The sequence below is a fragment of the Actinoplanes campanulatus genome, from assembly GCF_014647795.1.
GTDB classification, from domain to species: domain Bacteria; phylum Actinomycetota; class Actinomycetes; order Mycobacteriales; family Micromonosporaceae; genus Actinoplanes; species Actinoplanes campanulatus.
In genome coordinates, this window is sequence record NZ_BMPW01000015.1 from 115,343 (window position 1) to 173,013 (window position 57,671).

Here is a 57,671-nt window from a genome sequence, read left to right on the forward strand (position 1 = left end):
ATCTCATCAGGGACCGGCTCGGACCTCGGGTGGCCGCGGTGCTGGAGCATCTCGGCCCGGCCGGGGACTTCTACTTCGACGACATCTCGCAGATCCGGATGGACTCCTGGTCGCGCGGCCCGGTCACGCTCGTCGGCGACGCGGGGTACGGCCCCGGCCCGGCCGTGGGTGGCGGCACCAGCCTGGCTGCGGCCGCGGCCTACGTGCTCGCCGCCGAACTGGCCACCGGCCCGGTCGACGGCGCGCTGCGGCGTTACGAGGCGGCGCTGGCCGGCCCGGTGCGGCACAGCCGGCGGATCGGCCCGTCCGTCCTCGGCGCGATCGTGCCCCGCAACCGGGCGCAGGTGTGGCTGACCGCGCAGGCCACCCGTCTGCTGCCCCGGCTGCCGGGGCCGGCGCGGCGGTGGCTCACCTCGTTCGGCGGCGGGCCGGCGGCGATGCTCGACGGGCTCGTCCTGCCTCCGATGGGCGCCACCCGTTCGTAGGACCAGCCCTTCATCGCCACGCTCCGGAGCGGGAGAAACGCACAGCGTCGCTCGTTAGGGGTGTTGACCCCATGTGCACGTCCGTCAATTCTGTGCGGCGGCACGGCAGGTCTACACGGGAGCGGGGCGAGGCATGAGCCGGGGCGGGCACACGATCCGCGGTCGCATCGTCCGGATGCTGGCCTTTCCGGTCGCGGCGATGCTGCTGCTGCTCGGCGTCGTGGTGGTGGAGGAGTTCGGCACCTACCGGCTGGCGGCGCGTACCGACCGGGCGATCACCCTGGATCTGGCCGTCCAGGCGATCTCCCAGGAGGTGCAGAACGAGCGCGGCGTGACGCTCGGGCTGCTCGCCGGCAACGAGGGCTTCCGTGCCGAGATCGTGGCGGCACGGCAACGGGTCGACGCGCAGATCGGCTCGGTCCGGCAGCTGATCGCCGACGACGGCGACCTGGACGGCCAGGTGACCGAGGCGCTCGACCAGGCGACCGCGCTGACCGGGATCCGCGAGGAGGTGGACGGCGGCGGCGCCGAGCGGGGCGAGGTCTTCGAGGAGTACAACGAGGTCCTCGACGAGCTGCGCGAGGTCTACTTCGCGCTGGACAACGCCTCGGACGCCACCATGCGGCTCGGCTCCGAGTCGCTGGCCATGCTCAACCTGGCCAAGGAGGCGAGCGCACAGCAGCGGGCCTACCTCAACGGGGTGTTCTCGGCCGGCGGGTTCGAGGAGGGCGAGTACCTCCGGTACGTGCGTCTGCGCGCCGACCTGGACGCCGCCCTCGCCGAGTTCGAGGAGTACGCCACCCCGGAGGCGCTCGCCGCCAAGGACCGGCTGTTCAGCACGGCGCAGGCCCAGCGGGCGGCCCAACTGGAGGCGCGGGCGCTGCGCTCCGGCGACGGGCAGATCCTGCGGGTCGACGCGCAGGGCTACTGGGCCGCCATGTCCACCGTCCTCGACGACATGTCGAAGCTGGCGCAGACCATCGGCGACTCGCTGCGGGCCCGCGCCGCCGTGCTCCTCGACGAGGCCAACCTGCGGTTGGCCGGGCTCGCCGCGGTGGTCCTGGTCTGCGTCGGGATCGCCGTCTATCTGGGTACGATCGCCGCGCAGTCGATCTCCAGCCCGCTCGCCGAACTCGCCGACGAGGCGAACCGGCTGGCCGGCGAGCGGCTGCCGGAGGCGGTGCGCCGGACCGCGGCCGGGGAGGCGACCGGGCCACCCGGTCCGGTGCGGGTCGCCGACCGGGCCAGCGCCGAGATGCGCCGGGTCGCGGACGCGTTCGACCGGGTGCAGGCGACGACGTACGCGCTCGCCACCGAGCAGGCCGAACTGCGCCGGGCCTCCGCCGACTCGCTGGCCAACCTGGGCCGCCGCAACCAGAACCTGCTGCGCCGCCAGCTCGGCTTCATCACCAAGCTGGAACGGGAGGAGGCCAGCCCGACCGGTCTGGCCAACCTGTTCGAGCTGGACCACCTGGCCACCCGCATGCGCCGCAACGCCGAGAGCCTGCTCGTGCTGGTCGGCGCGGCCAGCCCCCGGCAGTGGTCGCGGCCGCTGCCGCTGACCGACGTGATCCGGGCCGCGGTGTCCGAGGTGGAGGAGTACCGGCGGGTGTCGCTGCGCCGGCTGGACGAGGCGCTGGTGGCCGGGTCGGTGGCCAGCGGCCTGGCGCACATGCTCGCCGAGCTGATCGAGAACGGCCTGTCGTTCTCGCCGCCGGACCTGGACGTGGAGATCCACGGCCGGCTGGTCGACGACGGCTACCTGATCGCCATCTGCGACCAGGGCGTCGGGATGAGCGTGGACGAGCTGGAGCGGGCCAACCGGCGGCTGCGCGGTGAGGGCGACTTCCTCACGGCGCCGGCCCGGTTCCTCGGCCATTACGTGGTCGGCCGGCTGGCCGCCGAGATGGGCATCGAGGTCCAGCTGGCCCGGTCGGCGGTGACCGGTGTGACGGCCCGGGTGTCGCTGCCGGTGAGCCTGCTGGGCGGCGCCGCGGCCATCGATGAGCCGGCGCCGGTCAGTCCGGCCGCGGCGGCCCTGCCCGCACCCTCCGCCGTGACCGCCGCTCCGGAACCGCCCGTCGACTGGCCCTCCCTGCAACCGCCGGAGCCGGGGCCGCTCGCCGTGGAGGTCGACTACGTGGTCCTGGACCAGCGGCCGATGGTGCCCGCGCCCCGCCGGCCCGCCGAGAGCGGGCACACCGTCAACGGCCTGCGACGCCGTACGCCGAGGGCGCAGCGACCCCGGACCGAGCCGGCGCCGGCACTGCGACCGGAACCGTCCGCTGCGATCCCGGACTCACCGGAGGCGGTTCGGAGCCGCCTGACCGCCCTGCGCGCGGGCATCCAGCGCGGTGCCGGCCGGGACCGGCACCGGAATCAGTGAGGAGCTTTGTTGATGAGCGTCGAGGCGACGGCCGACCGGCACCAGTGCAACTGGCTGCTCGGCAACTTCGTCCATCAGACCGACGGGGTACGCGACGCGGTGGCCGTGTCCTCGGACGGTCTGCTGATCGCCAGCTCGGAGGGGCTGAGCCGGGCCGAGGCCGACCAGTTGGGCGCCATCGTGTCCAGCATGGCTAGCCTGGCCCGCAGCGCCTCCCGCCGGTACGACTTCGAGGGACTGAAACTGATCATGATCGAGATGCACCGGGGCTTCCTGGTGATCTCGGTGATCCCGGGCGGCAGCTGCCTGGGCGTGGTGGCCGGCGGGGACAGCGACCTGGGCCTGGTCGGGTACGAGATCTCCCTGCTCGCGGACCGGTTCGGCGACCTGCTGACCCCGGCCCTGATCGCCGAATCGCGGCAGCACCTCCCGCGATGAGCGAGGACCCGGTTGTCAGGCCGTTCATGCTCACCAATGGGCGCACCCAGCCGCTGCGCGACGGGCTGCGGATCGAGACCCAGCTGTACGCCGAGCCGGCCGCCCTGTCCGCGCCGCTGCGGTTCGAGGCCCGCCGGATCGTCGAACTGTGCCAGCGGCCGCGGTCGATCGCCGACCTGTCGTCCGCGCTCGGCGCCCCGCTGGGCGTGGTGCGGGTGATCGTCGCCGACCTGCTCACCCAGGGCCTGGTCCGGGCCGGCGAGATGCCCGGCGAGCTGACCACCGCGTTGATCGAGAGGATCAGGGATCGTGTTCGGGCGCTCTAACCCGATGGCGCCGTCGTCACCGATGGCCGTCAAGATCGTCATCAGTGGCGGGTTCGGGGTCGGCAAGACGACCTTCGTCAGCGCCATCTCGGAGATCGAGCCGCTGGTCACCGAGGCGGAGATGACCGAGAGGTCGATCGGGGTGGACGACACCTCGGCGGTCGCCGCCAAGACCACCACCACCGTGGCGCTGGACTTCGGCCGGATCACCCTGGACGACGCGCTGCTGCTCTACCTGTTCGGCACGCCGGGGCAGGACCGGTTCGCGTTCCTCTGGGACGACCTGGTGACCGGGGCGCTCGGCGCCATCGTGCTGGTCGACACCCGCCGGATCGAGGACTGCTTCCCGGCGATCGACTACTTCGAGGAGCACGACATCCCGTTCATCATCGGGGTCAACGCGTTCGACGGGGCGCGCCGTTTCGAGCTGCCCGAGGTCCGCGACGCGCTCGGCATCGCGGAGACCATGCCGCTGCTGGAGTGCGACGCCCGTCAGCGGGAGTCGGTGAAGGCGGTGCTCGTCGCGCTCACCGAACGGGTGCTGGCCCGCCGTCTGGACCGGCTGGCGGGCTGAGGGCACCGTCGCGCTCGATGTACTCGGCACCGGTCTCCGGGCACAGCCAGACGCCGTCGCCCTTGGCGGTCAGCGGGTGCCCGGCCCGGCCCACCCAGCCGACCCGGCGCGCCGGCACGCCGACGACCAGGGCGAAGTCGGGGACGTCCGTGGTGACCACCGCGCCGGCCGCGACCAGCGCCCACCGGCCGACGGTGACCGGGGCGACGCAGACCGCCCGCGCGCCGATCGAGGCGCCCGCACCGATCGTCACGCCGACGGCGGTCCAGTCGTCGCCGGTCTTGAGCCGGCCGTCGGGGGTGACGGCACGCGGGTACTCGTCGTTGGTGAGCACCGCGGCCGGGCCGATGAACACGCCGTCGCCGAGCCGGGCCGGTTCGTAGACCAGGGCGTGGTTCTGGAGCTTGCAGTTGTCGCCGAGGACCACGCCGGGACCCACGTACGCCCCCCGGCCGATGTTGCAGTCCCGCCCGATCGTGGCGCCCTCACGGATCTGCGCGAGATGCCAGACCCTGGTGCCGGCGCCGATCACGGCCCGCTCGTCCACATCGGCTGTCGGTGCGACGGTCATCGTGAGCCTTCCTCGTCATCGATCCGGCACAGGGTAGAGGCAGGCGCCCGACGACGTTGTCAGCCAGCCGACATAGGAGTCCAAAATGGCCATTGAGGGGTCCCCCGATCGGCCGAAGGGTTCGCCTTGACCCCGGCTCCGCCGTAAATCCGTCAGTGATCTGGCGTCCGGCCACAAGGGATCGATAGCTTTCCCGACGGACCGCGTCCGCCACTTCGACGAACGGATTCCTGTGACCTCTCACGCGCCCGACGAGCCCATCGGCGTGGCCGTCATCGGGGCCGGCTACTGGGGCCCCAACCTCGTCCGCAACTTCCAGGGCAGCCCCGCCTTCCATCTGCGGTGGCTCTGCGACCTCGACGTCGATCGGGCCCGGAAGGTGCTCGGTGGCTACTCCACCGTCGGAGTCTCCGCCGACCTCGACGAGGTTCTCGCCGACCCGGGCGTGCACGCCGTCGCCATCGCCACCCCGGCCGGCAGCCACCTGCCCGTCGCCCTGGCCGCGCTGCGCGCCGGCAAGCACGTGCTGGTGGAGAAGCCGCTCGCGGCCACCTTCGAGGAGGGCCGGCAACTGGTCGACGAGGCCGACCGGCGCGGGCTCACCCTGATGTGCGACCACACCTACTGCTACACCCCGGCCGTGCTGCGCATCCGCGACCTGCTGGCCGCCGGCGAGCTGGGCGAGCTGCACTTCCTCGACTCGGTGCGGATCAACCTGGGCCTGGTGCAGCGCGACATCGACGTGGTGTGGGACCTGGCGCCGCACGACCTGTCGATTCTCGACTTCGTGCTGCCGCCCGCGGTCCGGCCGATCGCGGTGGCGGCGCACGGCGCGGACGGGATCGGCGCCGGGCGGGCCTGCGTGGCGTACCTGACGTTGCAGCTCAGCAACGGGGCGATCGCGCACATCCACGTCAACTGGCTGTCCCCGGTGAAGGTGCGCACCGCGATCTTCGGCGGGTCGAAGCGGACCCTCGTGTGGGACGACCTGAACCCCAGCCAGCGGCTGTCGATCTACGACCGCGGGGTGGACGTGGCGTCCCCCGAGGAGCTCGGTGACGAGCAGCGGCGGGACATCCTCGTGTCGTACCGGTCCGGCGACATGGTCGCGCCCGCGCTCACCGAGCGGGAGGCGCTGCGCACCATGGTCGAGGAGTACGCGCGGGCCATCACCACCGGCACACCCGCACTGACCGACGGCCGGTCCGGGCTGCGGGTGCTGGAGCTCCTCCAGGCGGCCTCACGCAGCCTGGCCGAGGGCGGGACCATGATCAAGCTGAGCGAAGGGCACACGGCGTGACTGGGGTACCGATCGAGGGCGCGCGCGCTCTCGTGACCGGCGGGGCGGGCACCATCGGCTCGCACGTCGTCGACGAGCTGGTTCGCGGGGGCGCCTCGGAGATCGTCGTTCTCGACAATCTCGTACGCGGCCGGCGCGACAACCTCGCGTGGGCGCTGGGATCCGGCAATGTCCGGCTCGTCGACGGCGACATCCGGGACAACTCGCTGGTCCGGTCGCTCACCGAGGGCCAGGACCTGGTGTTCCACCTGGCCGCGATCCGGATCACCCAGTGCGCCGAGGAGCCCCGGCTCGCCAACGAGGTGCTGGTCGACGGCACCTTCAACGTGATCGAGGCGGCCGCCGACGCGGGTGTCAAGAAGGTGATCGCGTCGTCGTCGGCGTCGGTCTACGGGCTCGCCGAGGAGTTCCCGACCACCGAGCGGCACCACCCGTACAACAACGACACGTTCTACGGGGCGGCGAAGGCGTTCAACGAGGCGGCGCTGCGCAGCTTCAAGGCCATGAGGGACCTGGACTACGTGGCCCTGCGCTACTTCAACGTGTACGGGCCACGGATGGACATCCACGGTCTCTACACCGAGGTGCTGATCCGCTGGATGGAGCGGATCGAGGCCGGCACTCCCCCGCTGATCCTCGGCGACGGGCTGGCCACCATGGACTTCGTCCACGTCGCCGACATCGCCCGCGCCAACATCCTGGCCGCACGGGCGGACGTCACCGACGAGGTGTTCAACATCGCCAGCCACGAGGAGACCAGCCTCAGGGAGCTGGCCGCCGCGCTCAGCGCCGTGATGAAGTCGGACCTGGCGCCGGAGCACGGGCCGGCCCGCGCGGTCAACGGCGTCACCCGCCGCCTGGCCGACATCTCCCTCGCCGAGCAGCGGCTGGGCTGGAAGCCGCAGCTCACCCTCACCGAGGGCCTCCAGGGCCTGGTCGACTGGTGGCGGTCGTCCCAGTGATCCCGGTGATGATCCCCGACCTCGGGGAGGAGGAGGCGCAGGCCGCCGCCGAGGCGGTCCGCTCCGGCTGGGTCGCGCAGGGGCCGCGGGTCGCCCGGTTCGAGCAGGAGTTCGCGGCCGCGGTCGGCGCCGGGCACGGTGTGGCGGTGTCGTCCTGCACCACCGGCCTGCATCTCGCGCTGGTGCTGCTCGACGTCGGGCCCGGCGACGAGGTGATCGTGCCGTCGCTGTCGTTCATCGCGACCGCCAACGCGGTCCGCTACGTGGGCGCCACCCCGGTCTTCGCCGACGTCGAGCTGGCCACCGGGAACGTCACGGTGGAGACGGTCGACGCGGTGCGCACGCCGCGGACCCGGGCGGTCATCGCGGTGCATCAGGGCGGCGTGCCGTTCGACACCGTCGCGCTGCGCAAGGCCGCCGACGACTGGGGCATCGGCCTGGTCGAGGACGCCGCGTGCGCGGCCGGATCCACCGCCTACGGCGCCCCGGCCGGCACCGGCGCGAGGGTGGCGGCCTGGTCGTTCCACCCACGCAAACTGATCACCACGGGCGAGGGTGGCATGGTCACCGTCGACTCCCCGGAGGCCGCGGCCCGGCTGAAGCGGCTGCGTGAGCACGGCATGAACGTGTCCGCGGCCGATCGGCACGCGTCGAAGCAGCCGGTGCTGGAGGCCTATCTGGAGACGGCCTTCAACTACCGGATGACGGACATCCAGGCCGCGGTCGGGCTGGTGCAGCTCGGCAAGCTGGCGGGGCTGGTCGCACAACGACGGGAGCTTGCCGCCCGCTATCAGCGGCTTCTATCGGATGTCAACGGACTCATCCCCGTTACTGATCCGGCCTATGGACAGACGAACTACCAGTCGTTCTGGGTGCTGCTCACTCCGGCCTACCGAAGAGCACGGGACGAGGTTCTCTCCGAGCTCGCGGCCAAGGGGGTGTCGGCCCGCCGGGGCATCATGGCGGCGCACCTGGAGCCGGCCTACGCGGACGTGACACCTTGCCCGCTGCCGGTGACCGAGCGGATCACCCGGGAGTCGCTGATCCTTCCGCTGCACCACCGGCTGACCGAAGCTGACCAGGACCACATCGTCGGGGTGCTGCGCGAGCTGGCCACCCGGTGAAGGACCTGGTCATCGTCGGAGCCGGTGGCTTCGCCCGGGAGACGGCCGCGGCCGCCACCGGCTGGCGGGTCCTCGGCTTCGTCGACGACGATCCGGCGCTGCACGGGACCCAGCGCTCCGGGTTGCCGATCCTCGGGCCGGTCGACAGCGTGCTCGGGATGGACGCCGCCGTGGTGGTGTGCGTGGGCAATCCACGTGCCTACACCGCCCGGCGGCGCATCGTCGAGCGCCTCGCCCTGCCCCCGCGGCGGTACGCGACCGTCGTACACCCCTCGGTGTCGATCGGCGCCGGCAGCACCGTCGGCGAAGGCACCGTGCTGCTGGCCGGCGCCGTGCTGACCGCCGACGTCACCGTGGGCGCCCACGTGGCGGTCATGCCGCAGGCCGTGCTCACCCATGACGACCTGGTGGCCCCGTACGTGACGATCGCGTCCGGGGTGCGGCTGGGCGGCGGGGTGATCCTGTCCGAGGGCGCCTACGTCGGCGCCGGCGCGCTGCTGCGCGAGGGCGTGACCGTCGGCGCCTGGTCCCTGGTCGGGATGGGCTCGGTCGTGCTCCGCGACGTGCCCCCGGCCGAGGTCTGGGCCGGCAGCCCGGCCCGTTTCCTCCGCAAGTCCTCCGCCCCGGAAAGGCAAAGATCATGACCCGCATCCCGCTCGTCGACCTGGCCGCCGCGCACGCGGAGGTGGCCGAGGAGGTCGAGGCCGGATTCAAGCGCATCATCGCCGACACGGCGTTCATCGGCGGGCCCGAGGTGGCCGCGTTCGAGCGGGAGTACGCCGCGTTCTCCGGGCTGCCGCACTGCGTCGGCGTGGCCAACGGCACCGACGCGCTGGAGCTGGCGTTCAAGGCGGTCGGTGTCGGCCCCGGCACCGAGGTGATCCTGCCGGCCAACACGTTCATCGCCACCGCCGAGGCGGTCGCCCGCACCGGCGCCGAGGTCGTGCTGGTGGACTGCGATCCGCGTACCTATCTGATCGACGTCGAGGCGGCGCTCGCCGCGATCACGCCGCGGACCCGGGCCGTCGTGCCGGTCCACCTGTACGGCCAGCTCGCCCCGGTCGAACAGCTCCGGGCCGGGATCGGCGGCCGGGACATCGTCGTCGTCGAGGACGCCGCGCAGTCGCAGGGCGCCACCCGGCACGGGCGGGGCTCCGGTGTGGACGGCATCGCGGCGACCAGCTTCTACCCCGGCAAGAACCTCGGCGCCTACGGTGACGCCGGCGCCGTCACCACCGATTCCGAGGAGTGGGCCACCACGGTCCGCACCCTCGGCAGTCACGGTGGCCTGCGCAAATACCACCATGACCTGGTCGGCGTGAACAGCCGCCTCGACGGTCTCCAGGCGGTCGTGCTGCGCGCCAAGCTGGCCCGGCTGGCCTCGTGGAACGAGCGGCGCCGGGCCGCGGCCGCCCGCTACGACGAGCTGCTCGCCGGGCTCGGCGAGGTGATCCGCCCGGTCACCCTGGACGGCAACGTGCACGTGTGGCACATCTACTGTGTCCGGGTGCCGAACCGCGACGAGGTGCTCACGAGACTGAACGCGGCCGGGGTCGGCGCCGCCATCCACTACCCCGTCCCGGTGCACCGGACCGGCGCGTTCGCGTCGCTCGGCGGCTCGTTCCCGAACGCCGAGCGGGTGGCCCCGGAGATCCTGTCCCTGCCGATCTACCCGCAGATCACCCCGGACCAGCAGGCCCGCGTGGCCGAGGCCCTGGCCGGGGCGCTACGCCCCTGAGGAAAAGCCGCACCGTGTATGTGACGATCCGGGACCGCCCGGCCGACGGAATCGGGCCCACGGCCGGGAAGGTCTCCGCGACCGTGCTGCTGCTGGGCACGGTCAGCCTGCTCACCGACGTCTCCTCCGAGATGGTGGCGTCGGTGCTGCCGCTGTACCTGACGGCGGCGGTCGGGTTGAGCCCGGTGGCGTACGGCTTCCTGGACGGCGTGTACCAGGGCGTCAGCGCGTTCCTGCGCATCGCCGGCGGCTACGCCGGTGACCGTGGCGGGCAGCCCAAGTGGGTGGCGGTCGTGGGGTACGGCGCCTCCGCGATCAGCCGGATCGCGATGCTCGCGGCCACCGGCTTCGCCGCGATCACCGCCGTGGTCACCGCGGACCGTCTCGGCAAGGGCCTGCGGACCGCGCCCCGGGACGCGCTGATCGCCGAGGCGTCCGATCCGGCGATGCTGGGCCGCGCGTTCGGCGTGCACCGTGCCCTCGACACGATCGGCGCGGCGCTCGGACCGCTTGTCGCGTTCGCGCTGCTGTGGAGCGTGCCCGGCAGCTACGACTCGATCTTCGTGGTGTCGTTCGCGTTCGCCGTGGTGGGCGTCGCCGTACTGGTGCTGTTCGTGCCGAACCTGCGCACCACCGCCCCGTCCGCCCGGACCGGCCTGCGCCGGGTGCTGCGTGAGGTGGGTGGGCGGCGGCTGCGCCGGCCGCTGATCGCGGCCGGGCTGCTCGGCCTGCTCACCGTCGGCGACGGATTCCTCTACCTGGCACTCCAGGAGCGCGATGACGTCGCGGCCGTCTATTTCCCGCTTCTCTACGTGGGTACGAACATCGCCTACCTGGCGCTCGCCGTACCGATGGGCCGCCTGGCCGACCGGTTCGGCCGCGCCCGTGTCCTGGTGGCCGGGCACGGCGCCCTGCTCGCGTGTTACCTGCTGGGCGCGCTGCCGTCCGGCGGCCCCGGCCTGACCCTGGCCGTCCTGCTGCTGCTCGGGGTGTTCTACGCGGCCACCGACGGGGTCCTGCCGGCGCTGGTCAGCCGGCTGGTCCCGGCGGAGACCCGGGGCAGCGGCATCGCGGCCGCGCAGACCGTGGTGGTGCTGGCCCGGTTCGCGTCGTCGCTGACCTTCGGGGTGCTGTGGGCGGTACGGGGGCCCGCCGTGTCGCTGCTGCTGTTCGCCGCGTTCCTGGTCGTGGCGATCGGAGTCGCGGCGTGGATGCTGCGCGGCGCCGAGGCGGCACGGTGAGCCTCCGCAACCGCGTCGCCGTCCTGGTCACGGTCCTGATCGTCGCCGTGGCCGGCGCCGGCGCCTACGTGTGGAACGTGCGCCGCGACCAGGCCCGTACGGTGGCCGCCGCACCGCCGGTCCCGCCGGGCGCCGACCTGGCCACCGTGCGCGCCGAGCCGCATCTTGTGTTCCGCAGCACAGCCCTCGGCGCAGGCTACGGCAAGGTCGCGGTCGTCCCGTTGACCGCTCCCGACGGGCCGCGGACGCTCACCCCCGCCTCCTGCGAACGCGTCTACGCCACCGCCGCCGACGCGATCTGTCTCTCCGCCGAACGCGGGCTGGTCACCACCTACCAGGCGCGGCTGCTGGACCCCTCGTGGGCGCCGGTCCGGGATCTGCCGCTGACCGGCATACCGAGCCGGGCCCGGCTGTCCCGGGACGGAACACTGGCCGCCACCACCACGTTCGTCTTCGGCGACTCCTACGCCAACCCGGGACAGTTCTCCACCCGTACCGTGGTCACCCGGGTGGACGGCGAGGTCGTCGGCGACATCGAGAAGTTCACGCTGACCGTCGACGGCCGGGTCGTCACGTCGGTGGACAAGAACCTGTGGGGCGTCACGTTCCTCGACGGGGACCGGTTCTACGCGACCGCCGCGTCGGGCGCGCGGACGTGGCTGGTCGAGGGCAGCCTTTCCGCCCGTGCCGTCACCGCCCTGCACGACGACGTCGAGTGCCCGTCGCTGTCGCCGGACCGTACCCGGGTCGCCTTCAAGAAGCACGGCGACCTGCCCGCCGGAAGGTGGCGGCTGGCCGTCTACGACCTGCGTACCGGCGCCGAGACCCTGCTGGCCGAGACCCGCAGCATCGACGACCAGGTCGAATGGCTCGACGACCGGACCGTCGTCTACGGACTTCCGCGGGAGACCGCCGGCACCGCGTCCAGCGACGTGTGGCGGGTCTCCGCCGACGGCACGGGCCGGCCACAGTTGCTCATCCACGACGCATGGTCGCCCGCGGTGGTCCGCGGCGAGGAAGGCTCCTGATGCGCGTCCTGTACTCGTTCCCCACCCGGCTCGGCGTCTCCGGCATCGGCATGACCGCCTGGCATCAGGTCAGCGGCGCCGCCGAGCACGGCGCCGAGGTCACCGTGCTCTGCGCCAGCAACGAGCGGCCGCTGCCGCCCGGCGTCCGGGTCGTCGAGACGTTGCGCCCGGCCGGGTTCAAGGTGCCGTTCCGGGTCGTCGGCTACCTGCGCGCCCTGGACTGGCACGACCGCCGGGCCGCGGCCGCCCTGCGCCGCCTCGCCGGCCGCATCGACCTGGTGCACGCCTGGCCGCTACGGTCCGAGCGGCTCCTGACCGCGGCCCGCCGCTTCGGGGTGCCCAGCGTCCTGGAACGGCCGAACGCGCACACCGGATTCGCCTTCGACGCCGTCGAGAAGGTCTGCGCCGACCTCGGCATCCCGGTCGATCCGTCCAGCCCGCACGCCCGGCAACCCGAGAAGCTGGCCATCGAGGAGCGCGAGTACGCACTGGCCGGCCGCCTGCTCTGCCCGTCCGACTTCGTGGCGCGCACCTTCCTCGACGCCGGCACACCGGCGGGCCGGCTGCTGCGGCACCGCTACGGCTACGACCCCGGCCGCTTCCACACCGAGGGCCGCGACGACTCCGGACGGCCGTTCACCGTCGGCTTCGTGGGGCGCGGCGAACCGCGCAAAGGACTGCACGACGCGCTCCGGGCCTGGCTGCGCTGCGGCGCCGCCGACGCCGGCGGCCGGTTCGTCATCGCCGGAACCATCGAACCCGGCTACCGGCGGGTCATCGAGGAGTTGCTCGCCCACCCCAGCGTCACCGAGGCCGGCCACGTGCCCGATCCGGCGGCCCTCATGCGCGACTGCGACGTGCTGGTGCTGCCCTCGGTGGAGGAGGGCAGCGCGCTCGTCACCTACGAGGCCCGGGCGTGCGGGTGCGTGCTCGTGGTCTCCGACCACAGCGGCGCCCCCGGCACCGACGGGGTGGACGCGCTGTTCCACCCGGCCGGCGACGTGGACGCGCTGACCGAACGGCTGCGCTCGCTGTGGACCGACCCGGCGCTTCTCGCCCGGCTCCGCGCCGCGAGTGTCCGCGGAGCCGGGGAGCTGACCTGGTCGGCGGCGGGCGCCGTGCTGACCGGCGCCTACCGGGAGGCGGCCGGCGCGCCGTAGACCTCGTCCTCGATGGTCTCCCGGGTCACCCGTTTCGCGTCGTCCCACGGCGTCGCCCGGACGCTGGCGGCGACCACCTCCGGCGCGGGCCGGTCGCCGCCGACGATCCCGCCGATCGCCTCGGCCAGCCCGTACGCCGTCGGGTGCGCCCACCGCACATGCGGATTGTCCAGCGTCACCTTGGCGTACTCGGACTCGGCCATCACCGGCACCACTCCGCAGGCCAGCATCTCGTCCGGCACCAGCGACAGGTTGGTGAAGGACATCGCGATCCCGGCCGCACAGTCGTTGTAGAGGGCGGCGAGCTTCGCCGGTTTGAGCACCCCGTGGTTGATCGCCGGGAAGGGCACCTCGACCGTCGGATCGCCGAAGATGTGGATCGGCTGCTCCGGGTGGCGCCGATGGAACTCCCGCAGGGCCAGCAGACCGAGCAGGAACCCACGGCGCGGCACATCCCGCTTGGCGTAGAACACCACACCGGTTCGCGGCGCCGGATTGGTGAGCCCGTAGATGTTCGTGTCGATCCCGAAGTTCGCCACCGCCGCCGTCACCCCGAACCGGTCCCGCAGCAGGTTCGCCAGCATCGGCCCCACCGTGATCGACCGGAACCCGAACCGGTAGGTGTCCTCGGCCAGGACGTAGTGCGAGCCCTGCGGGTAGAAGAACGGCTCGAAGTCCTGGACGAAGTAGAGCCGCCGGGTCGGCAGGTCGGCGCGCGCGGCCAGCACGTGCGCGGTCTCCCACGCCGAGGCGACGTACGCGTCGAGCGGGGCGAGCCCGTCCGCCACCGACCGCACCTCGGCCCGCACGCCCGGCCAGTACTGCCGGATCACCCGCTCGTGCCGGGCCAGATCGCCACGGAACGGGTCGTACAGGTAGAGCACGCAGGTGTGGCCGGCCGCCTCCATCCCCTCGATCATGCGGAAGAAGGTGGTGTGCCCGCCCGAGCCGGCGCCGGGCGGCGAGCAGATCCAGCCGACGGTCAGCGGGGTGCCCCGTTCCGGGCGCTTCCCGGGCACGATGAGCCGCAGATCCCGGGAGTCGGCCATGTAGTCCAGGTCGATCTGGGTCTCCAGTTCGGAGGCCCCCAGCCGCCGGTAAGCGACCCGGGCGGCGCGTTGCGCGATCCCGCGCACCCCCGAATCCCGGAGTAGCCGGACGGCCTCGCGGCGGCGGGCGTTGAGTCGGCGCAGGTCGGGACTCATATGCTCAGGATCCCCAGTCGGCGGGCCAGGCGCAGCGAGCGGTCGAAGACGAACATGCCGGCCACGAAGGTGACCAGGGTGAAACCGGCCAGGATCAGCGTCGCGGCCAGCGGGGACAGACCCTCGGCGGGCGTCCCGGGGATCAGCAGCCGGCGTTCGGCGGCGATCACGTACGAATGCGGCACCAGATAGCTGGCCCAGCGGATCCAGACCGGCAGCACCTCGATCGGGAAGAGCGCGCCACCGAGGACCGAGGCCGCGAGGCTGTACAGCATCACGACCGGCTCACCCCGTTTGAACAGCAGGATGAAGCTCGCCGCGAAGGAGCCGAGCGCGTTGCACGCCAGGATGCCGAGGAAGAGCACCAGCAGCGCGGCGGGGATGCCGGGGGCGTGGACCGGGCCGCCGAGCAGCCAGCCGAGCGCCACCATGACGCAGGCCAGCAGGGCGCCGGTGACGCTGCGCCAGATGTTCATCGCGACCGGGATGAGCGCCCACGGCACCGGCTCGACCAGGTAGGTCTCCAGGGTGCCGCGTTCCATCGCGAAGTTGAGCCGCCCGGTGAGGCCGGTCAGCGCGTCCTGCAGTCCGGCGATCACCGCGGCGCCGATGAGCATGGTCATGAACAGCTCGTCGGAGATGGTCAGGAAGGTGCTCTGGAAGTAGTAGAGCAGCACCGGGAACACCACGGCGAGATAGCGCATGATCGTCGAGGCCGGGAACATCCGCTCCTCGACCAGGTCGATCCGGATGTACGCCTCGAGCGTGTCGACGACCTTGGTGAACCGGCTGCGCTTGTTGACCGTGGCCGGGTAGACGGATGTCATGCCTTCGTTCCCCGTTCGTACACGCGGGCGATGAGGTCGCGCAGGGGCATCGGGTGCTCCCGCACGTGGCGGATCGAGGCGGCCAGCGGGCCGAGCCGGGCCAGCACCGCGCCGACCGGCTCGTCACCGGCGTGCCCGCAGCGCACCGAGGTGTCGTCGACGTGGGCCTCGAGCCCTTGAGCGGCCAGGTTGTCCGCCACGGCGTAGGCGTCGGCGGGAGTGTCGAGGACGAACTCGACGACCGGCCGGTCCCATTCGCGGCGCAGGCTGTCCAGGTCGCCCGAGTAGTTCACCCGGCCCCGGTCCATCAGCAGCGCGTGTGACTGGAGGGCCTCGATCTCCTCCAGCCGGTGCGAGGAGATGAGCACCGCGAGGCGCTCCTGCTTGACCAGGTCCATGATCAGGGTCAGCAGGCCGTGCGCGGCGATCGGATCGACGGCGCCGGTCGGCTCGTCCAGGATCAGCGCGCGCGGGCCGGGCAGCAGGGCGCGGGCGAGCCGCAGCCGCGCCCGCATGCCGGCCGAGAGGCCGGCCACGACCGACTCGGTCTGGGCGGTCAGGTTCACCGTCTCCAGGACGTACGGGATCCGCTCCGCGAGTTCACGGCGTGGCATGCCCTGGAGGCGGCCGTGCAGTTGGAGGTTCTCCTTGGAGGTGGCGCGCATGAGCAGGCTGCGGTCCTCGGACGGCATCCAGCCGACCACCTGGCGGACCTGTTCGGAGTCGCGGCCGGCGTCCAGGCCCATGATGGTGGCGGTGCCGCCGGTCGAGGTGGTGAGGCCCACCAGGATCCGGAACATGGTGGTCTTGCCGGCGCCGTTGGGGCCCACGATCGCGCAGATCTCGCCGGCCCGGACGGTCAGGTCGACGCCGTCGAGTGCCTTGACCGGCTCGGTCAGGTGTGAGCGGGCGAAGATCCGCATCCATCGCGGGGTGGGTTCGTAGAGCTTCGTCAGGCCGGACAGGACGATGACGTCGTCGCCGTCCACGGAAGTGCTCGTCACAGTGACCGTACCGCCGGGGAGATGCCGGAGTGACGCCAGCGGCGCCATCCGAGGTGGAGCACCGCGCGGTCGCGCAGCGCCGTGACAGGGACGGGGACGACGGGGCCACGGCCCGCGGCGTACCGCTCGTAGGTTCGCCGTAGTGCGCTGTCCTCGGACGCCGGCCAGATCTCACCGGCCAGTTCGGCGAGGCGGGCCAGCTGTTCGGCCTCGGCAGCGCCGGGGCGGCCACGCTCGTAGGGCCGGCAGGCCAGGATCAGGGCCTCCCGGGCCAGCGCGCGGTACGCGTCGTCGCGCAGCCGGCCGGCGCCGGGCAGCCGGTCGCCGTCCTCCTCGAACAGGATCCGCAGGGTGAGGTGACGCTGCTCCACGTCGAGGACGTCGCCGGAGTACTCGCCGGTGTGCATGTTGGCCCCGTGGACCCGGTAGAACGCCTGGTCGACGCCGTTGACCCGGCCGATCGCGGCGCGGGTGCCGGCGCGCAGCCACAGGTGGTAGTCGGCGGCGTGCGGGAGCCGGGCGTCGTACCCCACGAGGTCGCGCATCGTGCTGGCCCGCATCATCACCTCGGGGGTGTAGATGGGGTTGGTGGCCGTGCGGGTCACCCGGCCGACCCACTCCGGCCCGTCCCAGATGGACCAGGACCGCAGGGTGGTCCGCGGTGGCGGTGGGGTGCCGAAGAACCGGCGGGAGAAGCCGTACACCAGGCCGACCTCGGGATGTGCCCGCAGCAGCGCGGCGGAGCGGGCGAGGGAGCCCTTCGCGAGCAGGTCGTCGGCGGAGAGCAGGACGACGAACTCGCCCTCGGCGGCGGCCAGGCCCTCGTTGTACGTGGCGATGTGCCGCTTGTTGGTCTCGTGGGCGATCACGGTGACCCGTGGGTCCTCCGCCGCGATCCGCCGGGCCACCTCGGCGCTGCCGTCCGGTGACGCGTCGTCCACGATCAGGGCGTCGACGTCGACCTGGTCGGCGTCGGCGAAGACCGTCTCGAGGCACTCGGCGAGGAAGTGGCCGTAGTTGTAGCAGGGGATCACGACGGTGACCCGGGGCCGGTCCGTCAGCGCCCGGGGGGTTACCTTCCGCACCGGCCAGCCCTTCTCTCTCGGCTCACGGTCAGCCTAGTTTCGGCGGGCATCAATATTCTTCCTGTCGTCGGGATCCCGACCGTCCGGTGTGGACGGGGCCGGCACGTGCGTACCGGCCCCGTCCCTGGCGTCAGTTGTTCGGGATGAAGTAGACGTCGACCCAGAAGTTGTGGTTGGAGGCCGAGTTCGGGAACCCGCCGTCGTAGGTGAAGACACCTCCGGCCGGGGGCACGTGCAGGGGTGCGTTGTCGTGCCCGTTGGCGTAGGCGTTCAGGTCGGCCGAGTAGTAGCCCCTGCTCGTCCGGTACGACGCCACGAACGTGGTGTTCGCGGAGATGTCCACCGGGTTGTCGAACAGCAGGGTCTGCCAGCCGGAGCCGGTCTCGTACTCGAACGTCCCGGAGGCGATCTCCTGCCCGCCCGCGGTCCACAGGGTGCCGCGGTGGGTGCCGGTGTTCTGCGTGCCCTTCCAGAACCGGATGCCGTGCACCTTGCCGGCGACGTCGGAGCGGAACTTCACACCGACCTCGATGCCCGAGTTGTCGTCGAAGTTCTCCACCGCCGGGGTGGCCGACCCGAGGATCGTCGACGATCCGGCCGGCGGGTCCGGCTGCTCGGCGGGCGGCGGCGGGCCGTCCGGCACGAACAGCGGGTCCACCCAGTAGTTGGTGGCGCCGTAGGTGCTCTCCGGCAACCGGTCACTGCCGTAGGCGTACACCCCGTTGGCGCCGGTCGCGGCGGTCATGGTGCGGTCCGGGGCGATGCGTGCCTCGTTGAAGTAGCCGGGGTCGTAGGCGTAGTTGCCGTTCGGCGCCCAGTACGCCACCGTGTACGTCACACCGGCCGTCACGTCGACGGGCTGCGCGAAGTGCACGGACTGCCAGCCCGACTCCGACTCGGTGCCGAAGGTCGCCTTGGCCATCTGGCCGCCGGGCCCGTAGAGCGTGCCGGTGTGGATGCCGTTGTTGCCGGGGCCCTTGTAGAACCGGACGCCGATCACCAGGCCGTCGACCGTGGGCTTGAACCGGGCGCCCAGCGTGATGGCGTCGGAGTCACCGGACGACGCGGCGCCGGGTGTCGCGTCGGGGGCGAACAGGGTCGACACCTGGGCGTACGGCGTCGTGGTGAACGTCCACTCCAGCGGGGTGCTGGCGACGCCCTGGAGGTCCTGGGCGGTGACCCGGGCGGTGTAGGCGACCGCCGTGTCCAACGATGCCGTCGGCCGGAAGGTCACCGAGCGGGTGTCCGCGTCGTAGACCGTGGCGCCGGGGACGGTCGTGCCGTCCGGGCGACGCAGGGTGAACGCGATCGAGGACGCGGCCAGCGGCTTCGAGAAGACCGCCATCGGCTGGGCGTTGAGCGCGACCCCGATCTCGGCGTCCTCCGGGGCGGTGGTCAGCACGGTCGGCGCCGCCGTCTCGCCGTCGACGAACGTCACGTCGACGTAGTAGTTGGCGTCGGTCGACGAGGCGATGACCGGGACGCCGTTGCCGGCCCGGAACATCCCGTTGCCGCCGGAGGTGCGGCCGCGCGGTGCGGTCAGTGGACCGGACTTCCAGTCCAGGCTGCTGAAGAAGCGGTCGTCGGCGGCGTACCGGCCGTTGGGCGCGTAGTAGCCGACGATGTACGTGGTGTTCTTGGTGACCGGCAGCGGCTTGGAGAACTTCAGCCTCTGCCAGCCGGTCGCCGTCTCGTCGGCGAACGATCCGGTACGCAGGAGCTGGCCGGTCGACGACCACACCGAGCCGGTGTGCGAGCCGCTGTTGCCGGAGCCCTTGTAGAAGCGCACGCCGGTGACGGTGCCGTCGGTGCTCGGCGTGAACCTGGTGCCGAGGGTCACGGCGGAGCCGTCGTCGGCGACCGGGATCTGCGGGACCCGCTGCCCGAACAGGGTGGTCGGGCCGTTCAGGTCGAAGGTGCGGACCGCCGGGCTGGTCCCGATGTTGCCGCTGTCGTCGACGCCACGGGCCCGGACCACCTGGGTGGCGGCGCCGGTGGCGTAGAACTGGTAGCTCCACGAGGAGCCGCCGGTGGCCGGGTGCCAGGTCTGGCCGTCGTCGGTGGAGACCTCGACGCCGGCCACTCGGCCGCCGCCCAGGTCGGTGGCGGTGCCCTGCACGGTGACCTTCGCGCCGTTGGTCATCGCGGAGCCGGCCGCCGGCGAGGTGATCGTGGTGGTGGGCCCGACGGTGTCGGTGGATGCGGTGGTGGCGACCAGGTTCGACATCAGCGACGTGGGTTGTACGCCCATGTCGGCCAGCAGGTTGACGGTCGCCTGCTGCATCACCCGGTCGGCCGGTTCCTGCGCTTCGCCGTCGTGTTTCTCGTCCAGGCCCCAGGCCCACTGGATGGTGCCGGCGCCGAACACCAGCGCGCCGCTGGGCGCCCGGTAGAGGGTGAGGTGGTGGGTGGTGGTGCCGGGGGCGGTCCGCAGCCCGAAGTCGAGCAGGTACTCCGGGGCCGGGCCGGTCGTGGTGGAGAGCCGGATCAGGCCCGGCGGGCGGAAGCCGTTGTCCAGGTCCTCGTCGGACTCGTAGCCGACGGTGTGGTTGGCGAGGGTGAGGGTGTCGCCGGTGTTCTGCCCGGCCGCGGCGGTGTGCCGCCAGAACCTGTTCTCGCCCTGGGCGGCGGGCACCTTGAGGGCCAGATCGGTGTTGTTGGACATGTAGAGCACGCCGGTCAGCGCGTTCTCCGGGGCGCCACCGTTGGACGGCGGGGTGAACCGCGGGTCACGCCAGGTGCCGGTCCACTCGGTGGACGGGTCGATCTTGTCGCCTGCCCAGGTCTCCTTGTAGCAGACCAGGGTGCGGTTCGGGGTGTTCGCACCGTCGACGCTCGGCTCCCAGCGGGTCTTCCAGTAGACCTCGTTGCCGCTGAAGAAGGCGAGGTGGACGCCCGCGTCCCGGGCCGCCTCGACGTTCGCCCGCTCCGGGCCGGACCAGTACTCGTCGTGGCCCACCGACAGGAACGCCTTGTGGTTGCGAATCAGGTTGCCGCGGATGTCGGCGTCCAGGTCGGTGAAGTAGCTGACGTCGTAGCCGTTGCGCTCCAGGAAGCGCAGCATCGGGTACTCGTTGGCGAACAGGTAGTCGCGGCCCCCGGCGACGCCGCGCGTCTCGTACGGCCGGTTGTAGCTGAGCTTGACCGCGCGGCCCATCGGGCCGCCCCAGTAGAAGTTGGAGCCGCCGTAGGTGTTGTACGCCTGCCAGGTGGCGTCGGAGGTCTTGAAGTACAGCTTCGAGGTGCTGGCGTCGTTGCGGACCACGAACGGGATCTGGCTGGTGTCGCCGGACTCCTCGATGACCAGCTTGGCGATGAAGATGCCGGAGACGGTGCTCGCCGGCACGGTCCACGTCGCCGACACCGACCAGGTGCCGCAGTCGTAGATCTCGGTGGCGGCGTTGGTGACGCACTCCGGCTGCGGGGCGCCCAGCGGCGGGCGCAGCGTGTCCAGCTTGCGCGCGCCGTCGCCCTGGTACCAGCCGAGCCGGTAGATGTCGATGCGGTACGCCGACACGGCCTTGATCTTGAAGCCGATCGTCTGCCCGACGTTGACGCTGGCGTCGGTCGCGAAACCCTGAACGGTCTCGTCGCCCGAACCCCAGATGTCGTCCCATTCCTCCGACGGCGTCCCCGGTTTGCTGTTCTCGCAGACGATCGGGTTCACCGGGCTGGCGCACGGATCGGCCGCGTAGGCCGGGGCGCCAGCGACAGCGCCGGTGGAGACCATCACCGCCACGCAACTGGCGGCCGCGACCGCCGCCTTGATCACAGACTTCGTGCGGCGCGACCGCCGGGCCACCAGCCCTGGCAGGTCAAACTTCCCGATCACCGCGTCGACTCCCCCACCATTGCCCCCAAAGAACTACACACACCGATGTCGGCCGAACGCTAACGGGGCGCCCGCGCTCGGGCATCGCTCGTCCATCCCCAATGGACCGCCGTCAGTCGCCGCCGAGTCCCCCGTTCGGGGGACGTACCGCAATGGATGGTCAGATTCTCTTCTCATCGACGAACGCGGCCAGGCTGCCCAGCGTCTCGAACAGCTCGGCGGTCACCTCGTCGTCGTCGACGCTGATCCCGAACCGCTCCTCGATCCCCGCGACGATCTCCAGCACCGCCATCGAGTCGAGCTCGGGCAGGCTGCCCAGCAGAGGGGTGGCCGCGTCCAGCGTGGCGGCCCGGTCCTCGATGCCGAGCACCGAGACGAGCAGCGCCCGCACCTCGGCCAGGTTGTCCGCACTGGTGACACTCACGTGACTTTCCTTCCGGTTGTCGTTGCTCAGAGCAGCATCTCGGCGGGGGCCGGATGACCCAGGAACGCGGTCGGGCTCGCGGTGAGCCCGTACGCGCCGGCCTGGAACAGGACGATCAGGTCACCGACGCCGGCCCGGGGCAGCGACACGTCCTTGCCCAGCAGGTCCAGCGGGGTGCACAGGCAGCCCACCACGGTCACCGTCTCCTCCGGCTCGCCGTCGATCCGGGTGGCCACGCCGAGCGGATAGTTGCGCCGGATGACCTGGCCGAAGTTCCCGGACGCGGCCAGCTGATGGTGCAGGCCGCCGTCGACGACCAGGAACGTCGTGCCGCGTGACTCCTTGCGGTCGATCACGCGGGTCACGTACACCCCGGCCTCGCCGACGATGTAGCGCCCGAGCTCGATCGCGACCCGCGCCCGCGGCAGCCCGGCCCGGATCGGCCCGGCCACCAGCTCGGTGAGGTTGGCGCCGATCGCGGCGAGGTCCAGCGGCACGTCCCGGTCGTGGTACGGGATCCCGAAACCGCCGCCGAGGTTCAGGTACCGCACCGGCAGCGGCGACTCCCCGGCCAGCCGGACGGCCAGGTCGACGGTCCGCCGCTGGGCCTCGGCCAGGATGTCGGCGTGCAGGTTCTGCGAGCCGGCGAAGATGTGGAAGCCGAGGAAGTCGACGTCCGCCCGCTCCAGATCCTTCAGCAGCGCGGGCACCCGCTCGGCGTCCACGCCGAACTGCTGCGGGCCGCCGCCGAGCCGCATCCCGGAGCCCTTGACCGCGAAGTCCGGGTTGACGCGCACCGCGACCCGCGGCCGGATGCCGAGGACCCGGCCCAGCGCCGCGACCCGGTCCGCCTCGTTCTCCGACTCCATTTCGACGGTCACCCCGGCCGCGATCGCCGAACGCAGCTCGGCGTCGGTCTTGCCGGGACCGGCGAAGCTGATCCGCTCCGGCGGCACCGTGGTGTCCAGCGCGGTGCGCATCTCCAGCGCGGAGGCCACGTCGAGGCCGTCGACCAGGCCGGCGAGGTGCTGCACCACGGCGGGCATCGGGTTGGCCTTCACCGCGTAGCTCAGCTTCACCTCGGGCGGCAGGGTGGCCCGCAGCAGCCCGATGCGCTCGGTGAGCAGCCGCCGGTCGTACGCGAAGAAGGGTGTGCTGCCGGCTCTCTCGGCGAGCCGGTCGACGGGCACCCCGCCGACGGTGAGCCGGCCGACGTCCCGGCCGAAGGCAGCCGCCGTAGCGTGGTCGGTCACTGAGTCAGCTCCTGGCGGATCAGGTTGCGGTCGAACTTTCCGTTCGGCGAGCGGGGCAGCACCGGCCGCGCCACTATCGCCCGGGGGACCATGTAGAGCGGCAGCTCCCGTTTGAACACCGCGGTCAGGGCGGCGGTGTCCAGCTCGGCGCCGTCCGGTGGGCTGGCCACCAGGACCACCCGCTGCCCGAGCGTGTCGTCCGGCAGGCCGAGGGCGACGGCGTCGCGCACCAGGCCGCTGTCGTAGGCCACCTCTTCGACCTCGGTGGGGCTGACACGGTACCCGGACGTCTTGATCATGTCGTCGGCCCGGCCCACGAAGTAGAGGAAGCCCTCCTCGTCGCGGATCACCGTGTCACCGGAGAAGACCGCGATCTCGGGAACCAGTTCGCCCTCCCGGCCCGGCAGGGGACGGAAACGCTCGGCAGTGCGCTGCGGATCGTTCCAGTAGCCGAGGGCCACCAGCGCGCCCCGGTGCACCAGCTCCCCCTCCTCACCGGGGCCGGTGGGCGTGCCGTCCGGGCGCAGCACCAGGATCTCGGCGTTGGGGATGGCCTTGCCGATCGAGCCGGGGCGCCGGTCCACCTCGGCCGGGTCGAGGTAGGTGGAGCGGAACGCCTCGGTCAGCCCGTACATGAGGAACGGACGCGCGGCCGGGAAGTGCCCGCGCAGCCGCTCCAGCGTGGACTTCGGCATCCGGCCGCCGGTGTTGGCGAAGTACCGCAGCGCGCGGGTCGCCTCCTCCGGCCACTTCTGCTCGGCCAGTTGCAGCCAGAGCGGGGGCACGCAGGTCAGGCCGGTGACCTGGTGCCGGGCGCAGAGCCGGACGACGTCGCGGGCCAGCAGATAGTTCATCAGCACCACGTGCGCGCCGACGGTGAAGGCGGTGGTGAGCTGGCTGAACCCGGCGTCGAAGCTGAGCGGCAGGGCGGCCAGGAGCACGTCGCCGGGCCGGTTGTCCAGGTACCGGCTGACGCTGGCGCCGCCGGTGAGCAGGTTGCGGTGCGACAGCACCACGCCCTTGGGCCGGCCGGTGCTGCCCGAGGTGTAGAGGATGGCCGCCACGTCCACGTCCACGCCGCCCGGCAGCGGCGGCTCCGGCTCGCCGGCGACCAGGTCGGTCCAGGACTGGTCGCCGGCCAGCACCACCGTCTCGACCGACTTGACCTGCTCCAGCTCGTCGCGGATCAGCGCGTACCGCTCGGGGGTGGTGATCAGGATCCGGACCGAGCAGTCGGCCAGGATGTAGGCCACCTGCCGGGCTTTCAGCAGCGGGTTCACCGGTACGAACACGCCGCCGGCCGCGGACACGCCGAAGATCGCCTGGACCGCCTCGATCCGCTTCTCGGTCCAGACCGCCACCCGTTCGCCATCGGCCAGGCCGAGCCGGCGCAGGCCGCCGGCCACCCGGCGGACGTCGGCCCAGAGGCCGGCGTAGTCGAGGGTCTCGTCTCGGTAGGTCAGCGCGGGAGCGTCACCGCGCCGGGCGGCGGCCTCGGCGACGATGTCATGCAGTCGGGTGCGCATGGTGCGGTTGTGTCCTTGTCGTCGGTGTCCGGTGGACTCACCAGTTGAGGCTGACCAGCTCGCTGTAGAGGTAGTCGATGTCGTCCGGGCCCAGGCTCCCGCTGCGGAACATCTTGCGCCGGGGCGAGCCCAGCAGCCGCGACAGTGCGGGGCGCGGGCCGGTCACCCGCAGTTCGGCAAGGGTGAGCGGCACGCCGTGACGCAGCAGCAGGTGGCTGAACAGCCGGCGGCGCATCCGGCGGAACAGGGCGGGATCGCTGACCCACAGGATCGAGGCGAACAACGGCAGGCCCTTGCGCCGGTCCCGCCGGAAGATCACCAGGCACGACTCGCCGCCGTCGGTCAGCAACACGTGCCGGGCGGCGGGCGCGTCGGCGTGGTCCAGGTAGCGGGCCAGGGCGGGCCCGGTGAGCCCACGGCGGATGCGGTCCGGGTCGGCGGTGACCCGGCGGCGGCCCGGAACGGCCGGCCACGGCAGGTTGGGCACCAGGGCGGTCGCGGTGTCCAGAAGGGTGAAGCCGAGCCGGGTGTTGATCGGTACGACGTTGCCGCTCGGCGAGAGGTCGGTGAAGTGGTAACCGGGCTGGGCGAGCAGCGCCTTGAGGAGTCTCAGGCTGTGGAACCGGTGCTCCGGCAGCACACACCAGGCTCCGAGGTTGCAGAACCGCTCGGTGCGCCCGCCGATCTCCCGCTCCGAGTAGAAGGCGAGCAGCGCGCCGGCCACCGCCCCGTCCTCGTCGAGGAGCATCCTCCCGTGGTCGGGAGCGTCCACCTTCCACGGCACGTCGACGGCGCGGACCCAGTCCTCGACCGGGACGCGGTTGTTGAGATTGACGTGGAGGAACTCCGCGACCGTCCGGACGTCGTCGGCGGTGATGGGCACTACCCGAACACCCAAAACGGAATCCCCTTCAAGTTCGCGATCGCGCAGACCGTACCGCGCCGAAAGGCCGTCACACCCGGCTCTGGCGGATTCCCGTCAGAGCGCCGGAAGTCCGGCCATGATCCGTTACGGTGCACGGCGACCCGCGCGAAAACATGTCATCCCGTCCACACTCGACGGAACCCGCTGAACGGCCGGGAAATAGAGCCTGTCGGGCGCGAATAGGCGGCCCCCGGCGTGCCGCATTGCATTTACTCTTGTCTGTCACCGTGAACGAGCCGGTCAATGGACCATCCGAAGTGACATCGGAGGGAAGAACCGTCGTGAATCAGCAGCAGACGCCCGGCGGGCACCGCCGGCGCCGGCCCTGGATCGCCATCGCCGCCACGGCCGCCGCCGTCGTCGCCGCCACCGCGGGCGCCGCCGTCTACCGGTTCGCGCCCGGCGCGGAGCCGGCCACCACCGGCGCCGGCGAGCCCGCCGGGCCCCCGGCCGCCTCCGCCGGCGCCCCGTCCGTACCGGTGCCCGCACCGCCCAGCATGTCGCTCGGCCCGGCCACGACCGCCTCCGCCTCGGCCGGCGCCAAGGCGTCCGCGTCGCCCAGCCGGTCGACGGCCCGCCCGGCCGGCGGTGGTGGGAGCTGCGCACTGCCGGCCTACCCGACGGAGTCGTGCGCCGGAGTGCCCGCCGGATGGGCGCCGAAGAAGACCGTCGAGGGCGACCTGAAGATCAGCAAGGCCGGCACCACGATCGAGAACTACCTGGTCAAGGGCAGTATCACGGTGCAGGCGGACAACGTCACCATCCGCAACAGCCGGGTCTACGGCCAGATCAACAACTTCGTCGGCGACCGCATCTACGGGCCGCTCACCATGATCGGGCTGGAGGCGGTCAACCCGCCCGGCCAGGAGTTCACCACCAACGGCGAGTTCGCCATCGGCACCGCCGACTTCACCTGCCGGCGTTGCAAGGTCATCAACCGGATCGAGGGCTTCCGGGCCGGCGGCAGCAGCAGCGCGGGCGCCGGGCCGATCGTCATCGAGGACTCGTTCGTCCAGCTCGCCGTCCCGCCCGGCCTGTGCGCCAGCGAGGACCCGCACGGCGACGGCGTGCAGGGCTACGGAGGCCCGCACATCACCCTGCGGCACAACACCATCGACCAGCGGCAGGACGACTGCCCCACCGCTCCGATCTTCATCCCGGACGGCCAGGGCAACAACGGCGGGGTGGTCGACGACAACCTGCTGGCCGGCGGTGGGTACGCGCTGCGGCTGGGCGGTGGCCAGTTCTCCTCGGTGACCGGCAACAAGATCGTTCAGGGCACGGCGGCGTACGGCCCGGTCGAGGTCACCTGCAGCGAGATCGGCGAGTGGGGCGGCAACGCGGTCGTCACCTACGACTGGGCGACCGGCCGGATCAAGAAGGAGACCAAGAAGATCACCGAGTGCGGCTGAGCCGCCCTCACCCCAGGATGCGGCGCACCGTGGAGGTCCGGACGGTGCGCCGCGGATGGGTGAAGCGCCACACCGCCCCGCACAGGCCGGACAGTGCGGCCAGGGTGAAGGCGAAGGTGGTGAACCCGAGCGAGTCGAAGGTGCCGCCGACCACGATGGCCAGCACCTGCGTGGCGATCAGGGCCGCACAGAGATGCCGGTCCTCCTCCGACTGCGAGCGGCGCAGCGCGACCGACGCCAGCACGATGCAGGTGAGGTGCAGCGCGGCCAGCGCCAGGACACCGATGATCCCGCAGGTCACCAGGGTGTAGAGCCACTGGTTGTCGAGGATGATGTAGAGGTCCGGGATCAGCGTGCCCGGGCCCCGGCCCAGCCAGGGGCGCTGGGAGAACCAGTGGGCGATGTACTCGTAGTCCTTGGTGCGCCCCTCGATGCTGGGGTCCGCCTCCACCCACAGGAACATCGACTTGAGGGTGCCGAGCAGGCCCGGGCGGACCACACTCATCGCGCCCATCACGGCGATGCTGATCACCGCCAGGTTGTAGCGGACCCGCCAGTTCCACGCGGTGATGAACATGACCAGGAAGGCGACGCCGAGCGCCACCACGCCGGTCCGCGAGATCGCGATCGGGATCGCCACCGCGATGACCAGCGTCAGCGCGCCGAACATGATCCGGCTGCGCCGGCTCTTCGCGAAGCGGGCGAAGTGCAGACCGAAGGGTACGGCCATGGCCAGGACCGTACTGAACTCGATGTAGTGGGTCGCGGTGCCGGCGACCCGGAAGAGGCCGTCACCACGCTTCTGGAAGTCGGCCAGATCCGACTTGAGCTCCAGGCCGGGCACCACGAGGTGCTGGGCGACGTCGTACTCGAACAGCGACTGGATGAGCCCGACCAGCGACATGAACGCGGCCGCCCAGACGAACACCTGAATGATCTTGCGAAGCCGGGCCCAGTTGGCGATCCCGTCGGCCGCCATCAGCACCAGCCCGAGGAACTGGAACGTGATCAGCAACGTGAAGGTCTGCCCGTTCGCCTCCAGGGTGGGCAGGCCTCGCAGCATCCCGGCGAGGCACGACGCCAGGATCGACATCAGGTAGAACAGGCAGGCCCAGCGCAACGGCTGCGGCCCGATCATCAGCAGTTGCGGGCTCAGGCGCGCCAGGACCCACCAGGCGAACAGCGCCAGCGCCAGCAGCAGCGCGGGCCGGCCGGCGAAGGTCAGCGCCGGCACGATCAGGGTGGCCGGCAGCCCGTAGAGCAGGCAGAACAGCAGGCAGATGACCCCGGCCACGTCCAGTCGCACCCGCAGACGGCGGGATGTGTACGTGCCCGGCGCGATCAGGGACGGCTCGAGATCGACCGGATGGTGCAGTGTCGGCGCCGCCATGGCCGGCCGGCTCAGGAACGGTGCGACGGGTGCGACACCGGCAGCACGACGGTGGAGTCCACCGGCGCGTCCGGCACGGCCCGGTGGCCCGGCGCGCTCCGCTTACGGGCCTCCCCGTTGCGCTGCTCCTCGGACCGGCGCTCGCCGGCGTAGACGTTGTTGCGCGGGGGCTGGGCCGGCGGCTGCGGTCGGATGACCTGGGTCCGCTCGGACGAGGAGGACGCCGGCTCCGACGGGGTGGGCTCGGCGTCGGCCGGCGTGCCCGAGGAGCCGTCACGGCGGCTCGCGCGGCGGCGCAGCCAGTAGTCCAGCGCGATGGTGGACGCGGTCGTCAGCAGCACGCCGAGGCCGGCCGCCACGATGAGCACCCGCTTGCGGGTGCCGCTGTCCACTTCGGGCGCGCTGCCGTCGTTGATCACCAGGGTGGAGATGGTGTCCTCGGCGAGCGTGCCGTACTGCTTCTGCTTGGCCTCGATGTCGTCCTGGAGCAGCTTGATGATCTTCTGCACGGTGCCGGAGGCCTGCTCCCGGCTGTCCCCGACGACCTCGATCTCGAAGAGCGGGGTGCGCTCGTTGAGGACCACGGTGATGCTGTCCGAATAGCCCTCGGCGGCCAGCTTCTCCAGCGTCGTCGTGTTGGTGACGGTGAGGGCGGCCGCGTTGCCCAGGGCCGCGTAACCCAGGTCGAGCCACGGGTTCGCCGGCCGGGGCTTGGCGTTCGGGTTCGGCGCCTTGCCGGTGCTGGGCGCCGGGATCAGCTGCATGTAGCCCATGGCCTTGTAGTCGGGGGCCACCGTCTGGGCGGCACCGGCCACCACCGCGACCGAGGCCAGCAGCATCGGCACGGCGAAATACCACCGGCGGAGCAGCAGCCTGGTCAGGTCCCAGAGGTCCACGGTTTCCCTCTCGTCATCGGGTCGAATCGCCGACCTGTCACGACACGGATCCGCGAGACGGCAGCAGTGTCCAAGTTTCCACCGCATCCCCGATCTTAGGCAACCGGCCGGACGGCTCCCATCGAACATGAACCCGAGGCCTTGTCATAAAGCTGACAAACCGTTTCGCATTTCCCGAAGATCCACAAGGGATCCTCCCAAATCGGCGTATTCGCTGGCAGTCGCCGGTCCATCATGTACGGACAATCCCTGGGATGTCGGCTGACGTACGTCGTACCCGATTTCTGAACTGATGTCGGTCTATGGGTTACCGCCGGTGAAAGGATGACTCAGCCCCGGCCGGACAGCCGGTTGCTCCGCCGAGCGTCCACTTGGCACTGTCGTCCGCGGACTTCGAAGGAGACGAACGCGTCGATGGCTCGAAACCCGCACATCACCATCCTCATCGCCAATCTGCCGGCCGAGCGCGACCGCCGGGTGATCCGTGAGTGCCTGACCCTGGAGGCCGCGGGATTCGAGGTGACCGTCATCGCGCCACGCGGTGACAGGAGCCTGCGCGTGCTGCCGGGCAGTCGGAACACCCGGCTCCGGCCGTACCCGGTGAAGGTCTACGGCAGTGGCGTGCTGACCTTCGCCGTCGAGTTCGCCTGGTCCTTCCTCTGCATCGCGGTCCGCCTGATCGGCGAGATCCTGGCCGGGCGCGCGCACGCCGTCCAGGTCTGCAACCCGCCGGACGTCTACTGGCCGCTCGCCCTGCTGCTGCGTGCCCTCGGCCGGCCGTGGGTCTTCGACCACCACGACCTGTGCCCGGAGGTCTACGCGTCCCGGGTGGGCAGCGACGGCATCGCCCGGGAGCCCAACCGGTGGGTCACCCGGATCCTGGTCGCGATGGAGTGGCTCACCCTGCGCACGGCGACCGAGGTGGTCGCCACCAACGAGTCGTTCAAGGACAACGCGGTCCGCCGCGGCGTCCGGCCGGAGAAGGTGACCGTCGTCCGCAACGGCCCGGCCGGCCGCGAGATCACCGGCGAACCCGACGAGGTCACCCCCGCCGACGGCGTGCTGAACGTCGTCTACCTCGGTGTCTTCGGCCCCCAGGACAACGTCGAGGGCGTCGTGCTGGCCGCCGCGGAGCTGGCCCGCAAGCGGGGCCGCACCGGCTGGCGGATGATCCTGGCCGGTGACGGCGAGAGCATGCCGTCGGTGCGCCGCCTCGCCGCCGAGCGCAAGGTCGAGGACGTGGTCGAGTTCACCGGCTGGCTCGACGGCCCGGCCGTCGACGAGCTGCTGCGCGACGCGGTCATCGCGGTCCAGCCGGACCTGCCGACCCGGATGAACGACCTGTCGACCATGGCGAAGACCGTCGAGTACGTGGGCCGCGGGCTTCCGGTGATCGCGGCCGACCTGACCGAGACCCGCCGCACCCTCGGTGACGCCGGCGTCTACGTGCCGACCGGCGCCCCCGAGGAGTTCGCCGAGGCCATCGACGAGCTGCTCGACGATCCCGCGCGGCGGCAGCGGATGCGCAAACTGGGCCGCGAGCGGTTCCTGAGCCTGCTGTCCTGGGAGCACCAGGCCGGGCCGTACGCCGCGGTCTTCCAGCGGCTGCTCGCCAAGCGCCTGCCGCCGCCCACGACCGGCGCCCGGATCCCCCGGCAGCGCGCCGGCAGCACCGAACCGGCCCCGGAGAAGCAGGGATGACCAGCATCGTCATCGCCGCGCACAACGAGGCGGCGGTGATCGGGCGCTGCCTGGACGCGCTGCTGAGCGACGCGCGGCCCGGCGAGTTCGACATCACCGTGGTCGCCAACGGGTGCACCGACGACACCGTCGCGGTCGCCCGGAGCCGCCCGGGCGTCCGCGTCATCGACCTGGCGACCGCCGGGAAGTCCCCGGCCCTCAACGCCGGTGACGAGGCCGCCGCCGGGTTCCCGCGCATCTACCTGGACGCCGACGTGGTGCTGACCACCGCCGCGGTGCGATCGCTCACCGCGGCCCTGGAGAGCGCGCCGGCCGCCACGGTCGGCCGGGAGCTTGACGTCTCCGGGCGGCCGCTGCCGGTGCGCGCGTACTACGCGATCCACGGGCGGATGCCGGTGCTGCGCGACGGCCTGTTCGGGCGGGGCGTGGTGGCGCTGTCGGAGACGGGGCGGGCCCGGTTCGGCCGGTTCCCCGACCTGGTCGCCGACGACCTCTTCCTCGACTCGCAGTTCGCCCGCGAGGAGAAGGCGCACGTCACGGCGTACACCTCGAAGGTCGCCACCCCGCGCCGCACCGGCGACCTGATCCGCCGCCTGGTCCGTGTCCGCGGCGGCAACGCCGCGATGCGCGCGGCGGCGGCCCGTGGCGAGGTCGCCGTGCCGGTCCGGTCCGCGGACCGGTCCTCCTGGCTGCGCGACGTCGTCCTGCCGCGGCCGTGGCTGGCTCCCGCGGCGCTCTGCTACGTGGCGATCACCGTGCTGGCGGCGGTCGCCGCGAAACGGGCCGGTGACGGTGGCGCCGCATGGGGCCGCGACGAATCCTCCCGGCAATCCGACTCCTAGGGAATCATGGCTAACGACTCGGTCATCAACGTCTGCTTCCACGGCATCGGCGCCCCGCAGCGGGAGCTCGAGCCCGGTGAGGACCGGTACTGGATCAGCGAGGAACTGTTCGGCGCCGTCCTCGACGAGATCCGCGACTGGCCCGGCCTGCGGATCAGCTTCGACGACAGCAACACCTCGGATGTCGGGATCGGCCTGCCCGCGCTGCTCCGGCGTGGCCTGACCGCCGACTTCTTCGTCCTCGCCGGCCGGCTCGACAGTCCCGGCAGCCTCGGCCCGGAGGAGGTCCGGCTGCTGCACCGCAGCGGCATGACCGTCGGCACGCACGGCATGCGGCACATTCCGTGGCGGGGCCTGGGTCCGGCCGCGTCCGACGAGGAGCTGGTCACCGCCCGCGAGCGCCTCACCGAGGTGGTCGGCGCCGACGTGTCGACGGCGGCGTGCCCGCTCGGCCGGTACGACCGCACGCTTCTCATCCGCATGCGGCGCCTCGGTTACACCCGCGTCTTCACCAGCGACCGCCGCCCGGCCCGTGCCACGCAGTGGCTGCAGCCCCGCTACACGGTCCGCAACGACGACACCCCGGGCTCCCTGCGCACCGAGGCGCTCCAGGGCCCGTCCCCGATGTCCCGTCTCAAGCTGGAGACCGTCGGTGTGATCAAACGGCTACGCTGACGCGCGGCCGTGGACGGTGTGCGGGCCCGGGGTCTCCCGGAGCCGGGCCGGGCTCACCAGAGAGCGGACCGCGCGCCGGCTGGGCGCCTTGCCGAGCACCGCACGGCTGCTCTCCCGCAGCAGCAACGCCGCCCAGAAGGCCACCGCGAGCAGCCGGTTGTGGCGGCGGCGGTAGAGACGCACCCGGTTGACGCTGAGCAGCGCCCACAGCGCGGGTGAGACCCGCGAGTCGCCCTCCAGGTGGACGGCGTGGACCGCCGGGGTGAACCGGGTGACGAAGCCCGCGTCGCGGGCGCGCAGTGCGAAGTCGGTCTCCTCGGAGTAGAGGAAGAACGACTCGTCCCAGGGCGCGATCGCCTGCCAGCACTCCGCGCTGATCAGCATGGTGGAGCCCTCGGCCCAGTCGGTGACCGTCTCGGCCCGGTAGCGCCGCGGGTCGGTGACGACCTCGCCGAGGGCCGGGATCCGGCCGGCCCGGCCGGCGCCGAGGAACGCGTCGCCGAGGATGCGGCGCACCGCCGGCTCGCGGCGCATGGTCTCGATGAGCTCGCCGTCGCCGTCGAGCAGCAGGGGTACGGCGATGCCGGTCCCCTCGGTGCGCAGGACGCCGAGCAGGCCCCGGATGCAGCCGGGGGTCAGCCGGACGTCGGGGTTGAGCACGAGCACCGCGGTGAACGGGCCGGACTTGGCGACGGCGGCGTTGATGCCGGCCGCGTAGCCGGCGTTACGGCCCATCTCGACGACGGTGGCGTCCGGCGCCAGCCGCCGCAGCGTGTCCACCGTGTCGTCGGCCGAGTCGTTGTCGGCGACGGTCAGGTGCCAGTCGACACCGTCGAGGCCGGGCCCGAGCGAGGAGAGCAGGTCGGCGAGCAGGCGCTCGCTGTTGTACGTGACGACGACGACCGCGACCGTCTCCGTGCTGTTCACCTACGGTGCTCCTTTTCGAGGGGTGCCACGGTGGGCCGGCCGAGCGCCCGGTACTCCCAGCCGGCGGACCGCCAGCCGGCCGGGTCGAGCGCGTGCCGCCCGTCGACGATCTTGCGGTGGCGGACCACGGCGGCCATCGCGGACGGCGCGATCTCGCGGAACTCGTTCCATTCGGTCAGCAGCACCACGACGTCGGCGCCGCGGGCCGCGTCCAGGGCGCTGGTCGAATACTCCAGGTCGGGGTGCGCGCGCCGGGCGCTCTCCAGGGCGGCGGGGTCGTAGACGACCACCGTGGCGCCGGCGGCCCGCAGCCGCTCGGCCACGTCGAGGGCGGGCGCGTCGCGGATGTCGTCGGAGTTCGGCTTGAACGCGGCGCCCAGCGCGGCCACCCGTTTGCCGGCCACGTCACCGCCGCAGATCTCCACGACCAGATCCACGGTACGGGCGCGCCGTCGCCGGTTGATGCCGTCGATCTCGCGCAGGAACCCGACCGCCTGGCCGACCCCGAGCTCCTCGGCCCGGTACGCGAACGCCCGGATGTCCTTGGGCAGGCAGCCGCCGCCGAACCCGAGCCCGGGCCGCAGGAACCGGCCGCCGATCCGGTCGTCGTAGGCCAGCGCCTCGGCCAGGTCGTGCACGTCGGCGCCGGTGGCCTCGCAGATCTCGGCCATCGCGTTGATGTAGGAGATCTTGGTGGCCAGGAACGAGTTGGCCGCCACCTTCACCAGCTCGGCGGTCTGGAGGTCCGTCACCTTCACCGGCACGTCCTGGGCGAGCACCGGCTCGAAGGCGTCGCGCAGGCGCTCTTCGGCCCACGCCGAGGTGACCCCGAAGACGAGCCGGTCGGGCCGCATCGTGTCGTCGACGGCGAAGCCCTCGCGCAGGAACTCCGGGTTCCACGCCAGTTCCGCCCCGTTTCCGGCCGGGGCCAGCTCGCGCAGCATCCCGGCGAGGCGGGCCGCCGTGCCGACCGGGACGGTGGACTTGCCGACCACCAGGGCGCGGCGGCGCAGGTAGGGCGCGAGCACGGTGACGGCCGCGTCCACGTACGTCAGATCGGCGGCCTCGGAATCCGCCTGCTGGGGCGTGCCCACGCAGATGAAATGCACGTCGCCGAAGTCGCCGGCCTCGGCGAACGAGGTGGTGAACCGCAGCCGGCCGGAGTCCAGCGCCTTGGTGAGCAGCTCGGGCAGGCCGGGCTCGAAGAACGGCACCTGGCCGGAGGCCAGCTTCTCGATCTTGGAGGTGTCGACGTCGACGCCGAGGACCTCGTGGCCCATGACGGCCATGCAGATGGCGTGGGTGGCGCCGAGATAGCCGGTGCCGATGACGGTGAGCCTCATCAGTACGCCCCCGAACTGCGCACCACCGCGCTCACGGTACGGAAGAGGATGGCCAGATCCATGGCGAGCGACCAGTTCTCGACGTAGGTGAGGTCGAGCCGGATGGACTCCTCCCAGGACAGGTCGGACCGTCCGGAGACCTGCCACAGGCCGGTGAGGCCGGGCTTCACCACCAGCCGGCGGCGCATGTCGGCCGGGTAGTCGGCGACCTCCTTGGCCAGCGGCGGGCGTGGGCCGACCAGCGACATGTCGCCCTTCACCACGTTCAGCAGCTGGGGCAGCTCGTCGACGGAGAACCGGCGCAGCCAGCGGCCGATCGGCGTGATCCGCGGGTCCTGCCGCATCTTGAACAGCGCGCCGTCGGTGTCGTTGAGGTCGCCCAGTTCGAAGAGGCGGGCCTCGGCGTCGACCTGCATGGTGCGGAACTTGTACAGCGTGAACAGGCGGCCGTCCTTGCCGACCCGCTCCTGCTTGAAGATGGCCGGGCCGCGGCCGCCGGGCAGGAACCGGACCAGGGCGGCGACCGTCGCCAGCACCGGCGAGGCGAGCAACAGCAGCAGCATGGCGCCGACCCGGTCGAAGATCTCCTTGACCGCGCGGGCGCTGCCCTTGAGCCGTGGGTGCTCGACGTGCAGCATCGGCAGGCCGTCGACCGGGCGGATGGTGGTGCGGTCGCCGGCCACGTCGACCAGGGTGCTGGCCACGATGAGGTCGACGTCGTCGCGCTCCAGCTGCCAGGCGAGGCGGCGCAGCGCGGGCCCGTCGATCTCCGGGCAGGACAGCACGATGACGGTGTCGGCGTCGGAGCGGGCGACCGCCGTGGCGACGTCGTCGAACGTCCCGTACAGCGGGGGCAGGCCCGGGGTGGCGGCGGTGCGGGCCGGGCCGGGCGGCAGGCAGGCGCCGATCACGCCGAGGCCGTGGTAGCGCTCGCGGCTCAGCCGGCGGGTCATGTCGATGACGGCCCGCTCGTGGCCGACCAGCACCACCCGGTTGAGATGCCGGCCGCGGGCCCAGGACCGGTGCAGGCGCTGCCGGTAGATGTAGCGGGCGCCGAGGTCGACCAGGATGGCGAGCGGCATCGCGATGCTCACATAACCGCGAGCCAAACGCAGATCGAACGCGAAGGAGACAATGGCCAGAGCGGCGGTCAACGCCAATCCGGCGCGAAATACCCGGGCGTACTCCTCGGTGCCCACGAAGAGGTGACGGGGCTCGTACGCTCTGTTGATCGCGAGACACGCGACCCATGCGATCGGTAATAGCAGGGTCAACAGCAGGTAATCACGCTGGTGCGGATCGACCCCGGCGGCACCGAACCGCAGCAGCAGCGCCCAGGAGGCGGCGCTGAGGCCGACGCCGAAGTCGATGAGGTAGAGGGTCCAGGCATACCGGCCCTGCCATCCGCTGCGGGCCGCACTGGCCTTGGAGCGGGCCTTGAGCTGCGAAGCCGTCGCTGCGAGGTCGACGGTCTCCACGGATTCAATTGTCTGCACGCCTTGCCCCCACACTGCGTTGGACTCATGATCCACTAATCCGGGGGGCTCGGGCGCCCCGGAATCATCCCATGGATGAAACCCACGGGACACATGAGACAGACTCTCAATGCCCCCAGGCCCGCGCTACAGCTTTACGTTCGATGGAAATGGCGATTCGGATGATGCCGGGAACCGATGTGTCGGAAGGTGTCCAACTCGGACTATCCGGCATTGCAAACTATCGACTGTCGTCAATCCGACGCAATGTTTCGACAAACTTGTTACACGCGTCGTAACGCGGAAGCAGACCTTTCGCGCCCGCCTCGCCCAGATCCGGCGCGGCGGCGTCCTTGGCGGACAGTACGGGTTCCCCCACCGGCCAGGCAATGCCGAGTTCCGGATCAAGCGGATGAATCCCGTGCTCGTGGCCCGGCCGGTAGGTGGACGAGCACAGGTACGCCACCGTCGCCCCCTCGGTCAGGGAGCAGAACCCGTGCCCCAGCCCCTCGGCCAGATAGACGGCGCACCGGTCCTCATCGTCCAGCCGGACCGCCTCCCAGGAGCCGAACGTCGGCGATCCGACACGGATGTCCACGATCACGTCCAGGATTGCGCCGGACACACACGTCACGTACTTCGCCTGGCCCGGGGGCACATCGGCGAAGTGGATGCCGCGGACCACACCGCGCGCCGACGTCGACAGGTTGGCCTGGGCCAGGTCGAGCGGATGCCCGACCGCCTCGGCCAGCGCGTCGAACCGGTACCACTCCAGGAAACGGCCCCGGTCGTCGCCGTGCTGCACCGGGGTGACCTCGAAGGCGCCCTCGATGCCGAGCGGGCGGATCTTCATCGCAGGCCCCCGTCCAGGAGCCGGACGAGGTACTGCCCGTACCCGCTCTTCAGCAGTGGATCGGCCAGCTCACGCAGCTGATCGCCGGAGATGAACCCGGCCCGCCAGGCCGCCTCCTCGACACAGCCGATCTTCAGGCCCTGCCGCTCCTCGATCACCCGGACGTACTCGGACGCCTGCACCATCGACTGGAACGTGCCGGTGTCCAGCCACACGGTGCCCCGGTCCAGCACCGTCACGTCGAGCCGGCCCTGGCGCAGGTACTCCTCGTTCACCGCGGTGATCTCCAGTTCGCCGCGGTCGCTCGGCACCAGCCGGCCGGCGATCTCCACCACGTCGGCTTCGTAGAAATACAGGCCGGGGACCACGTACGTCGACTTGGGCTTCTCGGGTTTCTCCTCGATCGACAGCACCCGGCCGTCGTCGTCGAACTCCACGACGCCGTACCGCTCCGGGTCGGCCACCGGGTAGGCGAACACCCGGCCGCCGGACGGCTCGGTGAAGCCGCCCAGCCCATGGAAGATGTTGTCGCCCAGGATCAGTGCCACCGGCTGGTCGCCGATGAAGCCGGCGCCGATCCGGAAGGCCTGGGCGATCCCGTCCGGCCGGGGCTGCACCGCGTAGGTCAGCTCCAGGCCGAACCGGCTCCCGTCACCGAGCAGCCGGTGGAAGTGCGGCTGGTCCTCGGGCGTCGTGATCACCAGGATCTCGCGGATCCCGGCGGACACCAGCGTGGACAGCGGGTAGTAGATCATCGGTTTGTCGAAGATGGGCATCAGCTGTTTGGACATGGCCATGGTGATGGGCCACAACCGTGAGCCGGTCCCCCCGGCGAGCAGAATTCCGCGCACCGGGCGACCCTAATCAGGGTCCGCCAACCGTCTACACTCGCCACTCGTGCAGATTTTCGTGACCGGTGGTGCCGGTTTCATCGGATCGGCCTACGTCAGGGCCCTCTTGCAGGACGAGTACCCGGGCATGGCCGGTGCGTCGGTGACCGTTCTGGATCTGTTGTCCTATTCAGGAAATCGTGACAACCTTCCACTGTCGGATTCCCGACTGCGTTTCATAGAGGGAGACATTTCCGATTCTGATCTCCTCCAGGACCTACTCCCCGGCCACGACGCGATCGTCCATTTCGCCGCCGAATCACACGTGGATCGATCGATTTCGGGCGCGCTCCCGTTCGTGACCACCAACGTGCTCGGCACCCAGGTCCTGCTCGACGCGGCCCGCGCCGCCGGGGTCGGCCGCTTCGTGCACGTCTCCACCGACGAGGTGTACGGCTCGATCGCCGAGGGCTCGTGGACCGAGACGTGGCCACTCGCGCCGAACTCGCCGTACGCCGCCTCCAAGGCCGGCTCCGACCTGCTCGCCCTGGCCGCGCACCGCACCCACGGCATGGACGTGGTGGTCACCCGCTGCTCCAACAACTACGGGCCGCACCAGTTCCCGGAGAAGGTCATCCCGCTCTTCGTCACCAACCTGCTGGACGGCAAGCCGGTCCCGCTCTACGGCGACGGCGGCAACGTCCGCGACTGGCTGCACGTCGCCGACCACTGCCGCGGCATCCAGCTGGTGCTGGAGAAGGGCCGGTCCGGCGAGGTCTACCACATCGGCGGCGGCACCGAGTTGTCCAACCGCGAGCTGACCGAGCGTCTCCTGGAGGCGTGCGGCGCCGGCTGGGACATGGTCCGCCCGGTCGCCGACCGCAAGGGCCACGACCGCCGCTACTCCCTGGACATCAGCAAGATCAGCGAGGAGCTGGGCTACTCGCCGCGGGTCGGCCTCGCGGACGGCCTGGCCGCCACGGTCGCCTGGTACCGCGACAACCGCGCCTGGTGGGAACCCCTCAAGTCCCGGGCCGGCCTCTGATGCCGCCCGCCGACCCCGCGCCCGCCGCCGGCCTGCGCTGGCTGATCACCGGGGCCGGCGGGATGCTCGGCCGCGACCTCCAGACGGTCCTGGCCGAGACCGGCGAGACCGCCGTGGTCGCCGCCACCCGCGCCGACCTGGACATCACCGACCCGGTCGAGGTCCGCGACGCGGTGGCCGGCGCCGACATCGTCCTCAACGCCGCCGCCTGGACGAACGTCGACGGCGCCGAGACCGACGAGGCGAGCGCCACCGCGATCAACGGGCTCGCCGTCCGGCTGCTCGCGCACATCGCCGGCAAACGCCTCATCCACGTCTCCACCGACTACGTCTTCGACGGCTCCGCGACCATCCCGATCCCCGAGGACACCGCGCACGCCCCGATCAACGCCTACGGCCGCGGCAAGGCGATCGGCGAACGGGCCGTCCTCGACTCCGGCGGCTACGTGGTCCGCACCGCCTGGCTCTACGGCGAACACGGCCCCAACTTCGTCCGCACCATGCTCCACCTGGCCGCCACCCGCGACACCCTGGACGTGGTCGACGACCAGGAGGGCCCACCCACCTGGTCGTACGCCCTGGCCCAGCAACTGGTCGCCCTGTCCCGGGCCGCGATCTCCGGCGACGCCGCTCCCGGCGCCTACCACGGCACGGCCGCCGGCTCCACCACCTGGTTCGGCCTGGCCCGCGCCGTCTTCGAACAGGCCGGCCTCGACCCCGACCGCGTCCGCCCCACCACGAGCGACCGCTTCCCACGACCGGCCCGCCGCCCCGCCTACAGCGTGCTCTCCCACGCCCGCTGGTCCGGCACCGGCGTCGCCCCGCTCCCCCACTGGCGCGCCCTGCTGGCCGAGGCCATGCCCCGCTTCCTGCCCTGACGTGGTCCAGCCAGGACTACCGCTCGCTCTCACCCCCTTTCCCCGGTACGCGGTGGGCAGGTAACCGACCAGGACGGTCATTCCTGTTCCTCGGTTTCGGGGGCGGGGTCGCGGAGGGCTGATGGGGCGGCGGGAACGAGGGCTGCGGGACGGTGGCGGCGGAGCAGGGTCTGGGCGAGTGGCAGCAGGATGACCGCCAGGAACACGGCGAACAGGATTCCGGAGATGGGCCGGGTGAGGAAGCCGGTCGGGTCGCCGTCGAAGAGCAGCAGGGACCGCCGTAGGGACGTTTCGAGCAGGCTGCCGAGGACGAACGCGAGAACCATCGGCCCGGGGTCGAAGCCGGCCTTCTTCATCAGGTAGCCGAGCACCCCGAACGCGATGACCAGACCGATGTCGAAGACGCTGTTGTTGACGGTGTACGCCCCGACGAGGGTGATGAGCACGGTGATCGGCGCGAGCACGGTGCCCCGTACCCGCAGGATCCGGACGAAGACGCCGAGCAGCGGAATGCTCATGATCAGCAGCAGGACGTTGCCGATGTACATCGAGTTGACGACACCCCAGAACAGTTCCGGGTGTTCGGTGACGAGCTGCGGCCCGGGTGTCACGCCCTGGATGAGCAGCGCCCCGAAGATGACGGCCATGGTGGCGTTGGCCGGGATGCCGAGCGACAGCAGGGGGATGAACGACGAGGTGGCGGCCGCGTTGTTGGCGGTCTCCGGCGCGGCGACGCCTTCGATGGCGCCGTGCCCGAAGCGTTCCGGGTGCCGGGAGCGGCGTTTCTCCAGGGCGTACGCGGCCATCGAGGAGAGGACCGCCCCGCCGCCGGGCAGGATGCCGAGGGCGAAGCCGATGACCGAGCCGCGCCCGATGGCGCCGGATGACTGCCGCAGGTCGGCGCGGCCGGGCCACACCTTGGTGACCTCGGCCGGGGCCTGCACGGCGCGGTGGCGTTCCTCCAGGTTGTGGAGGATCTCGCCGAGCCCGAACAGGCCCATCGCGATCGGTACGAAGTCGAGTCCGTCGGCGAGGGACAGGTTGGCGAAGGTGAAGCGTTCGGCGCTGGTGAAGTCGTCGCGGCCGACGGTGGCGAGCAGCAGCCCGATGCCGGCGGCGGCGAGCGCCCGGGTCCGCCCGCCGCTGGAGATGGTGGCGACCAGCATGATGCCGAGCAGGGCGAGCACGGTGTATTCGGGCGGCCCGAAGTCGAGGGCGTATGCGGCGACGACCGGGGCGACGAGGCTGAGCGCCCCGACGGCGAGGGTGCCGCCGATGAAGGAGCCGATGGCGGCGATGCCGAGGGCGGCGCCGGCCCGGCCCTGCCGGGCGAGGGCGTGCCCGTCGAAGACGGTGACCACCGAGGACGCCTCGCCGGGCAGGCGCAGCAGGACCGAGGTGATGGTGCCGCCGTACTGGGCGCCGTAGAAGATGCCGGCGAGCATGATGACCGCGGTGACCGGTTCCATGCCGTAGGTGACGGGGAGCAGGATGGCGATGGTGGCGGCCGGGCCGAGGCCGGGCAGGACGCCGATGAGCATGCCGATGACGACGCCGACGAGGCAGTAGAGCAGATTCGCCGGTTCTCCGACGACGGCGAATCCGTCGAGCACCGAGGACAACGGTCCTCCTGAGGATCAGAACAGGTGGGGGATGGTGACGTCGAGCGCGCCGACGAACAGGGCGTAGAGGACGACGACGATGCCGAGGCTGGTGGCGATGGAGACGCGCCACGTCTCGCGGCCGAGGAAGCGCAGCCAGACGAGGGCCAGCAGCGCGGTGGGGATCTCGAATCCGATGGTGGCGATCACCGCCACGTAGACGACCATCGTGGCGACCGCGGCGAGCACCAGGAGGCTGCCGCGGGTGAAGCGTTCCGCCTCCCGGGAGCCGCGGGCCTGGACGGCCAGGGCGATCCCGAGGCCGGTCAGCAGGACTCCGATGATCAGCGGCCAGGTGCCGGGGCCGGGCTCGGACGGGCTGCCGGCCCCGAGGGAGAGGGCGCCGGCGATCGCCGCGCCGCCGAGGACGACCACGACGGCGGCGGCGATCAGGTTGCTGACCGGCCCGGCGGGTCCGCCGTTCACTTGCCGCTCAGGTTGATCTTGTACTGGTCCACCAGGCCACGATAGGTCTGCAACGATCCGTTCCACTGCCGCAACAGGGCCGCACCGTCCACCTCGTTCGCGGTGAGCAGCCGCTTGGCGTTGAAGTCCCGGTACGCCTGCTCGCCGAATCCCTTCTGGAAGGACGCCCGCAGCCGCTCGACGACCTCGGCCGGGGTGCCCTTGGGTGCCACGATGGCCCGGGACTGCTGGACCGGCACGTTGTACCCGGCCTCGGTGGCGGTCGGGGTGTCCGGCATGTAGCTGGGCCGCTGGGTGGCGAAGGTGACCAACGGGACCGCCTTGCCGGCCTCGATCTGCTCCTTGGCCTCGCCGAGCTGGACGGCGGCGACGTCGACCTGACCGCCGAGGACGGCGGTCAGCGCCGGGGCGCCACCGTTGAACGGCACGGCGGTCGCGTCCACCCCCGGCCTGGGCGAACAGCAGGGTCTGGGTGAGCTGGCTGCCGGTGCCGACGCCGGTGGTGGCGAACGTGATCGGCCGTTTCGCGCCGACCAGGTCCTTGACCGACGTGAAGCCGGTCTTCGGGTGGGTGATGAGCACGAAGTCGTCCTGCGAGATGCCGGTGACCACCTCGTAGTCGTTGATGTCGACGGCCTGGCCGGCCGGCACCGCGAGCGGCGTGATGTAGGCCAGCGAGCCCACGAACACCATGAGCGTGTACCCGTCGGGTTCGGCGGCGGCGAGTTCCTTGGCGGCGACCGCCCCGTTGGCGCCGGGCCGGTTCTGCACGGTGATCGGCTGCCCGAGGTCCTTGCCCGCCGGGTCGGCGAGGGCGCGGCCGATGAGGTCGGTGCTGCCGCCGGCGTCCTGGCCGACGAGCAGGGTGACGGCGCGTTCCGGGTAGGCGGCGCCACCAGAGGAAGAGGAGTCGGAGCCGAGGTTGCCGCCGCAGCCGGTGAGGACGAGAAGACCGGCCAGCCCGAGCGCGGGGAGCGTTATTTTCATCGGGAATCTCCCGGTGTGAGGGGGGTCACTGGTGCCGCGAGCGTATGGCTCGCCTTTCATGCATGTCCAAGCCCATTAGTGCATTGACTGATACCTTTTCGGCATGACTTACACGCTGGAGCAGCTGCGTGGCCTGGTGGCGGTGGCGGAGGAGCTGCACTTCGGCCGGGCGGCGGCCCGGCTGCGGATGACCCAGCCCCCGCTGAGCAGGCAGATCCAGAAGCTGGAGGCGGCGGTCGGGGCGCAGCTGCTGGAGCGGGACACCCGCCGGGTCACGCTGACGCCGGCCGGTCACGCGTTCCTGGCCGAGGCGCGGCGGATCCTGAGCATCGCGGAGGCCGCCCCGGCCCTGGCCCAGCGCGTCTCGTCCGGGTTCCGCGGTCTGGTCCGGATGGCATTCACCTCGGCATCCACCTTCGGGATCCTGGGGCGCCTGCTCAACGAACTGGAGGCGCGGCTGCCCGAGGTGCACCTGGAGCTGTACGAAATGGTCACCCGCGAGCAGATCGACGCCCTGACCGGTGAGGACATCGACCTGGGGCTGGCCCGGCCGCCGTTCGACCCGGAGCTGTTCGAGTCCCGGCTGCTGCACCGGGAGGCGCTGCTGCTGGCGGTGCACGAGGATCATCCGCTGGCCGGGCTGGACCGCGCCGTGGTCCCGGCCGACCTGGCCACCGAGCCGCTGATCTTCCACTCCCAGCGGAAGGCGCGATACTTCTACGACCTGGTGGTCAGCATGGTCCCGCTGGCCCAGGAGCGGGTGGTGCACACCGTCAGCCAGGTGATGACGATGCTGTGGCTGGTCTCCGCCGGGCGGGGCGTGGCGTTCGTGCCGGCGTCGGCGCGCCTGGTCGGGGTGCCGGGGGTGGCCTTCCTGCCGATCGCCACGCCGATCGCCGAGCCGGTCGAGCTGCACCTGCTGTGGCCGCGCCGGTCGCACAATCCGGCACTGGCCCGGGTGCTGGACGCACTGGAGCACGTGATGCTCTGACGGTATCAATCGATGCTGAAATGCTCTTGGACAGGCATCACCGTCGGTTCCTACGGTGACCGGGTGACCCACATTCCCCCTGCCGACCTGGCCGCCCGGCTGGCGTCGGGCCTGCTGTCGTTCCCCGTCACCCACTTCGACGACGACCTCGCGTTCGACGAGCCCCGCTACCGGGAGCACCTAGCGTGGCAGGCGAGTTCCGGCGTCGCCGGACTGTTCGCCGCCGGTGGCACCGGCGAGGGCTTCTCGCTGACCAGTGCCGAGATCGACACCGTGGTCCGGGCCGCGGTCGGCGAGGTCGGCGGGCGAGTCCCGGTGGTCGCCCCGGCCACCGGCGGAACCGCGCAGGCCGTCGCCCAGGCCCGGGCCGCCGCGGCCGCCGGCGCCGCCGGGATCCTGCTGTTCCCGCCCTACCTGACCGAGGCCAGCCAGGCCGGGATCGTCGCGCACGTGGAGGCGGTGTGCCGGGCCACATCGCTGGGCGTGATCGTCTACAGCCGGGCCAACGCCGTACTGGAGGACGTCACCGTCGCCGAGCTGGCCGACCGCAACCCGACCCTGATCGGCCTCAAGGACGGCGTCGGCGACATCGAGCGGATGACCCGGACGTACGCGCGGGTCGGCGACCGCCTCATCTACATCGGTGGGCTGCCCACCGCCGAGACGTTCGCGCTTCCGCTGCTCCAGCTCGGGGTCAGCACCTACTCGTCGGCGCTGTACAACTTCCTGCCCGAGTTCGCCCTGCGCTTTCACGCCGCCGTGCGCGCCCAGGACCGGGCCGCCGTCTACGGGATGCTCAACGACTTCGTGCTCCCCTATCTGGACATCCGGGACCGGGCACGCGGCTACTCGGTCTCCATCATCAAGGCCGGGCTCACCGCGGTCGGGCGGGACGGCGGGCGGGTGCGGCCACCGCTCACCGACCTGACCGACGGCGAACGCGCCGACCTGGCCCGGCTCATCGACAAGGTGCGGACATGACACCCACCATCGCGCGGATCGAGGTCGTCCCGGTCGCCGGGTACGACAGCATGCTCCTCAATCTCAGCGGCGCCCACGGACCGTACTTCACTCGTACCATCGTGATCGTCTCGGACAGCGAGGGACGCGCCGGAGTGGGCGAGGTCCCCGGGGGTGAGGCCATCCGGCGCACCTTGGAGTCGGCCGGCGAGCTGATGATCGGACGGCCGGTCGCGGAGTACGCGTCGTTGCTGCGCCGCTTCGCGGCGGCGCACGCCGGGCAGGACGCGGGCGGTCGCGGCAATCAGACCTACGACCTGCGCGTCACCGTCCACGCCGTGACGGCGCTGGAGTCAGCGCTGCTCGACCTGCTCGGCCGGCACCTCGGCGTGCCTGTCGCCGAACTGCTCGGCGAGGGGAAGCAGCGGGACAGCGTGCCGGTGCTCGGCTACCTGTTCTACGTCGGCGACACGGCCCGCACCGACCTGCCGTACGAGCGCGAGAGCGCCCCGGCCGACGACTGGGAGCGGCTGCGCCGGGCGCCCGCGCTGACCCCGCCGGCGATCGTGGCTCTCGCCGAGGCGGCCCAGGCCCGGTACGGCTTCACCGACTTCAAGCTCAAGGGCGGCGTGTTCCCCGGCGAGCGGGAGATCGAGGCCGTGCACGCCCTCGCGGAGCGGTTCCCGCAGGCCCGGATCACGCTGGACCCGAACGGCGGCTGGCTGCTCGCCGACGCCGTCCGCCTCTGCCGCGACCTGGGCGGGGTGCTCGCCTACGCGGAGGATCCGGTCGGCGCCGAGGGCGAGCTCTCCGGGCGGGAGACGATGGCCGAGTTCCGCCGTGCCACCGGACTGCGCACCGCCACCAACATGATCGCCACCGACTGGCGGCAGATGGCCCACGCGGTCCGCGCGCACGCCGTCGACATCCCGCTCGCCGACCCGCATTTCTGGACCATGCGCGGCTCGGTACGCGTCGCCCAGCTCTGCCACGACTTCGGCCTCACCTGGGGCTCGCACTCCAACAACCACTTCGACATCTCGCTCGCCATGTTCACGCACGTCGGCGCGGCCGCCCCGGGCGAGATCACCGCCCTGGACACGCACTGGATCTGGCAGGACGGGCAGCGGCTGACCCGGGAGCCGTTCGCGATCCGTCAGGGCGCGATCGCCGTGCCGACCACGCCCGGTCTCGGCGTCGACCTCGACCGGGACGCGCTCGGCGCCGCCCACGAGCTCTACCTGTCCCGCGGGCTCGGTGCCCGGGATGACACCACCGCCATGCAGTCCCTCATTCCCGGCTGGCGCTTCGACCCCAAGCGCCCCTGTCTGGTTCGGTGACCCATGTCCGACACGATCGCCGCGATCACGCTCTCCTCCGTCACGCTCCCGCTCCAGAACGCGATCAGCGACGCCAAGGTCCTCACCGGACGGCAGCGGCCGATGACCGAGGTGGCTTTCCTGTTCGCCGAGATCCGTACCGCCGATGGTCTCGACGGGGTGGGTTTCAGCTACAGCAAGCGGGCCGGCGGTCCGGCCCAGTTCGCGCACGCCCGCCAGGTCGCACCGGACCTGATCGGCGAGGACCCCAACGACATCCAGCGGCTGTGGACCAGACTCGTCTGGGCCGGCGCGTCGGTCGGCCGCAGTGGCGCCGCCACCCAGGCCATCGCCGCGATCGACGTGGCCCTCTGGGACCTCAAGGCGAAGCGGGCCGGGCTGCCGCTGGCGAAACTGCTCGGCGCGCACCGCGACTCGGTCCGCTGCTACGACACCTCCGGCGGGTTCCTGCACGAGCCGATCGAGCAGATCCTCGACAACGCGACCAGGACGCTCGCCGCCGGCATCGGCGGCATCAAGATCAAAGTCGGGCACCCTTCGGGCGCTTCAGACCTTTCCCGGGTACGGGCGGTGCGTGCGCACATCGGCGACGACGTGCCCCTGATGGTCGACGCCAATCAGCAGTGGGACCGGCCCACCGCCCAGCGCATGGGCCGGGCCCTGGAGGAGTTCGGTCTGGTCTGGATCGAGGAGCCGCTCGACGCGTACGACGCCGAAGGCCACGCGGCACTGGCCCGCGGTCTGGACACCGCGATCGCCTCCGGTGAGATGCTGACCAGCGTGGCCGAGCACCACGAGCTGATCCGGCAGGGCGCCGTCGACATTCTCCAGCCGGACGCCCCGCGGATCGGCGGCATCACCCCGTTCCTGCGGCTGGCCACGCTCGCCGAACACGCCAACCTGATCCTCGCCCCGCACTTCGCCATGGAGATCCACGCCCACCTGGCGGCCGCCTACCCCCACGAACCGTGGATCGAGCACTTCGACTGGCTGCACCCGCTCTTCGACGAACGCCTGGAGATCCACGACGGCCGCATCCACCTGTCGGCCCGGCCCGGACTCGGCGTCACCATCAGCGACCAGGCGCGCGAATGGACCGTCGACCGCGCCGACCTCGGAGGATCCGCATGACCACCGTCCCCAGCATCGACCCGCGCACCGGCGTCACCGTCGAGATCGTGGCCGACGAGACCACCACGGATCAGGTCGGCGAGATCTGCGCGGCCGCGCTCGACGCCGCCGGGCCGCTGGAATCGCTGGGCCGGGACGGTCGGGCCGCCCTGCTCGACGATCTCGCCACCGCACTCGAAGCGCAGCGGGAACGGATCGTCGCGGTCGCCGACCGGGAGACCGCGCTCGGCGCCGCCCGGCTGAACGGCGAACTGACCCGAACGTGCTACCAGCTACGGCTCTTCGCCGACGTGCTGCGCGACGGCGGGTACCTGGAGGCGGCGATCGACCACGCCGGGGAGACGCCGATGGGACCGCGGCCGGATCTGCGGCGGATGCTCGTACCCATCGGGCCGGTCGCCGTCTTCGGCGCGAGCAACTTCCCGCTCGCCTTCTCGGTGCCGGGTGGTGACACCGCCTCGGCCATCGCGGCCGGCAGCCCGGTCGTGCTCAAAGCCCACCACTCGCATCCGGCGACCTCGCAGCTCTGCTACGAGATCCTCGCCGCGGTGGCTCCCGCGGGCACCTTCGGCATCGTGCACGGGTTGCAGGCGGGCGCCGACCTGGTCGCGCACCCGGCGATCCGGGCGGTCGGCTTCACCGGCTCGCCGGCCGGGGCCAGGGCCCTGCTCGCGGTGATCGAGAAGCGGCCCGAGCCGATCCCCTTCTTCGGCGAGCTGAGCAGCCTCAACCCGGTCGTCGTCACCCCCGCCGCGGCCGCCGACCGGGCCGAGCGGATCGGCGCCGAGTTCGCCGCGTCGTTCACCCTCGGCGCGGGCCAGTTCTGCACCAAACCCGGCCTCGCATTCGTCCCCGACGGCCCGGCCGGCGACGCCGTCGTGGCCGCGGCCCGAGCCGCGCTCGCCGAGATGTCCCCGATGGTGATGCTCAACGCCGGCATAGCCACCGCCTACCACCGCAGCACCGCCACCGGCGATGACGCCGGACGGGGCGTGCCGCTTCTCTTCACCGCGACGGCGCGAGACCTGCCGCCGGAGGCCATCGAGGAGCGGTTCGGGCCGGTCTCGGTGATCGCCCGCTACAGCGGCGAGGAGGACCTGTTCGCGGCCATCGCCACGCTGCCGCCGTCGCTCACCGCGACCGTGCACCGCGGTCCCGGGGAGACGGCCCTGCCCGCCGAACTGGCCCGCCGGTTCCGGCCGCACGCCGGCCGGCTCATCTTCGACGGCTACCCCACCGGCGTGGCCGTCGCCTGGGCCCAGCACCACGGCGGCCCGTGGCCCGCCACCAACACCCAGCACACCTCGGTCGGCGCCACCGCCATCCGCCGTTTCCTGCGCCCGGTCACCTGGCAGAACGCCCCCACCGACCTGCTCCCGGCGGAACTACGTGACGGATACGACACCATCCCGCGACGGATCGACGGGGTGTTCCGGGCGAGACTTTGAGTGTGCGACTCGATCATGCGGCTCTGCTCGTGGCCGGAGGTATCGGGTCCGGGCTGACCGGGTCGATGGCTGGGCTGGCCTCGCTCATCAGCTATCCGACGCTGCTGGCCGTGGGCCTTCCGCCGATCGCCGCGAACGTGACCAACTCGGTGGGGCTGCTCGCCAGCGGGGCGGGCTCGGCCGCCGGGTCGCGGATGGAGTTGCGCGGGCAGGGGCCGCGGATCCTGCGGCAGAGCCTCTTCGCCCTGCTCGGCGGCGCCGCCGGGGCGCTGCTGCTGATGAACACCACGTCGAGCGTGTTCGAGCGGATCGTGCCGGTGCTCATCGCCCTGGCCGCGCTGGTGCTGCTGGCACGGGACAGGCTGCGCGGCTGGTACACCCGGCTCGCGCGGCCGCCGCTGGGCCTCGCGGTGTTCCTGATCGGCGTCTACGGCGGCTACTTCGGCGCGGCCGCGGGCGTACTCATGCTGGCGGTCATGTCGATGTCGGTGGTGGAGCCGCTGGCGGTGAGCAACGCCGTGAAGAGCGTCGTGCTGTGCGCCTCCAACGCCGCCGCCGCCATCCTGTACGCGGTGATCGCCCCCGTCCACTGGACCGCCGCCCTGCTCCTCGGCGCCGGCTGCCTGATCGGTAGCTGGATCGGCCCGTCCCTGGTCCGCCGCACCCCCGAGCGCCCACTCCGCGTCGTGATCGCCCTGGCCGCCCTGGGTCTGGCCGCCTACCTCTGGCACGACGCGCCCTGACGCCGATCCGCCCCGGCCCGACCGGCGCGTCGTCACCGCATACCAGGCGCTGGATTCGGTGTGGGCGAAGGGCGCGACGTCGCGGACAGTCCGAGCCGGCGTCCGACTCGATCCCCGCAGCCGCCGGCTGACGGGCCGGCGACCTCTGTCAGTCGGCGTGACGTAGCCCCGCGTACCGCCCGGCGTGGTAGACCAGCGGCGTCTCCGACTCGCCCAGCCCGTGCTCGCCGTCGAGTGGGCTGGCCAGCACGATCGTGTGGTCGCCGGCCCGGACCCGGTCGACGACCCGGCAGACCAGCCGGGCCAGCACCCCGTCGAGCAGGGGCACCCCGTCCGGGCCCGGCCGCCAGTCGCCGTGCTCGGCGAGGCGGTCGATCCCGCGGGCGGAGAAGGTCCGGGCCACGTGCTCCTGTTCCTGACCGAGCACGTGCACGGCGACGGTGTCCGCCGCTTCGACGGCCGGCCACGCCGAAGCCGTCCGGGCCAGGCAGAACGAGACCAGCGGCGGGTCCAGCGAGACCGAGGTGAAGGAGGTGGCGGTGAAGCCGGTGGCCGGCTCGCCAGGGGCGGTGATCACCACGACCGCCGCGGCGTGGCGGCGGAGCAGTTGCCGGAAGAGGTCGGCGTCCACGGCGGCGGTCGGTGCGGTCGTCTGCAAGGTCATGACGGGCCTCCATCTTGCTGGTGCACGAAGATCAAATCAGGAGCGGCCCCATCGCCACTCGGCCGGCCCGCCCAGCGTGTGATGCCCGAGGTCACGCACTGCCCGGCCGGCACCACCGACGTTGCGCCCCGACCGGCGGTCGCGTCAACACGGTTCCCATATCCTAGTAAACCGATAGGTTCACGTTGACATTCGCCGGGTGGACGGCTCAGGATGCGGGCATGAGCGACGAGGATCCGTTCCACCGCAGGCTGCATCACATCGCGTCCCACGCACTGCACCCGGACACCGCACAGACCAGCGGGATGCGCCGGGTCGAGGCGATCAGCGGCACCACCGTGGGCAGCCGCAACCTCTGGATGGGACAGACCCACGTGGCCGCGAGCACCGCCTCCGGCAACCACCACCACGGCGCCTCGGAGACCGCGATCTACGTGGTCAGCGGCAACCCCTCGTTCGTCTTCCTGGACGACGAGCACGGCGAGATCCGGGTCGACACCAAGCCCGGCGACTACATCTACGTACCGCCGTGGGTGCCGCACCGCGAGGAGAACCCGGACCCGGAGAACGAGGCCGTCGTGGTGATCTCCCGCACCACACAGGAGGCGATCGTCGTCAACGTCCCCGACCTGAGGTGGGTCGGCCCGGTCGCCGCCGGCACAAAGGACCCCACCGACCCGTAGCCCACCGACCCCTCCCCACCGGCCCCTCCCAACCGGCGCCCACCCCACCGAGCCGTAACAGATGTGAACATGTGGGGATGACGATCCGCGTGGCGATGTGGTCGGGTCCCCGCAACATCTCGACGGCGATGATGCGTAGTTTCGGCTCCCGCGCCGACACCGTGGTCGCCGACGAGCCGCTCTACGCCCACTACCTGGCGGAGACCGGTCTCGATCATCCCGGCCGGGAGGAGATCCTGGCCGCGCAACCGACCCGCTGGCAGGACGTGGCCCACTGGCTGACCGGGCCACTGCCCGGCGAGGCGGCCGTCTTCTACCAGAAACACATGACGCACCACCTGCTGCCGGGGATCGGCCGGGACTGGCTGGCCGGGCTCCGGCACGCCTTCCTGATCCGCGAACCGGAGCGGGTGGTCGCCTCTTACGCGAAGGTGCGCGGCGCCCCCACGCTCGAGGACCTCGGCTATCCGCAGCAGCGGGAGATCTTCCGCGCGTTCGGCGGCCCGGTGGTCGACGCGGCCGACGTGCTCCGCGACCCGGAGGGCACGCTGCGGAACCTCTGCGCGGGCCTCGGCTTCGCCTTCGACCCGGCGATGCTGACCTGGGCGCCGGGCCCGCGCCCCACCGACGGCGTGTGGGCGCCACATTGGTACGCCTCCGTGCACGCCTCCACCGGCTTCACCCCCTACGACCCGGCCCCCGCCGACGTCCCGCCCCACCTGCACCCACTGGTCGACGCAGCCCGCCCGTACTACGAGGAACTAGCCGCCGCCCGCCCCACTGACCACAGCTAGCCCCACCCCACCCCACCCTCCCCGACCTTGGACGCTTCACCACCGAATCCGGTGGCCCACCTCCCAAGATCCAAAATCGTCACGCAGACGCCACGCCAACCTCCGCGATCTTGGACGCTCCACCGCCGAAATCGGTGGCAAAACGTCCAAGATCGCGCCGAGGGAGAGCGCTGGCGGGCACGAGCCGGAGGCGGGCACGAGCCGGAGGCGGGCACGAGCCGGAGGCGGGCACAAGCCGGAGGCGGGCACGAGCCGGGAAGCGCGCCAACCAGGGACCGCGCCCGCCGGAGAGGGGGACTATCCGGACGATGACTGATCTTGTCCGGCTGGTCGTGGGCCCTGCCTCAACGCCGTTGAGACGGAAGGCAGCGCAGTTGAGGGTTCTCGTACATCGACGTCATGTGAGGGCCCGGACCAGGCGGGTGCCGTGGGCGGCGGCGTGGTGCTGGTAGAGCTTGGCGATGCGGGCGGTGAGCGGGCCGACCGCGCCCGAGCCGATGACGCGGCCGTCGATGGTCGTCACCGCCGCGATCTCGCCCATGGTGCCGGTGCAGAAGACCTCGCTCGCGGCGTACATCTCGGTCAGGGAGATGTTGCGGACGGTGGCCGGAATGCCGTGCTGCCCGGCCAGGTCGAGGACGGTCTGGCGGGTGATGCCCTCCGGGCAGGCGGCCGTGGTCGGGGTGATCAGGGCGCCGCCGGTCACCGCGAACAGGTGGGTGGCGTTGGTCTCGGCGACGAAACCGCGCTGGTCGAGCATGAGGGCGTCGTCAGCGCCGGCCGCGTTCGCCTCGATCTTGGCGAGGATCGAGTTCAGCAGGTTGTTGTGGTGGATCTTCGGGTCGAGGACGTCCGGCGACGGGCGGCGGATGCTGGAGGTGGCCAGGGTCAGGCCGCCGGTGTCGTAGACCGGGGGCTTGTGCTCGGCCAGCACGATCAGCGTCGGGCCGGCGGTGTTGAGCCGCGGGTCCATGCCGCTGGTCACCTTCACCCCACGGGTCAGGGTGAGCCTGATGTGTACGCCGTCCGACATCTCGTTGGCCCGCAGCGTCCGGGTGATCGCGTCGATGATCGTGTCGTCGGACGGGATGTCGGCGAAGTTCAGCGCAGACGCCGAACAGCGCAGCCGGGACAGGTGGGCGGCGAGGCCGAAGATCGCTCCCCGGTAGAGGCGCAGACCCTCCCAGACCGCGTCGCCGCCCTGGACCACCGAGTCGAAGGGGGACAGTCCGGGCTGGTCACGGTGCAGCAACTCGCCGTTGACCCAGTAGACGATGTCCGCGTTGCGCTCGTCGTACCGCTGCAGCATCGGATCAGCATACGGACGCCGCTGGGGCCGGCTGTCCACGGTGGGGGACCGTGAACAGCCGGCCGGTCGTCTCCGGCCCGACGGCGGGGGGCCTGTCGTCGGCCGGGACGATTGGGGGGACCGTCATCCGGTAGTACGGAGCGGAGATCGGGAACGCTCACTCCGTACCGAAGGAGAATCAGGCCCGGCCACCCGCGACCGAAACCTGGCGACGGGCCAGGTCCTGCAGGATCTCGGCCGTCGCCGACGTGCCGAAACGCGTCACGCCGACGCCGGCCATCGCGATCATCGCGTCCAGGGTCCGGACCCCGCCGGATGCCTTGACCTGCACCTTCGCCGAAACGGCCGAGCGCATCAGCGCGAGGTCGTCGATGGTGGCGCCCTGTGGCGCGAAGCCGGTGGAGGTCTTCACGAATGCCGCGCCGGCCCGCTCGGCGGCCCAGCAGGCGGCCAGTTTCTCCTCGTCGGTGAGGTACGCCGTCTCGAGGATGACCTTGACGTGGGCGGCGCCGGCGGCCTTCACCACGAGGCCGATCTCGTGCTCGACGGCGGCGATGTCGCCGGAGCGCAGCCACCCGATGTTGAGGACCATGTCGATCTCGGACGCGCCCTGGTGCACGGCCAGCTCGGTCTCGGCGATCTTGATCCCGGTGGGGGTGTCGCCGTGCGGGAAGCCGACCACCGTGCCGACCGCGACGTTCGTGCCGCGCAGCAGGTCGACGGCGACGGTCACGTCACACGGGCGGACGCACACGGAGGCGACGTCGTACTTCTTGGCGACCGCGCAGCCTTCACGCAGGTCCTCAAGGGTGAACTCGGGGCGGAGGATGGAGTGGTCGATCATCTTGGCGATCTGCGGCACGGTGAAATTCATGGCACCGAACAGTAGCTGTCTAGACAGGTAGCTGTCTAGACAGGTTCGGCGCATCGGTAAGGTGATCGGCATGTCCGGGGATCCCGATTTCGCGCCACGCTACTTCCGCATCGAGCAGTCGCTGCGCGCGCTCATCGCCAAGTCCCGGCCGCACGACCCGCTGCCGTCCGAACCCGAACTCGCCCGCGAACACGGTGTCAGCCGGATGACCGCCCGGGCCGCGGTCACCCAACTGGTCAACGACGGGCTCGTCTACCGGGCCCCGGGCCGCGGCACGTTCGTCGCGGTGCCCAGCGGGCCACGCCGCGCCGATCACCTCATCCGGCTCAGCGAGGAGATTCGCAAACAGGGCAAACGCCCCTGGGCCAAGGTGGTGGTCGCCGAGCTGCGGCCGCCCACCGCACTCGAGGCGACGCGCTTGCGGCTACGCCGCGGGGATGTGTATGCGATCCACCGTGTTCGATTCGCCGACGACGAGCCGATCGCGTACGAGCGGGCCATCTACCCGGGCGTCATCCCAGGACTGCTGGACGCCGACCTGTCGCTGTCGGTGCACGAGGCGCTGGTCAAACTCGGACACACCCCCGTGCGGGGTACGGCGACGATCGGCGCGCAGTCGGCCACCGAGGAGGATGCTCGGGAGCTGGGTGTGCCGGTCGGGTCGGCCCTGCTGGTCGAGGAGCGGTTGATCCTCGACCAGAATGAGCGGCCGTTGGAACTGAGCGAGTCACGGTACGCGGGGGAGCGCTACCGCCTCGACGTCGCCTTCGGCGTCGAGCCGCTGATCCGGTAGAGCCGTCGCTTTCGCCTCACAGGCGCTGATCCAATAGGTGCAGTGGGGCCGCCCGGATCCCAGCCTCGTCCAGCGCGCTCCGGTAGGCGGCCGCCAGCTCGGCCGTGACCGGGCCGGTGACCAGCGGCAACTCCGGGCGTGCCGCGTGCAGCAGCGACTCCAGCCGGCAGGACGCGATCGCACCCGGCAGCTGGACGGCGACCGCGGGCAGGCCCTCCGCCACCGTCTGGCGGATCTCCCCGCAGTCGAGCAGCCCACCGCCGACGATCAGCACGTCGCCACGCACCCGCATCCGGGCCAGCGCCCGGCCGGTGTCGAAGCAGTGCGGGAACGAGTCGTCGACCAGGATCGTGCCGGGCCGCAGCCGGTCGACGTCCAGGGTGCCCGGGCCGCCGCTGGTGGCGGCCACGATGACGTCCGCCGAGTAGACACCCTCCGGGCTCAGCACGATCGACGTGGGCACGTCCAGGGTGGCGGCCAACTCCGCGAGACGGGTCGCGGCGGACGGCAGATCGCACAGGATCAGCCTCGCCGGGCGGTGATCCTCTTCGGTCAGCAGCAGTCGTAGTGACGACGTACCTATGGAACCGACTCCCAGGATCGCGACGGTGCATTCGCTCAACTTCCGGCCGCTCGTCATCCGGCCCTGCGCGGCCACCGTGGCCACCGTCGTGCGCACGACCGAAGCGGCGGTCACCGCATGGCCGGTGGTCAAGCCGACTCCCGAGCGGAGGTACGGCGTGAGCGCCCCGCCGTACCCGGTACGCGCCGGGATCATGCCCGCCAGCGAGACGGTGCGCGCACCGTGGGCGGCCGCCAGGTCCGCTGCGGTGGCGGCGTCTTCGGCCAGTCCGGGGTGGGCGAGCTCGTCGGCGAACCGGGGCAGCGCGAGGAACCCGGATCTACCCAGCGGGGTGTCGGCGGTCTCCAGCAGCCGGGGGCGGCGGCCCGGAAAGAGGGTCTCCCGGATCGTCTCCCGGTCCAGCGTCGGCAGGATCCGCCGGATCTCCTCCGGAAGTGCCGTGGCCATTGCGGCGATGTGCCCCGGCGCGGGCAGATAGCCGACAAGTGCGGCATCCAGCCCCACCCACCCCGCAATCTTGGACTTCTCCCCACCGCTCCCGGCACCAAGTAGCCCAAGATCCACAAAAGCGGATCCCGACCGCGACCCCTCACCCACCCCTTCCTCATTCTTGGACGCCTTCCGACCACTCCCGGTGGCCGAACGCCCAAGATCTGCAGAATCGGGATCCGGCCGCGGCCCCTCCCTCACTCCCACTCCCTCCTCGATCTTGGACTTATTCCCACCGCCACCGGTGGCAAGTCGCCCAAGATCCAAGGAAGCCGGTACCGGCCGCGGCCCCTCCCCCACCCCCTCCTCGATCTTGGACTTATTCCCACCGCCACCGGTGGCAAGTCGCCCAAGATCCAAGGAAGCCGGTACCGGCCGCGGCCCCTCCCCCACCCCCTCCTCGATCTTGGACGTACTTCCACCGCCCTCGGTGGCCGAACGTCCAAGATCGGCGGCGGGGCGGGCCGTCAGGGCGGCGGTCAGCTCGGCCGTCAGGCGCGCCACCTCGTCGGCGGGGAGCCGGGAGCGGAGGGTCAGGCGCAGCGCGCCGTTCCGTGTCGGGCGCACCGCCAGCAGGACGTCCGTGCCCGGCGGGAGGGCGAGTTCGGCGTCCGCGTCGTCGTCCCAGGACACCCGCAGAGTGCGGCCCGACAGATCGCCGAGCGCTCCGAAATCCAGGTGGGTGAAGAAGTATCGCCAGCCGTGCGGCGCGGTGAACATCCGCGTCCGGGCATCGTCGACGGCGGCGGCCACCTCGGTGAGTCCGGCATCCGCTCCGGGACGAACCGCAACGGCCGTCGCGCACGGCCCGAAGATCCGGACCAGATCCGGTACGGCGTGATCGCGACCGGTCACCGCCACACCGATCACCAGGTCCGGGCGAATCGCCAGGCCGGCGTCCGTCGACAGGCCAGGGTCCGCCACTGCGTCAGAAACGGCCACTGCGTCAGAAACAGTCACTGAGAAGGGGACATTCACTGGGTCGCGGACAGGCACTGCGTCGGGGACGGCCACCGAGAAGGGGACGGCCACTGGGTCGGGAACAGCCACCACTGAGAAGGGGACGGTCACTGGGTCGGGGACGGTCACTGGATCGAGCCGATCGAGCACCGGATCGAGCCGGCCAGTGGTCAGGGCGAGCGCCCGGTGATATGCCGTGAGCACCGGCACGAACGGCGTGGCCCCGACCGCGGCGGCGCGTTCTCGCAGCCCCGCCGCCTCGGCCGCGCCGATCGTGAAACCGGTGGTGACGACCGCTCCCCCGGTGCTGATTCGCCCACCGTCACCGAGCACGGTCTCCAGCGGCACACCACGCAGATGTCCGACGTAGTCGCGGAAGGTCGCGCGCACCGGCGTCAGCGCCTCCCCGTCATAGAGGGCCAGTAGTTCCCGCATCAGGAGCGCGGTGCTGTACCCGTCGCCGACCAGGTGGTGCGCGTGCACCAGCAGGACGTGCTCCTCCGGCCCGTATCGGAGCAGCCGCAACCGCACAAGCGGCCATTCCGCCGGATCGAACCGGTGTTCCCGCTCGGCCGCCAGTTCCTCGTCGAGCGTCCGCGGTTCCACCTGGTAGCCGACGGTCAGGCGGGCGAACGGAAGTTCCCGCTGCACCGGCGGCCGGGCGTCACGGGGGAACACGGTCCGCAGCATCGGATGCCGCGCCACCAGCACGTCCACGGCACGTTGGAACCGGTCGAGGTCGAGCGGCCCGTGCACGCGCGGCGCGGCCAGCCAGGTCGACGCCGCACCGACCGCGTCCGCGAGCAGAAACCCGCGCTGAGTGAGACTGACCGGAAAGTCGCCCGCCCCGGCCCCGGCTCCCGAAACGGAAGCAGCTTCCGGTACGACGGCCACGCCACCCGAAACAGAAACATCGCCCGGTACGACGGCGCCGCCATCAGAAACGGAAGCAGCCCCCGACACAACAGCCACGCCGTCTGGAACAGAAACATCTCCCAGTACAACAGCCCCGCCGTGCGGAACAGAAACATCTCCCAGTACAACAGCCCCGCCGTCCAGAACAGAAACATCTCCCGGTACGACGGCGCCGCCATCAGAAACGGAAGCAGCCCCCGACACAACAGCCACGCCGTCTGGAACAGAAACATCTCCCA

The 57,671-nt window shown here is 71.6% G+C and carries 52 protein-coding genes and 1 pseudogene (2 of these 53 running past the window's edge); 28 read left to right on the forward strand and 25 right to left on the reverse strand.

Annotation, left to right across the window (positions count from 1 at the left end; genetic code table 11):
- The 5 genes from IEZ13_RS27290 to IEZ13_RS27310 form a co-directional block, all read left to right on the forward strand.
- On the forward strand, positions 1-485 hold the final stretch of the coding sequence (locus IEZ13_RS27290; RefSeq protein WP_183218182.1) for an FAD-dependent monooxygenase. It extends 715 nt beyond the left edge of the window; the window shows 485 of its 1,200 coding nt (coding positions 716-1,200); its start codon lies beyond the left edge, outside the window; the stop codon is at positions 483-485.
- 175 nt (positions 486-660) lie between these two features.
- Positions 661-2,871: a nitrate- and nitrite sensing domain-containing protein gene (locus tag IEZ13_RS27295; protein WP_229795084.1), complete on the forward strand. Its 2,211-nt coding sequence runs from the start codon at positions 661-663 to the stop codon at positions 2,869-2,871.
- Between the two features lie 12 nt (positions 2,872-2,883).
- A complete protein-coding gene (locus tag IEZ13_RS27300; RefSeq protein ID WP_183218178.1) occupies positions 2,884-3,309 on the forward strand; it encodes a roadblock/LC7 domain-containing protein in 426 nt (141 codons plus the stop codon).
- Positions 3,306-3,635: a DUF742 domain-containing protein gene (locus tag IEZ13_RS27305; RefSeq protein ID WP_183218176.1), complete on the forward strand. Its 330-nt coding sequence runs from the start codon at positions 3,306-3,308 to the stop codon at positions 3,633-3,635. The genes IEZ13_RS27300 and IEZ13_RS27305 overlap by 4 nt, the downstream gene beginning before the upstream one ends.
- A 4-nt stretch (positions 3,636-3,639) precedes the next feature.
- Positions 3,640-4,209: a GTP-binding protein gene (locus IEZ13_RS27310; protein WP_183218410.1), complete on the forward strand. Its 570-nt coding sequence runs from the start codon at positions 3,640-3,642 to the stop codon at positions 4,207-4,209.
- Here IEZ13_RS27310 and IEZ13_RS27315 read toward each other — a convergent pair.
- Complete coding sequence (locus IEZ13_RS27315; RefSeq protein ID WP_183218174.1) at positions 4,163-4,780, reverse strand: acyltransferase; 618 nt, start codon at positions 4,778-4,780, stop codon at positions 4,163-4,165. The two genes, IEZ13_RS27310 and IEZ13_RS27315, sit on opposite strands and share 47 nt — an antisense overlap.
- Positions 4,781-5,012: 232 nt before the next feature.
- On the opposite strand from IEZ13_RS27315, the gene IEZ13_RS27320 reads away from it, so the two are divergent.
- From IEZ13_RS27320 to IEZ13_RS27355, 8 genes are read left to right on the forward strand one after another with little or no spacing between them, the layout of a single operon-like run.
- Complete coding sequence (locus tag IEZ13_RS27320; protein ID WP_203833875.1) at positions 5,013-6,080, forward strand: Gfo/Idh/MocA family protein; 1,068 nt, start codon at positions 5,013-5,015, stop codon at positions 6,078-6,080.
- On the forward strand, positions 6,077-7,042 hold the full coding sequence (locus IEZ13_RS27325; RefSeq protein ID WP_183218172.1) for an NAD-dependent epimerase/dehydratase family protein: 966 nt from the start codon (positions 6,077-6,079) through the stop codon (positions 7,040-7,042). Before IEZ13_RS27320 ends, IEZ13_RS27325 begins: the two co-directional genes overlap by 4 nt.
- Entirely contained in the window at positions 7,024-8,166 is a 1,143-nt protein-coding gene (locus IEZ13_RS27330; protein ID WP_229795086.1) for a DegT/DnrJ/EryC1/StrS family aminotransferase, read from the forward strand. Before IEZ13_RS27325 ends, IEZ13_RS27330 begins: the two co-directional genes overlap by 19 nt.
- Complete coding sequence (locus IEZ13_RS27335) at positions 8,163-8,810, forward strand: acetyltransferase (RefSeq protein ID WP_183218170.1); 648 nt, start codon at positions 8,163-8,165, stop codon at positions 8,808-8,810. The genes IEZ13_RS27330 and IEZ13_RS27335 overlap by 4 nt, the downstream gene beginning before the upstream one ends.
- Positions 8,807-9,904 carry a DegT/DnrJ/EryC1/StrS family aminotransferase gene (locus IEZ13_RS27340; protein ID WP_183218168.1) on the forward strand — a complete coding sequence of 366 codons (1,098 nt, stop codon included), beginning with the start codon at positions 8,807-8,809 and terminating at the stop codon, positions 9,902-9,904. The genes IEZ13_RS27335 and IEZ13_RS27340 overlap by 4 nt, the downstream gene beginning before the upstream one ends.
- A 14-nt stretch (positions 9,905-9,918) precedes the next feature.
- A complete protein-coding gene (locus IEZ13_RS27345) occupies positions 9,919-11,145 on the forward strand; it encodes an MFS transporter (protein ID WP_203833876.1) in 1,227 nt (408 codons plus the stop codon).
- Positions 11,142-12,173 (forward strand): TolB-like translocation protein, encoded by a 1,032-nt coding sequence (locus tag IEZ13_RS27350; RefSeq protein ID WP_203833877.1) that lies wholly within the window; start codon positions 11,142-11,144, stop codon positions 12,171-12,173. Before IEZ13_RS27345 ends, IEZ13_RS27350 begins: the two co-directional genes overlap by 4 nt.
- Positions 12,173-13,333, forward strand: coding sequence for a glycosyltransferase family 4 protein (locus tag IEZ13_RS27355; protein WP_183218163.1), 1,161 nt, complete (start codon positions 12,173-12,175; stop codon positions 13,331-13,333). Before IEZ13_RS27350 ends, IEZ13_RS27355 begins: the two co-directional genes overlap by 1 nt.
- Here the strand turns inward: IEZ13_RS27355 and IEZ13_RS27360 are convergent.
- From IEZ13_RS27360 to IEZ13_RS27400, 9 genes are all read right to left on the reverse strand, one after another.
- Complete coding sequence (locus tag IEZ13_RS27360; RefSeq protein WP_183218161.1) at positions 13,306-14,538, reverse strand: rhamnosyltransferase WsaF family glycosyltransferase; 1,233 nt, start codon at positions 14,536-14,538, stop codon at positions 13,306-13,308. The genes IEZ13_RS27355 and IEZ13_RS27360 overlap by 28 nt on opposite strands.
- A complete protein-coding gene (locus IEZ13_RS27365) occupies positions 14,535-15,365 on the reverse strand; it encodes an ABC transporter permease (protein WP_183218159.1) in 831 nt (276 codons plus the stop codon). The genes IEZ13_RS27360 and IEZ13_RS27365 overlap by 4 nt, the downstream gene beginning before the upstream one ends.
- Positions 15,362-16,369, reverse strand: a complete 1,008-nt coding sequence (locus IEZ13_RS27370; protein ID WP_183218157.1) for an ABC transporter ATP-binding protein — start codon at positions 16,367-16,369, stop codon at positions 15,362-15,364. The genes IEZ13_RS27365 and IEZ13_RS27370 overlap by 4 nt, the downstream gene beginning before the upstream one ends.
- Positions 16,366-17,454, reverse strand: coding sequence for a glycosyltransferase family 2 protein (locus IEZ13_RS27375; RefSeq protein WP_183218155.1), 1,089 nt, complete (start codon positions 17,452-17,454; stop codon positions 16,366-16,368). Before IEZ13_RS27375 ends, IEZ13_RS27370 begins: the two co-directional genes overlap by 4 nt.
- 130 nt (positions 17,455-17,584) lie before the next feature.
- A complete protein-coding gene (locus tag IEZ13_RS27380) occupies positions 17,585-21,286 on the reverse strand; it encodes a DUF4082 domain-containing protein (RefSeq protein WP_183218153.1) in 3,702 nt (1,233 codons plus the stop codon).
- Between the two features lie 160 nt (positions 21,287-21,446).
- Positions 21,447-21,710, reverse strand: coding sequence for a phosphopantetheine-binding protein (locus IEZ13_RS27385; RefSeq protein WP_203833878.1), 264 nt, complete (start codon positions 21,708-21,710; stop codon positions 21,447-21,449).
- 26 nt (positions 21,711-21,736) lie between these two features.
- On the reverse strand, positions 21,737-22,963 hold the full coding sequence (locus IEZ13_RS27390) for a pyridoxal-dependent decarboxylase, exosortase A system-associated (protein ID WP_183218151.1): 1,227 nt from the start codon (positions 22,961-22,963) through the stop codon (positions 21,737-21,739).
- Positions 22,960-24,489, reverse strand: coding sequence for an acyl-CoA ligase (AMP-forming), exosortase A system-associated (locus IEZ13_RS27395; RefSeq protein ID WP_183218149.1), 1,530 nt, complete (start codon positions 24,487-24,489; stop codon positions 22,960-22,962). The genes IEZ13_RS27390 and IEZ13_RS27395 overlap by 4 nt, the downstream gene beginning before the upstream one ends.
- A gap of 37 nt (positions 24,490-24,526) precedes the next feature.
- The gene (locus IEZ13_RS27400) at positions 24,527-25,372 is read right to left on the reverse strand and encodes a hypothetical protein (protein ID WP_203833879.1); all 846 of its coding nucleotides are present in this window, start codon (positions 25,370-25,372) and stop codon (positions 24,527-24,529) included.
- 323 nt (positions 25,373-25,695) lie between these two features.
- Between IEZ13_RS27400 and IEZ13_RS27405 the strand changes: the two genes are divergently transcribed.
- Positions 25,696-26,826, forward strand: coding sequence for a hypothetical protein (locus IEZ13_RS27405; RefSeq protein WP_183218145.1), 1,131 nt, complete (start codon positions 25,696-25,698; stop codon positions 26,824-26,826).
- Positions 26,827-26,833: 7 nt separating this feature from the next.
- Here the strand turns inward: IEZ13_RS27405 and IEZ13_RS27410 are convergent, their stop codons facing one another.
- Both IEZ13_RS27410 and IEZ13_RS27415 read right to left on the reverse strand, forming a co-directional pair.
- A complete protein-coding gene (locus IEZ13_RS27410) occupies positions 26,834-28,216 on the reverse strand; it encodes an O-antigen ligase family protein (RefSeq protein ID WP_183218143.1) in 1,383 nt (460 codons plus the stop codon).
- A gap of 11 nt (positions 28,217-28,227) precedes the next feature.
- Complete coding sequence (locus IEZ13_RS27415) at positions 28,228-29,112, reverse strand: hypothetical protein (protein ID WP_183218141.1); 885 nt, start codon at positions 29,110-29,112, stop codon at positions 28,228-28,230.
- Between the two features lie 414 nt (positions 29,113-29,526).
- Between IEZ13_RS27415 and IEZ13_RS27420 the strand changes: the two genes are divergently transcribed.
- From IEZ13_RS27420 to IEZ13_RS27430, 3 genes are read left to right on the forward strand one after another with little or no spacing between them, the layout of a single operon-like run.
- Positions 29,527-30,813 (forward strand): glycosyltransferase family 4 protein, encoded by a 1,287-nt coding sequence (locus IEZ13_RS27420; protein WP_183218139.1) that lies wholly within the window; start codon positions 29,527-29,529, stop codon positions 30,811-30,813.
- Positions 30,810-31,655 carry a glycosyltransferase gene (locus IEZ13_RS27425; protein ID WP_183218137.1) on the forward strand — a complete coding sequence of 282 codons (846 nt, stop codon included), beginning with the start codon at positions 30,810-30,812 and terminating at the stop codon, positions 31,653-31,655. The genes IEZ13_RS27420 and IEZ13_RS27425 overlap by 4 nt, the downstream gene beginning before the upstream one ends.
- A gap of 6 nt (positions 31,656-31,661) precedes the next feature.
- Complete coding sequence (locus IEZ13_RS27430; protein ID WP_183218135.1) at positions 31,662-32,330, forward strand: polysaccharide deacetylase family protein; 669 nt, start codon at positions 31,662-31,664, stop codon at positions 32,328-32,330.
- Here IEZ13_RS27430 and IEZ13_RS27435 read toward each other — a convergent pair.
- From IEZ13_RS27435 to rfbA, 5 genes are all read right to left on the reverse strand, one after another.
- Complete coding sequence (locus IEZ13_RS27435) at positions 32,322-33,257, reverse strand: glycosyltransferase (RefSeq protein WP_183218133.1); 936 nt, start codon at positions 33,255-33,257, stop codon at positions 32,322-32,324. The genes IEZ13_RS27430 and IEZ13_RS27435 overlap by 9 nt on opposite strands.
- Complete coding sequence (locus IEZ13_RS27440; protein ID WP_373293054.1) at positions 33,254-34,675, reverse strand: UDP-glucose dehydrogenase family protein; 1,422 nt, start codon at positions 34,673-34,675, stop codon at positions 33,254-33,256. The genes IEZ13_RS27435 and IEZ13_RS27440 overlap by 4 nt, the downstream gene beginning before the upstream one ends.
- Complete coding sequence (locus tag IEZ13_RS27445) at positions 34,600-36,078, reverse strand: sugar transferase (protein WP_229795088.1); 1,479 nt, start codon at positions 36,076-36,078, stop codon at positions 34,600-34,602. The genes IEZ13_RS27440 and IEZ13_RS27445 overlap by 76 nt, the downstream gene beginning before the upstream one ends.
- Positions 36,079-36,316: 238 nt before the next feature.
- Positions 36,317-36,928 (reverse strand): dTDP-4-dehydrorhamnose 3,5-epimerase family protein, encoded by a 612-nt coding sequence (locus IEZ13_RS27450; protein ID WP_183218128.1) that lies wholly within the window; start codon positions 36,926-36,928, stop codon positions 36,317-36,319.
- Complete coding sequence (gene rfbA / locus IEZ13_RS27455) at positions 36,925-37,779, reverse strand: glucose-1-phosphate thymidylyltransferase RfbA (protein WP_183218125.1); 855 nt, start codon at positions 37,777-37,779, stop codon at positions 36,925-36,927. Before rfbA ends, IEZ13_RS27450 begins: the two co-directional genes overlap by 4 nt.
- Positions 37,780-37,825: 46 nt before the next feature.
- Between rfbA and rfbB the strand changes: the two genes are divergently transcribed.
- Both rfbB and rfbD read left to right on the forward strand, forming a co-directional pair.
- Positions 37,826-38,803 carry a dTDP-glucose 4,6-dehydratase gene (gene rfbB, locus IEZ13_RS27460; protein WP_183218123.1) on the forward strand — a complete coding sequence of 326 codons (978 nt, stop codon included), beginning with the start codon at positions 37,826-37,828 and terminating at the stop codon, positions 38,801-38,803.
- Entirely contained in the window at positions 38,803-39,681 is an 879-nt protein-coding gene (gene rfbD / locus IEZ13_RS27465) for a dTDP-4-dehydrorhamnose reductase (protein ID WP_183218121.1), read from the forward strand. The genes rfbB and rfbD overlap by 1 nt, the downstream gene beginning before the upstream one ends.
- A 77-nt stretch (positions 39,682-39,758) precedes the next feature.
- Here rfbD and IEZ13_RS27470 read toward each other — a convergent pair whose 3' ends face one another.
- The 4 genes and pseudogenes from IEZ13_RS27470 to IEZ13_RS47975 form a co-directional block, all read right to left on the reverse strand.
- On the reverse strand, positions 39,759-41,294 hold the full coding sequence (locus IEZ13_RS27470; RefSeq protein ID WP_183218405.1) for a tripartite tricarboxylate transporter permease: 1,536 nt from the start codon (positions 41,292-41,294) through the stop codon (positions 39,759-39,761).
- 24 nt (positions 41,295-41,318) lie between these two features.
- Entirely contained in the window at positions 41,319-41,768 is a 450-nt protein-coding gene (locus IEZ13_RS27475) for a tripartite tricarboxylate transporter TctB family protein (protein ID WP_203833881.1), read from the reverse strand.
- Positions 41,765-42,196, reverse strand: coding sequence for a tripartite tricarboxylate transporter substrate-binding protein (locus tag IEZ13_RS46835; RefSeq protein WP_203833882.1), 432 nt, complete (start codon positions 42,194-42,196; stop codon positions 41,765-41,767). Before IEZ13_RS46835 ends, IEZ13_RS27475 begins: the two co-directional genes overlap by 4 nt.
- A gap of 76 nt (positions 42,197-42,272) precedes the next feature.
- Positions 42,273-42,815: pseudogene (locus IEZ13_RS47975) on the reverse strand (Bug family tripartite tricarboxylate transporter substrate binding protein); the annotation flags it as partial.
- 43 nt (positions 42,816-42,858) lie between these two features.
- On the opposite strand from IEZ13_RS47975, the gene IEZ13_RS27485 reads away from it, so the two are divergent.
- The 6 genes from IEZ13_RS27485 to IEZ13_RS27510 all read left to right on the forward strand — a co-directional run bounded on the left by IEZ13_RS27485 (position 42,859) and on the right by IEZ13_RS27510 (position 49,368).
- Positions 42,859-43,746 (forward strand): LysR family transcriptional regulator, encoded by an 888-nt coding sequence (locus IEZ13_RS27485; protein ID WP_183218116.1) that lies wholly within the window; start codon positions 42,859-42,861, stop codon positions 43,744-43,746.
- Between the two features lie 63 nt (positions 43,747-43,809).
- Positions 43,810-44,727: a 5-dehydro-4-deoxyglucarate dehydratase gene (kdgD, locus tag IEZ13_RS27490; RefSeq protein WP_203833884.1), complete on the forward strand. Its 918-nt coding sequence runs from the start codon at positions 43,810-43,812 to the stop codon at positions 44,725-44,727.
- Complete coding sequence (locus tag IEZ13_RS27495) at positions 44,724-46,046, forward strand: enolase C-terminal domain-like protein (protein ID WP_183218111.1); 1,323 nt, start codon at positions 44,724-44,726, stop codon at positions 46,044-46,046. The genes kdgD and IEZ13_RS27495 overlap by 4 nt, the downstream gene beginning before the upstream one ends.
- Before the next feature lie 3 nt (positions 46,047-46,049).
- Entirely contained in the window at positions 46,050-47,177 is a 1,128-nt protein-coding gene (locus IEZ13_RS27500; RefSeq protein ID WP_183218109.1) for an L-talarate/galactarate dehydratase, read from the forward strand.
- Positions 47,174-48,625, forward strand: coding sequence for an aldehyde dehydrogenase (NADP(+)) (locus IEZ13_RS27505; protein ID WP_183218106.1), 1,452 nt, complete (start codon positions 47,174-47,176; stop codon positions 48,623-48,625). Before IEZ13_RS27500 ends, IEZ13_RS27505 begins: the two co-directional genes overlap by 4 nt.
- A gap of 2 nt (positions 48,626-48,627) precedes the next feature.
- Complete coding sequence (locus IEZ13_RS27510; protein WP_183218104.1) at positions 48,628-49,368, forward strand: sulfite exporter TauE/SafE family protein; 741 nt, start codon at positions 48,628-48,630, stop codon at positions 49,366-49,368.
- 148 nt (positions 49,369-49,516) lie between these two features.
- On the opposite strand, the gene IEZ13_RS27515 is transcribed toward IEZ13_RS27510, so the two are convergent.
- Positions 49,517-50,032, reverse strand: a complete 516-nt coding sequence (locus IEZ13_RS27515; RefSeq protein ID WP_183218102.1) for a flavin reductase family protein — start codon at positions 50,030-50,032, stop codon at positions 49,517-49,519.
- Positions 50,033-50,253: 221 nt separating this feature from the next.
- Here IEZ13_RS27515 and IEZ13_RS27520 point away from each other — a divergent pair, with 221 nt between their 5' ends.
- Positions 50,254-50,715, forward strand: coding sequence for a cupin domain-containing protein (locus tag IEZ13_RS27520; RefSeq protein WP_183218100.1), 462 nt, complete (start codon positions 50,254-50,256; stop codon positions 50,713-50,715).
- Positions 50,716-50,792: 77 nt separating this feature from the next.
- The gene (locus IEZ13_RS27525; RefSeq protein WP_183218098.1) at positions 50,793-51,509 is read left to right on the forward strand and encodes a sulfotransferase-like domain-containing protein; all 717 of its coding nucleotides are present in this window, start codon (positions 50,793-50,795) and stop codon (positions 51,507-51,509) included.
- A gap of 397 nt (positions 51,510-51,906) precedes the next feature.
- Here IEZ13_RS27525 and IEZ13_RS27530 read toward each other — a convergent pair whose 3' ends face one another.
- The gene (locus IEZ13_RS27530; protein WP_183218097.1) at positions 51,907-52,818 is read right to left on the reverse strand and encodes an aminotransferase class IV; all 912 of its coding nucleotides are present in this window, start codon (positions 52,816-52,818) and stop codon (positions 51,907-51,909) included.
- A 178-nt stretch (positions 52,819-52,996) separates the two neighbouring features.
- The gene (deoC, locus tag IEZ13_RS27535) at positions 52,997-53,692 is read right to left on the reverse strand and encodes a deoxyribose-phosphate aldolase (RefSeq protein ID WP_183218095.1); all 696 of its coding nucleotides are present in this window, start codon (positions 53,690-53,692) and stop codon (positions 52,997-52,999) included.
- Positions 53,693-53,762: 70 nt separating this feature from the next.
- Between deoC and IEZ13_RS27540 the strand changes: the two genes are divergently transcribed.
- Entirely contained in the window at positions 53,763-54,485 is a 723-nt protein-coding gene (locus tag IEZ13_RS27540) for a GntR family transcriptional regulator (protein WP_183218092.1), read from the forward strand.
- A 16-nt stretch (positions 54,486-54,501) separates the two neighbouring features.
- Here the strand turns inward: IEZ13_RS27540 and IEZ13_RS27545 are convergent, their stop codons facing one another.
- Positions 54,502-57,671: the final stretch of a non-ribosomal peptide synthetase/type I polyketide synthase gene (locus IEZ13_RS27545; RefSeq protein WP_189285756.1), read on the reverse strand. Its footprint extends 10,222 nt past the window's final position; only the last 3,170 of its 13,392 coding nucleotides appear in the window; the start codon falls outside the window, past its right edge — the gene reads right to left on this strand; it ends in the stop codon at positions 54,502-54,504.

Coding starts and splice junctions, on each gene's coding strand:
- IEZ13_RS27295 (WP_229795084.1), top strand. CDS start 661: ATGCTGGCCTTTCCGGTCGCGGCGATGCTGCTGCTGCTCGGCGTCGTG.
- IEZ13_RS27300 (WP_183218178.1), top strand. CDS start 2,884: ATGAGCGTCGAGGCGACGGCCGACCGGCACCAGTGCAACTGGCTGCTC.
- IEZ13_RS27305 (WP_183218176.1), top strand. CDS start 3,306: ATGAGCGAGGACCCGGTTGTCAGGCCGTTCATGCTCACCAATGGGCGC.
- IEZ13_RS27310 (WP_183218410.1), top strand. CDS start 3,640: ATGGCGCCGTCGTCACCGATGGCCGTCAAGATCGTCATCAGTGGCGGG.
- IEZ13_RS27315 (WP_183218174.1), bottom strand. CDS start 4,780: ATGACCGTCGCACCGACAGCCGATGTGGACGAGCGGGCCGTGATCGGC.
- IEZ13_RS27340 (WP_183218168.1), top strand. CDS start 8,807: ATGACCCGCATCCCGCTCGTCGACCTGGCCGCCGCGCACGCGGAGGTG.
- IEZ13_RS27355 (WP_183218163.1), top strand. CDS start 12,173: ATGCGCGTCCTGTACTCGTTCCCCACCCGGCTCGGCGTCTCCGGCATC.
- IEZ13_RS27360 (WP_183218161.1), bottom strand. CDS start 14,538: ATGAGTCCCGACCTGCGCCGACTCAACGCCCGCCGCCGCGAGGCCGTC.
- IEZ13_RS27365 (WP_183218159.1), bottom strand. CDS start 15,365: ATGACATCCGTCTACCCGGCCACGGTCAACAAGCGCAGCCGGTTCACC.
- IEZ13_RS27395 (WP_183218149.1), bottom strand. CDS start 24,489: ATGCGCACCCGACTGCATGACATCGTCGCCGAGGCCGCCGCCCGGCGC.
- IEZ13_RS27410 (WP_183218143.1), bottom strand. CDS start 28,216: ATGGCGGCGCCGACACTGCACCATCCGGTCGATCTCGAGCCGTCCCTG.
- IEZ13_RS27420 (WP_183218139.1), top strand. CDS start 29,527: ATGGCTCGAAACCCGCACATCACCATCCTCATCGCCAATCTGCCGGCC.
- IEZ13_RS27425 (WP_183218137.1), top strand. CDS start 30,810: ATGACCAGCATCGTCATCGCCGCGCACAACGAGGCGGCGGTGATCGGG.
- IEZ13_RS27430 (WP_183218135.1), top strand. CDS start 31,662: ATGGCTAACGACTCGGTCATCAACGTCTGCTTCCACGGCATCGGCGCC.
- IEZ13_RS27450 (WP_183218128.1), bottom strand. CDS start 36,928: ATGAAGATCCGCCCGCTCGGCATCGAGGGCGCCTTCGAGGTCACCCCG.
- rfbD (WP_183218121.1), top strand. CDS start 38,803: ATGCCGCCCGCCGACCCCGCGCCCGCCGCCGGCCTGCGCTGGCTGATC.
- IEZ13_RS27485 (WP_183218116.1), top strand. CDS start 42,859: ATGACTTACACGCTGGAGCAGCTGCGTGGCCTGGTGGCGGTGGCGGAG.
- IEZ13_RS27495 (WP_183218111.1), top strand. CDS start 44,724: ATGACACCCACCATCGCGCGGATCGAGGTCGTCCCGGTCGCCGGGTAC.
- IEZ13_RS27500 (WP_183218109.1), top strand. CDS start 46,050: ATGTCCGACACGATCGCCGCGATCACGCTCTCCTCCGTCACGCTCCCG.
- IEZ13_RS27505 (WP_183218106.1), top strand. CDS start 47,174: ATGACCACCGTCCCCAGCATCGACCCGCGCACCGGCGTCACCGTCGAG.
- IEZ13_RS27515 (WP_183218102.1), bottom strand. CDS start 50,032: ATGACCTTGCAGACGACCGCACCGACCGCCGCCGTGGACGCCGACCTC.
- IEZ13_RS27520 (WP_183218100.1), top strand. CDS start 50,254: ATGAGCGACGAGGATCCGTTCCACCGCAGGCTGCATCACATCGCGTCC.
- IEZ13_RS27525 (WP_183218098.1), top strand. CDS start 50,793: ATGACGATCCGCGTGGCGATGTGGTCGGGTCCCCGCAACATCTCGACG.
- IEZ13_RS27530 (WP_183218097.1), bottom strand. CDS start 52,818: ATGCTGCAGCGGTACGACGAGCGCAACGCGGACATCGTCTACTGGGTC.
- deoC (WP_183218095.1), bottom strand. CDS start 53,692: ATGAATTTCACCGTGCCGCAGATCGCCAAGATGATCGACCACTCCATC.
- IEZ13_RS27540 (WP_183218092.1), top strand. CDS start 53,763: ATGTCCGGGGATCCCGATTTCGCGCCACGCTACTTCCGCATCGAGCAG.